At 63.3% G+C, this 53068-nt stretch carries 48 protein-coding genes and 1 pseudogene; 25 read left to right on the top strand and 24 right to left on the bottom strand.

Annotated elements, in window-relative coordinates:
• Positions 1-420: 420 nt before the first annotated feature.
• The 4 genes from ACVOLV_RS10490 to ACVOLV_RS10475 all read right to left on the bottom strand — a co-directional run bounded on the left by ACVOLV_RS10490 (position 421) and on the right by ACVOLV_RS10475 (position 2810).
• Complete coding sequence (locus ACVOLV_RS10490; RefSeq protein ID WP_303748316.1) at positions 421-687, bottom strand: hypothetical protein; 267 nt, start codon at positions 685-687, stop codon at positions 421-423.
• 63 nt (positions 688-750) lie between these two features.
• The gene (locus ACVOLV_RS10485; RefSeq protein ID WP_481554341.1) at positions 751-1014 is read right to left on the bottom strand and encodes a YdeI/OmpD-associated family protein; all 264 of its coding nucleotides are present in this window, start codon (positions 1012-1014) and stop codon (positions 751-753) included.
• Entirely contained in the window at positions 990-1334 is a 345-nt protein-coding gene (locus tag ACVOLV_RS10480; protein WP_481554340.1) for an iron chaperone, read from the bottom strand. Before ACVOLV_RS10480 ends, ACVOLV_RS10485 begins: the two co-directional genes overlap by 25 nt.
• A 93-nt stretch (positions 1335-1427) precedes the next feature.
• Complete coding sequence (locus ACVOLV_RS10475; RefSeq protein WP_481554342.1) at positions 1428-2810, bottom strand: amino acid permease; 1383 nt, start codon at positions 2808-2810, stop codon at positions 1428-1430.
• A gap of 135 nt (positions 2811-2945) precedes the next feature.
• On the opposite strand from ACVOLV_RS10475, the gene ACVOLV_RS10470 reads away from it, so the two are divergent.
• Complete coding sequence (locus tag ACVOLV_RS10470) at positions 2946-3674, top strand: hypothetical protein (protein ID WP_481554339.1); 729 nt, start codon at positions 2946-2948, stop codon at positions 3672-3674.
• Positions 3675-3734: 60 nt separating this feature from the next.
• Here ACVOLV_RS10470 and ACVOLV_RS10465 read toward each other — a convergent pair whose 3' ends face one another.
• Together ACVOLV_RS10465 and ACVOLV_RS10460 are read right to left on the bottom strand one after the other, a co-directional pair.
• The gene (locus ACVOLV_RS10465; protein WP_481554338.1) at positions 3735-4304 is read right to left on the bottom strand and encodes a hypothetical protein; all 570 of its coding nucleotides are present in this window, start codon (positions 4302-4304) and stop codon (positions 3735-3737) included.
• A 252-nt stretch (positions 4305-4556) separates the two neighbouring features.
• On the bottom strand, positions 4557-5699 hold the full coding sequence (locus ACVOLV_RS10460; protein WP_481554337.1) for a nitrilase-related carbon-nitrogen hydrolase: 1143 nt from the start codon (positions 5697-5699) through the stop codon (positions 4557-4559).
• Positions 5700-5737: 38 nt separating this feature from the next.
• Here ACVOLV_RS10460 and ACVOLV_RS10455 point away from each other — a divergent pair, with 38 nt between their 5' ends.
• The gene (locus tag ACVOLV_RS10455; protein WP_481554336.1) at positions 5738-6070 is read left to right on the top strand and encodes a hypothetical protein; all 333 of its coding nucleotides are present in this window, start codon (positions 5738-5740) and stop codon (positions 6068-6070) included.
• Here the strand turns inward: ACVOLV_RS10455 and ACVOLV_RS10450 are convergent.
• Genes ACVOLV_RS10450 through ACVOLV_RS10440 form a run of 3 tightly spaced genes read right to left on the bottom strand, consistent with a single transcriptional unit; the run spans position 6051 to position 8147 of the window.
• Positions 6051-6557 carry a hypothetical protein gene (locus ACVOLV_RS10450; RefSeq protein ID WP_481554335.1) on the bottom strand — a complete coding sequence of 169 codons (507 nt, stop codon included), beginning with the start codon at positions 6555-6557 and terminating at the stop codon, positions 6051-6053. The two genes, ACVOLV_RS10455 and ACVOLV_RS10450, sit on opposite strands and share 20 nt — an antisense overlap.
• 46 nt (positions 6558-6603) lie before the next feature.
• Complete coding sequence (locus ACVOLV_RS10445; RefSeq protein ID WP_296247458.1) at positions 6604-6963, bottom strand: hypothetical protein; 360 nt, start codon at positions 6961-6963, stop codon at positions 6604-6606.
• Positions 6960-8147: a class I SAM-dependent methyltransferase gene (locus ACVOLV_RS10440; RefSeq protein ID WP_481554334.1), complete on the bottom strand. Its 1188-nt coding sequence runs from the start codon at positions 8145-8147 to the stop codon at positions 6960-6962. The genes ACVOLV_RS10445 and ACVOLV_RS10440 overlap by 4 nt, the downstream gene beginning before the upstream one ends.
• Positions 8148-8592: 445 nt before the next feature.
• Here ACVOLV_RS10440 and ACVOLV_RS10435 point away from each other — a divergent pair, with 445 nt between their 5' ends.
• From ACVOLV_RS10435 to ACVOLV_RS10400, 8 genes and pseudogenes are all read left to right on the top strand, one after another.
• Positions 8593-9444, top strand: coding sequence for a DUF1838 family protein (locus tag ACVOLV_RS10435; protein ID WP_481554333.1), 852 nt, complete (start codon positions 8593-8595; stop codon positions 9442-9444).
• Positions 9445-9532: 88 nt separating this feature from the next.
• Positions 9533-11968 carry a TonB-dependent receptor gene (locus tag ACVOLV_RS10430; protein ID WP_481554332.1) on the top strand — a complete coding sequence of 812 codons (2436 nt, stop codon included), beginning with the start codon at positions 9533-9535 and terminating at the stop codon, positions 11966-11968.
• A gap of 143 nt (positions 11969-12111) precedes the next feature.
• Complete coding sequence (locus ACVOLV_RS10425; RefSeq protein WP_481554331.1) at positions 12112-13512, top strand: flavin monoamine oxidase family protein; 1401 nt, start codon at positions 12112-12114, stop codon at positions 13510-13512.
• Positions 13513-13567: 55 nt separating this feature from the next.
• Positions 13568-14740 carry an acyl-CoA dehydrogenase family protein gene (locus ACVOLV_RS10420; RefSeq protein ID WP_481554330.1) on the top strand — a complete coding sequence of 391 codons (1173 nt, stop codon included), beginning with the start codon at positions 13568-13570 and terminating at the stop codon, positions 14738-14740.
• Complete coding sequence (locus tag ACVOLV_RS10415) at positions 14740-15747, top strand: NADP-dependent oxidoreductase (protein ID WP_481554329.1); 1008 nt, start codon at positions 14740-14742, stop codon at positions 15745-15747. The genes ACVOLV_RS10420 and ACVOLV_RS10415 overlap by 1 nt, the downstream gene beginning before the upstream one ends.
• A 9-nt stretch (positions 15748-15756) precedes the next feature.
• Complete coding sequence (locus ACVOLV_RS10410; protein WP_481554328.1) at positions 15757-17337, top strand: alpha/beta hydrolase; 1581 nt, start codon at positions 15757-15759, stop codon at positions 17335-17337.
• A 14-nt stretch (positions 17338-17351) separates the two neighbouring features.
• Positions 17352-18908, top strand: a complete 1557-nt coding sequence (locus tag ACVOLV_RS10405) for an FAD-binding oxidoreductase (RefSeq protein ID WP_481554327.1) — start codon at positions 17352-17354, stop codon at positions 18906-18908.
• Between the two features lie 281 nt (positions 18909-19189).
• Positions 19190-20041, top strand: a pseudogene (locus tag ACVOLV_RS10400) (PA4780 family RIO1-like protein kinase); the annotation flags it as partial.
• A 94-nt stretch (positions 20042-20135) separates the two neighbouring features.
• On the opposite strand, the gene ACVOLV_RS10395 reads toward ACVOLV_RS10400, so the two are convergent.
• From ACVOLV_RS10395 to ACVOLV_RS10370, 6 genes are all read right to left on the bottom strand, one after another.
• Positions 20136-20573 carry a hypothetical protein gene (locus ACVOLV_RS10395; protein WP_481554326.1) on the bottom strand — a complete coding sequence of 146 codons (438 nt, stop codon included), beginning with the start codon at positions 20571-20573 and terminating at the stop codon, positions 20136-20138.
• The gene (locus tag ACVOLV_RS10390; protein ID WP_481554325.1) at positions 20570-21001 is read right to left on the bottom strand and encodes a hypothetical protein; all 432 of its coding nucleotides are present in this window, start codon (positions 20999-21001) and stop codon (positions 20570-20572) included. Before ACVOLV_RS10390 ends, ACVOLV_RS10395 begins: the two co-directional genes overlap by 4 nt.
• A 75-nt stretch (positions 21002-21076) precedes the next feature.
• A complete protein-coding gene (locus tag ACVOLV_RS10385) occupies positions 21077-21421 on the bottom strand; it encodes a hypothetical protein (RefSeq protein ID WP_481554324.1) in 345 nt (114 codons plus the stop codon).
• A gap of 167 nt (positions 21422-21588) precedes the next feature.
• Positions 21589-21795: a hypothetical protein gene (locus ACVOLV_RS10380; protein ID WP_481554323.1), complete on the bottom strand. Its 207-nt coding sequence runs from the start codon at positions 21793-21795 to the stop codon at positions 21589-21591.
• A gap of 1 nt (position 21796) precedes the next feature.
• A complete protein-coding gene (locus tag ACVOLV_RS10375; protein WP_481554322.1) occupies positions 21797-22246 on the bottom strand; it encodes a 3-dehydroquinate dehydratase in 450 nt (149 codons plus the stop codon).
• Positions 22247-22249: 3 nt separating this feature from the next.
• On the bottom strand, positions 22250-22663 hold the full coding sequence (locus ACVOLV_RS10370; protein WP_481554321.1) for a hypothetical protein: 414 nt from the start codon (positions 22661-22663) through the stop codon (positions 22250-22252).
• 194 nt (positions 22664-22857) lie between these two features.
• Between ACVOLV_RS10370 and lepB the strand changes: the two genes are divergently transcribed.
• The 6 genes from lepB to ACVOLV_RS10340 all read left to right on the top strand — a co-directional run bounded on the left by lepB (position 22858) and on the right by ACVOLV_RS10340 (position 30872).
• A complete protein-coding gene (gene lepB, locus ACVOLV_RS10365) occupies positions 22858-23478 on the top strand; it encodes a signal peptidase I (protein WP_481554320.1) in 621 nt (206 codons plus the stop codon).
• Between the two features lie 369 nt (positions 23479-23847).
• On the top strand, positions 23848-25506 hold the full coding sequence (gene lldP / locus ACVOLV_RS10360) for an L-lactate permease (protein ID WP_481554319.1): 1659 nt from the start codon (positions 23848-23850) through the stop codon (positions 25504-25506).
• 54 nt (positions 25507-25560) lie between these two features.
• Complete coding sequence (lldR, locus tag ACVOLV_RS10355; protein WP_481554318.1) at positions 25561-26325, top strand: transcriptional regulator LldR; 765 nt, start codon at positions 25561-25563, stop codon at positions 26323-26325.
• Positions 26326-26328: 3 nt separating this feature from the next.
• Positions 26329-27468, top strand: coding sequence for an FMN-dependent L-lactate dehydrogenase LldD (gene lldD / locus ACVOLV_RS10350; protein ID WP_282268288.1), 1140 nt, complete (start codon positions 26329-26331; stop codon positions 27466-27468).
• Positions 27465-29162, top strand: coding sequence for a D-lactate dehydrogenase (dld, locus tag ACVOLV_RS10345; protein ID WP_481554317.1), 1698 nt, complete (start codon positions 27465-27467; stop codon positions 29160-29162). The genes lldD and dld overlap by 4 nt, the downstream gene beginning before the upstream one ends.
• 414 nt (positions 29163-29576) lie before the next feature.
• Positions 29577-30872, top strand: a complete 1296-nt coding sequence (locus ACVOLV_RS10340; protein ID WP_481554316.1) for an MFS transporter — start codon at positions 29577-29579, stop codon at positions 30870-30872.
• 205 nt (positions 30873-31077) lie between these two features.
• Here the strand turns inward: ACVOLV_RS10340 and ACVOLV_RS10335 are convergent, their stop codons facing one another.
• Complete coding sequence (locus tag ACVOLV_RS10335) at positions 31078-31986, bottom strand: LysR family transcriptional regulator (RefSeq protein WP_481554315.1); 909 nt, start codon at positions 31984-31986, stop codon at positions 31078-31080.
• Positions 31987-32092: 106 nt separating this feature from the next.
• Complete coding sequence (locus tag ACVOLV_RS10330) at positions 32093-33061, bottom strand: LysR family transcriptional regulator (RefSeq protein WP_481554314.1); 969 nt, start codon at positions 33059-33061, stop codon at positions 32093-32095.
• Positions 33062-33169: 108 nt separating this feature from the next.
• Between ACVOLV_RS10330 and aceB the strand changes: the two genes are divergently transcribed.
• The 4 genes from aceB to ACVOLV_RS10310 all read left to right on the top strand — a co-directional run bounded on the left by aceB (position 33170) and on the right by ACVOLV_RS10310 (position 39933).
• Entirely contained in the window at positions 33170-34813 is a 1644-nt protein-coding gene (gene aceB / locus ACVOLV_RS10325; protein ID WP_481554313.1) for a malate synthase A, read from the top strand.
• A gap of 42 nt (positions 34814-34855) precedes the next feature.
• Positions 34856-36187, top strand: a complete 1332-nt coding sequence (gene aceA, locus ACVOLV_RS10320; protein WP_481554312.1) for an isocitrate lyase — start codon at positions 34856-34858, stop codon at positions 36185-36187.
• Positions 36188-36359: 172 nt separating this feature from the next.
• Entirely contained in the window at positions 36360-37397 is a 1038-nt protein-coding gene (locus ACVOLV_RS10315; RefSeq protein WP_481554311.1) for a GGDEF domain-containing protein, read from the top strand.
• Positions 37398-37410: 13 nt separating this feature from the next.
• Positions 37411-39933, top strand: coding sequence for a putative peptide modification system cyclase (locus ACVOLV_RS10310; protein ID WP_481554310.1), 2523 nt, complete (start codon positions 37411-37413; stop codon positions 39931-39933).
• Here ACVOLV_RS10310 and ACVOLV_RS10305 read toward each other — a convergent pair whose 3' ends face one another.
• Positions 39934-40218 carry an NHLP-related RiPP peptide gene (locus ACVOLV_RS10305; RefSeq protein ID WP_481554309.1) on the bottom strand — a complete coding sequence of 95 codons (285 nt, stop codon included), beginning with the start codon at positions 40216-40218 and terminating at the stop codon, positions 39934-39936.
• A gap of 182 nt (positions 40219-40400) precedes the next feature.
• Here ACVOLV_RS10305 and ACVOLV_RS10300 point away from each other — a divergent pair, with 182 nt between their 5' ends.
• Positions 40401-41582: a putative peptide maturation dehydrogenase gene (locus ACVOLV_RS10300; protein WP_481554308.1), complete on the top strand. Its 1182-nt coding sequence runs from the start codon at positions 40401-40403 to the stop codon at positions 41580-41582.
• Positions 41583-41756: 174 nt separating this feature from the next.
• Here ACVOLV_RS10300 and ACVOLV_RS10295 read toward each other — a convergent pair whose 3' ends face one another.
• Both ACVOLV_RS10295 and ACVOLV_RS10290 read right to left on the bottom strand, forming a co-directional pair.
• Positions 41757-42107, bottom strand: coding sequence for an NHLP-related RiPP peptide (locus ACVOLV_RS10295; protein ID WP_481554307.1), 351 nt, complete (start codon positions 42105-42107; stop codon positions 41757-41759).
• Between the two features lie 271 nt (positions 42108-42378).
• Positions 42379-42723 carry an NHLP-related RiPP peptide gene (locus tag ACVOLV_RS10290; RefSeq protein ID WP_481554306.1) on the bottom strand — a complete coding sequence of 115 codons (345 nt, stop codon included), beginning with the start codon at positions 42721-42723 and terminating at the stop codon, positions 42379-42381.
• 347 nt (positions 42724-43070) lie between these two features.
• On the opposite strand from ACVOLV_RS10290, the gene ACVOLV_RS10285 reads away from it, so the two are divergent.
• The gene (locus ACVOLV_RS10285) at positions 43071-44240 is read left to right on the top strand and encodes a putative peptide maturation dehydrogenase (RefSeq protein WP_481554305.1); all 1170 of its coding nucleotides are present in this window, start codon (positions 43071-43073) and stop codon (positions 44238-44240) included.
• 33 nt (positions 44241-44273) lie between these two features.
• On the opposite strand, the gene ACVOLV_RS10280 is transcribed toward ACVOLV_RS10285, so the two are convergent.
• From ACVOLV_RS10280 to ACVOLV_RS10265, 4 genes are all read right to left on the bottom strand, one after another.
• Positions 44274-46244 (bottom strand): acetyl/propionyl/methylcrotonyl-CoA carboxylase subunit alpha, encoded by a 1971-nt coding sequence (locus tag ACVOLV_RS10280; RefSeq protein ID WP_481554304.1) that lies wholly within the window; start codon positions 46242-46244, stop codon positions 44274-44276.
• A 318-nt stretch (positions 46245-46562) separates the two neighbouring features.
• Entirely contained in the window at positions 46563-48173 is a 1611-nt protein-coding gene (locus ACVOLV_RS10275) for a carboxyl transferase domain-containing protein (protein ID WP_481554303.1), read from the bottom strand.
• Positions 48170-48358, bottom strand: a complete 189-nt coding sequence (locus tag ACVOLV_RS10270) for a hypothetical protein (RefSeq protein ID WP_481554302.1) — start codon at positions 48356-48358, stop codon at positions 48170-48172. Before ACVOLV_RS10270 ends, ACVOLV_RS10275 begins: the two co-directional genes overlap by 4 nt.
• Before the next feature lie 159 nt (positions 48359-48517).
• On the bottom strand, positions 48518-49681 hold the full coding sequence (locus ACVOLV_RS10265; RefSeq protein ID WP_481554301.1) for an isovaleryl-CoA dehydrogenase: 1164 nt from the start codon (positions 49679-49681) through the stop codon (positions 48518-48520).
• Between the two features lie 144 nt (positions 49682-49825).
• Here ACVOLV_RS10265 and ACVOLV_RS10260 point away from each other — a divergent pair, with 144 nt between their 5' ends.
• The 3 genes from ACVOLV_RS10260 to ACVOLV_RS10250 all read left to right on the top strand — a co-directional run bounded on the left by ACVOLV_RS10260 (position 49826) and on the right by ACVOLV_RS10250 (position 52939).
• Positions 49826-50443 (top strand): TetR/AcrR family transcriptional regulator, encoded by a 618-nt coding sequence (locus ACVOLV_RS10260; RefSeq protein WP_481554300.1) that lies wholly within the window; start codon positions 49826-49828, stop codon positions 50441-50443.
• A gap of 135 nt (positions 50444-50578) precedes the next feature.
• Positions 50579-51097, top strand: a complete 519-nt coding sequence (locus tag ACVOLV_RS10255; protein WP_481554299.1) for a c-type cytochrome — start codon at positions 50579-50581, stop codon at positions 51095-51097.
• A 108-nt stretch (positions 51098-51205) separates the two neighbouring features.
• Positions 51206-52939: an ExeM/NucH family extracellular endonuclease gene (locus tag ACVOLV_RS10250; protein WP_481554298.1), complete on the top strand. Its 1734-nt coding sequence runs from the start codon at positions 51206-51208 to the stop codon at positions 52937-52939.
• Positions 52940-53068 lie beyond the last annotated feature (129 nt).

Genomic DNA, 53068 nt, shown 5'->3' with positions numbered 1-53068 from the left:
AGCATGGCTCGGCACTACAGTTGAGGCGGTATCGGGAATGCCCCAGCCGAGCATGGCTCGGCACTACAGTTGAGGCGGTATCGGGAATGCCCCAGCCGAGCATGGCTCGGCACTACAGTTGAGGCGGTATCGGGAATGCCCCAGCCGAGCATGGCTCGGCACTACAGTTGAGGCGGTATCGGGAATGCCCCAGCCGAGCATGGCTCGGCACTACAGTTGAGGCGGTATCGGGAATGCCCCAGCCGAGCATGGCTCGGCACTACAGTTGAGGCGGTATCGGGAATGCCCCAGCCGAGCATGGCTCGGCACTACAGTTGAGGCGGTATCGGGAATGCCCCAGCCGAGCATGGCTCGGCACTACAGTTGAGGCGGTATCGGGAATGCCCCAGCCGAGCATGGCTCGGCTCTACCTCGGTTTGCTTAGTCCGACTCGGGGCGGTTCAGGGCCGAGGTCAGGGCTGCGGCGTCTTCGCGGCTCAGGAACAGGTATTCCAGCTCGGCGCTGCCGAACTTGTCTTCCAGCTCCTGCTTGCGCACCGGATGGTTGCCGAAGCGGTAATGGGTGCTGCCGTCATCGATGTTCTCGATGGCATACACGCCGAAGGACGGCGGATTTGTCAGGGTGCCTTCCAGCTTCACGGATGCCGGGTCGATGGCGCGCTGGATGAGGTCTTCTAGGTCGATCATGGCGTAGCAACAGGACTGATGGGGGGATGTCTTGGGGAAGTGGAATCGCTGGGGCGTTCCACGTCAATGCGTCTCATGTTTCCAGTGGCGTCGCTTGCCATCAGACAACCACTCGATGGCCTGGGCGATACGCTGCTGGCGGGTGCTCTCACGTTTGGCTTCTCCTATCCATTCCAGATAGTCGCGCTGATAGCCCGGGGCAAACCCGTCGAAGTGTGCCTTGGCTGTCGCGGCACCGGCCAAGGCCTCGGCAAACGCCGGCGGCATCGGCAGGGACGCCCGCGGTGCAGCTTTGGGCCGGGTTACGCCTGTGTCGATACGTTGCATGGAGGCGCGTAGCTGGCTGGTGAATTCGCGCTTGCCAGGCAGGTCAGCAAGCGACTGCAGGCGGCCGTACTGGCCCATGCCGTATCGTCACCGCCAGTCGCGTCGCGCTGCCAGAAGCCCAGCGTGGCGTGTGCCTTGAACGCGGCCATGCCACACAGCAGCTTGCCCTTGTACAGGAACGCTGGCATGCCCCACTTGATGGCTTCCTCCGCCACCTCGCAACCGCCGTGCACGCGCTGCCGGATCTCGCGCAGGATTGGCTGCGCGAAAGGAGCGGCATTGGCGATGTAGGCGTCTACGCGGGGGTCTGGGGTTGGCATGGCTGGGCTCGGATGGGCGCAGCCTGCCGTTAGTTTCGCGTTAAAACAAGCCCGCCATGGTCGTAGTCGGGCGAACAGCCTGTTCCGGCATGGTCAGGCGCGGCGTGCGCGCCTTGCCAAACCGCTGAACAGCGCGATGAAAGCGGTGAAGGCAGCCATCGACAGGAACTGCAGGCGGGTTTCCGGGGTGGTCAGCAGCAGGGCGAAGATCAGCGCCAGGATCGCCAGCGCCAGCACCGTCAGATACGGGAAGCCGGCCATGCGAAATGGCAGCGGCGTGCCCAGGCGGTCGGCGCGGCGGCGCAGGATCAGCTGTGACACCAGGGTAATGGTCCACACCAGCAGGCAGGTGGAGCCGACCACGTTGAGCAGCACCGGCAGCACCTTGTCCGGGTAGATCAGCTCCAGCACGGTGGCGGCGAAGCCGAACAGCACGCTGGCCAGCACCGCGATCACCGGGACCTGGCGGGTATTGGTCAGGCCCAACCAGCGCGGGGCTTCGCCACGCTCGGCCAGCGAATAGATCATCCGCGAGGCGCCGTAGAGGTTGGCGTTCAGCGCCGACAGCAGGGCGATGACTGCGATCAGGGTGATGGCGGTGGCAGCCCCGGGGATGTTGGCCACCTGCAGCACCGCGGCAAACGGCGACTTGAGGGTGGGGCTGTTCCACGGCACCACCGCGATGATCACGCCGATCGAGCCGATGTAGAACACCAGGATGCGCCAGGCCACGGTACGGATGGCGCGGGCCAGGCTGCGTTCGGGATCCTGGGTTTCGGCGGCGGCCACGGCCACGATCTCGGTGCCGCCGAAGGCGAAGATCACCACCAGCAGCGCCGCGCCGATACCGGTCAGGCCCTTGGGCATGAAGCCGTCATGGCCGGTGATGTTGGCCAGGCCGGGCGAGGGCACATTCGGCAGCAGGCCCAGCAGCAGGGCGATGCCGATCAGGATGAAGGCGATGATGGCGCCGACCTTGAGGATGGCGAACCAGAACTCGAATTCGCCGTAGTTGCGCACCCCCATCATGTTGATCACGGTGAACACCACCATGAACGCCAGTGAGGTCAGCGGTACCGACAATTGTGGCCATACCGTACTGAGCAGGCCGGCCGCACCCACCGACTCGGCGGCGATCACCACCACCAGCTGCGCCCACCACAGCCAGCCCACGGTAGCGCCGGCGGTGGCGCCGAGGGCGTCCGCCGCGTACACCGAGAACGCGCCACTGGCAGGCCGCGCGGCGGCCATCTCACCCATGGCGTGCATCATGATGATGACCAGGGTACCGGCCACCAGGTAGGAGATCAGCACGGCAGGGCCGGCAGCCTGGATGCCGACGCCGGAGCCCAGGAACAGGCCGGCGCCGATGGCACTGCCCAGCCCCATCATGATCAGCTGGCGCGGCTTGAGCGCGCGTTCCAGTTTCTGTGAGGGGGCGCTGGCCGGGGCGGAAGAAGTGCTGGGCATCGGCAGGTTCATGGTCAAGAAGAGGGCGACACGATACCGCGTCCGCCCGCCGCAGTGGCTGTGCCGTTGGTGGGGATTGGCATGCTGCCGGTACGATGAAGGCCCCGGCGCTTATGTGCGCCTGCAGCAACAGGTGCGCGGATGCGTGGCCTGGATTTCAGTTCCTGGCAGGGTCTGCTGTCGACGTTGTTCGGCCTGGCGATCATCACCCTGATCGGCGTCGGTATCCGCCTGCTGGTGATGCAGGTGGTGCAGCAGAAGCGCGAAGCAGCCAATCGTCAGATCAATGAGCGGCTCAAGACCCTGATCGCCGCCTACAAGACACTAGGCGGTTCCTTTAAGGGTGACCTAACGGTTGATCCCAGCCATCTGCGCGACTTGCGCCGACGCGCCGCCGAGCTGGCGCAGGGCGAGGCCGTCACCACCGCCGGGGGCGCACTGCTGTTGCCAACGCCGGATCCGGGCGAGGCAGGTGAGCGTGCGCGGCGCATCCGTGATGCGGTGGAAGCGGCGCTGTCGGACGTGATCCTGCTCGGCACCGAGGAGCAGGTGCGGCTGGCTGCGCGCGCTGCCACCGACATGGTCGACGGTCGCCCCATCCACACCGCCGAGCTGGTGGTGTCGCTGCGTGACTTCATCCGCAGCGTGCTGGATCTGGAGGTGATTCCGGCGGCGCTTGTGATACCCAGGCAAGGGCCGTCGCGCCCGGCCAGCAGCGGTGGCAACAAGGGCGGTGGCAAGGCTGCAGACAAGGATGGTGGCGGCACTGGCAAGGGCGGTGCCGGCGGTGGCATGGGCGCCGGTATGGGCATGGGTGCGGGCCTGGGCTATGGCGCAGGACGCAGCGGTGAGGATGATTCCGCGCGTTAGCGGTGGGCGCCATGGCAGGCAGGGGATCGGCAGCCCGGCTGGATCTGCCTGCGCAGCAACTCAGGCGATGCGTTCGACCCGGCACTGCCTGCAGAGCGGATAGTTCTCCAGTAACGGCAGGATCGCCGCGTGCATGCGCTCGAAGCTGTCGCCATACATGTACAGCGCGGTTTCGGTGGGGCCTTGCCAGTGGCTGTTGACCATGCCGATACCTTGCAGGCGGCGCTCGCACTCGTCATGCACATGGTTTGAATCGCATACCTCGTAGACCTCCGCCGGCAGCGCGGTGCCATTGAGGTAAAGGGCGAGGCCTTCGTGCTGGCCCAAGCCGATGCGCTTGCTGTCGGCGCCGGCAACCATGAATGAACCCTTCGGGGCCAGCATCGCCTCGAACAGCCGGCCGACCATGGCGATCCTCTCGGCGCTGAGATCATCCACGCGCACTTCGATGTCACAGGCGGCGACCTCGCCATTGTCGGCAAGCAAGGTGCCGCCACCCATGACTTCTGCGCCAAGATCATGCGCATTGCAGGCGTCACTGAATGCGTCTTCCAGATCGGCGCGGTGCATCGGCTGCAGGCGCGCATTGAGCGTCACGATGATGACGCCCGCAGTTTTTTTCTTGAACATTCCCAACATCGCAAACTCCGGCGCACAAGGAACGGGCGTTCCCAGCTGCGGCCGGTCAACATCCCCCTGCACGCAGTATGGGCTGGGGAATGTGCAGGCAAGGTGCAGGATTTGCGGACTGGTTCACAGTGCCTTGGCTGTTCAGTATCGCCAGCCAGGCGCTGCACCTGCCGCAGCCGATGCTGCGGCAGGTGCCTTTCCCTCTGCGCCAAGGGCGGATTTTCCAGCCGCTAGCAGTGCCGGTGGCGCTGCTTACTTCCAGCGTGATTTGCCGCGGATGTAGCGTGCGGCATCTTCCAGTGAAGTGGGCAGGTATTCCGACCACAGGTTCGGCGGATAGGCATTCTGGTAGGTGTCGTAGACGTCGCGGAAAAGATCCATGTGCACGACAGGCTGGCGTTTGCGCGCACGCAGCTCGGCAATCGGCACGCGGCCCAGCACCAGTGTCTCTTCCTTGCTCTGCGCCTCGGCGACGATCTTGCCGCTGGGATCGTACAGCGCGGTGCCGCCTGAACCCGGATCATCGAAGTAGGGGCCATTGTCCGGCGAGATCGAGTTGTTGACGATGGACGAGTAGACGCCGTTGTACATCGCGCAGGCGGCAACATCCATGTCCGAGAATCCACCGGAGGCGGTGCGCAGGAAGACCTCGGCACCCTTGAACGCCATCGCCCGGAACAGCTCCGGCTCACGTTGCGTCGAGCTGGTGCAGATATTGCCAAGCGGCGTGCGCGTCACCGGCACCACTGCATCGCGGCCATACATTTCCACGTAGCGCTCGAGCACGTCGTAGGTGGTCGTGGTGAACAGCTCGAAGTCCGGGAACGCACCCTTGAGATTGCGCGCCTTCCAGTGCTTGTCCACGATCTCGCCCTTGTCGTTCATGATCGTGGTGATCGACAGCACGTGGCCCGGCCAATCCGGATCGGTGGCATAGGCACCGAACACGATCCAGGTGCCGTACTGGCGTGCCTTGGCGGCGATGGCTTCGGTTTCCGCCCCGGGAATGGTGATGGCGAACTTGAGGATTTCATCGCGGGTCCACTTGCGCCAGCCGCTGAGTGGGAACTCGTGGAACTGCAGCAGGTCGGGTTTGGCGTGATAGTGCGCCTTGTCGATGAGTTCAAGCATGTGTTCGAGGTTGCGCTTGCTGCCGGCCTTCCAATCCCTGGCATCGAAGCTGTGCACGCGCGACTGCACCAGGCCCAGGGTCCATGCCGGCTTGGCCAGTTCAACCGTGGCGTAGGTGCCGTCGGTGTGCTCATTGAGCACGTCCTGGCCCTTGCCCATTGCTGCCTGTGCGGGTGCCGAGCTGCCAAGCAGGGCGGGGCCGACGGCACCGAGTGCGGCCAGGCCGGCGGCGCTGCCGAGGAAATGTCTGCGGGTGTTGCTCATTGCTTGCCTCGATGGATGGGCGGCGTGGATCATCTTGGTTGCAGTTGCAGTTGCAGTTGCAGTTGCAGTTGCAGTTGCAGTTGCAGTTGCAGTTGCAGTTGCAGTTGCAGTTGCAGTTGCAGTTGCAGTTGCAGTTGCAGTTGCTTGTGCTGTTGCAGTTGCTTGTGCTGTTGCTTGTGCTGTTGCTGTTGCTTCTCCCGCTTGCGGGAGAAGGTGCCCCGAAGGGGCGGATGAGGGGAGCTTCTAAAGCTTCAAGAGCTGTCAAAGCGTTTGGCTCGCTTGCTAGGAGCTTCCCCTCACCCCAACCCCTCTCCCGCGCGCGGGAGAGGGGCTCAAGCAACAGCAGAAGAGTCAGATCGGGTCGCCGTTGAAGCTCTCGCCCTTGATCTTCTGCCAGTCGCGGCTGACGAACTTCTCGTCGATCAAGGTGCGCTGCACCAGCACACCATTCTTGTACCAATGCCAGATGCGGTTGCGCAGCTGGCCGCAGTCGGAAAGCTGGATCATCTCGTACAGCTCCAGGCCTTCCTCACCTTTGCGTTTCCAATACAGCATTACCGTGCGGTGGTAATCGTCCAGCGGTACTTCGGCTGCCCAGCCATAGATCAGCTCGTTGTCGAAGATGACGCGGCCGAACTCATAGCGGGTCGGGAAGTCACGCACTTCCACCTTGCCATCGGCCCAGCTGTAGTGGTTGGTCTGGTGGTAGGGCACGTTCTCGTCGCTGGGAAAACGGCAGATCAGGCGCGACTTGTGCTCGTCGATCTTGTCGCCGTTGGCATCGTAGTAACGGTAGACACCGTCCCAGACGCCTTCGTGACGGGCCAGCAGCGGTAGGTGCAGTTGCATGTTCGGCATTGCGGTTTCCTGTGGTCGTGTTGATGTCATCAGTTGAGGCTTGGCCTCATTCGTTGCGAAGTGCATCCATCACTTCTTCCATCGGCACGTCCATAGCACCGCCTTCCACCGCCTCGGTTTCCTGCTGCACGATGCGCAGCACCCGGGCGATGTATTCCTTCATCCACAGCGTGCGCTGTGCTTCGGCCTCACGGTCCGGGCGGAACTGGTCCAGCTCCTCGCGGCTGAGCAGGCCCTTGTGTTCGATCAGGCGTTCCAGCGCGTCCAGGCGCTGGTGGGTCACTGCGTTCTCCATGGCAATGGCCATGGCGATGGACAGCACGCGCTCCACGTCCGGGTCCTTGAAGAAGTACGGACGCTTGCCGCGGGCGCGGCTGCCGGCCAGGGCGATCGGATCGATGCTCATGCTTTCCACGCTCCAAACATGGTCCACAGCGCAGCACGGCCGTGGTCTTCGCCGCTCTCGTTGGCGACCGGGAAGATGTCCCGATCAACCACACCGCGGACCTTGGTTTCGAAATAGCGCTCGGCATCGAAGCCGGCCGCGGCCATCATCTGGCGCAGGTCGTACTCGTGCATCACGCTCCAGAACGGCTCGTTGTTGTTGTACGCATCCCAGTCGCGGATGAACTGCTCGTAGGGGTCCATGCCGTGGTACTGCGGCTGCTCCAGGTGCGCGGTCAGGCCGCCGCTGGCCAGCAGGCGCTGGATCTCGCGCAGCTTGCGCGGCATCGCCGTGGAAGAGCTCTCATGCCAGAACATGGCGGTGGTGATCAGGTCGAACGAACCATCCGCATAGTCCAGCGCTTCGCCATTGGCTTGGCGGAACGTGATGTTGTTGACGCCAAGCGCACGGGCGCGGGCATGCGCATAGCGCAGCATCGGCGCGGCCACGTCGATCGCGATCACTTCGGCATCGGGAAAGGCCTGCGCCAGCGGCACGATGTTGTGGCCGACTGTGCAGCCTATATCGAGGATGCGGCGTGGTTTGAACCCGGGATGCTGTTCCTGCAGCCACTGCGCCAGCGCCTGGCCGCCGCCGTCGTTGTAGCGGCCAAGCATGCCGCCGGTGGTGGCAAAGATGCCGCAGTCGTAGTTGGCGGCGGCAGATACGTCATCGGCCAGCAGCTCGGTGTGGTAGCCGCCGGGCATGCAGTGGATGTCGACCGCGCTGGAGTAGCGCGGCACCTGCACCGAGGCATCGAGCTGCAGGCCGTCGTCGCTGGCGTTGAGCGCGCGGGTCTTCTCGATCAACGCATCCACCTGTTTGAGCACCAGGCCGCGACCGGCCTGCTGGCGCATTTCCATGCTGCTGCGGCGCAGGGCGCTCCAGGTCTGGTAGATCGCATCGCCAGCCATCGCCTTGCGGACTTCATGGCGGGTCTGCGGCGCACGGCCCTTCTCCTTCTCGAAGGCGGGTTTTACCCGGCCTTCGTAGGCGACTTTGACCTTGGGGCTGAGCTGGGTGGCCAGGTAGCCGTTGAGGTTGGCGAGGAAGTCGAAGCGGGCGGTGTCATCCAGCGCGCTGTCAGGGAACACCGCGTGGCGGCCCACGTGCTGCCAACTGGGGGGCAGGGCTTGCTGGCTCATGGCGATTCCTCGGAAGGCTTCAAGTTCTAAAGTTATATCTATATGTCATGTTGCTCTGGTCGGGGTCAAGCGGCGGTTTGATACCTGCGCCACGGTCCCTGCGGTGGTGGCTGCAGCGTCCTGCTGGCGTACCCCGATTCCCGAATTTCTCAAATGTCCGGACAAAAAGCCAGTGCCGGTTTTCATGGTGCTGGCAGAGGCTTTTTTGTTGCGAAGCAACATCCTGCGCGGTCTCGCCATTGGCCCGCGCGGCAAGGTTTTCATGCCGCCCAGCGCTGCCGCGGGATCGCCGACATAGGTTCTACAAATGATTGGACAATCATGTACTAATGATATAGCTATATGTCATCTTCGATGGGTCAACAGGCCTGTCTTCCGTGGTCCGGAGCAGGCCAAGGCACTGGCTTCATCGCTCCATTTCAATCGGGGGTTGGACGTGATTCGAATGTCATCGGTTTTGCTGGCTGCCGCAATCGCACTTTCGCCACAGGCAAAAGCGCTGGATCTGCAGTCCGAACAGGGCAGCGTCGAGGCAATGGTCAAGCTGCGTTGCTCGTTGGACCCCAAGCAGGAAGAGATCCTGTGGTGGGCCGGCACCTTGTTCGCGCAGGAGCCGGGCAAGAAGGCCGCACCGCTGATGGGCTTCGAGGGCTACAACATCTGCCGTGCCGAGAAGCAGGCCGATGGCGTGTGGCGTTTGTACACGCGTGAGCTCACGTTCTATCGCGACTTGAAGACCGGCAAGATCATCGACAGCTGGGACAACCCGCTGTCTGGTGAGCGCAACGAGGTCGTGCAGGTCGCCAACGATCCGGTCAACACCGTGCTCAACGCACCGGGCCGCCCGCTGCAGCTGCCATGGGTGGAAGCCGGCGAGCAGGTGATGCTGACCCTCAACATTCCGCTGGCCTACCCCAACCCGCTGCAGCCGGCCGAGTTCCCCGCCGAATCCAGTGGCCCGACCTATATGGGCTCGGAGCACTTCATGTTCTTCGCGCCACGCGCGGATCTGGAAAACCCGGCGCTGAAGAGCGTGCCGGTCACCTACGGCTGGACCCGCATCGGGCCGTGGCTGCCATGGATGAAGCTGGGCATGCGCCCGGGCAGCCTGTTGTACATCGCGCAGGGCAACAAGCGCGCATCGGTCAGTGAACTGCCGGCCGATATCCAGGAACTCGTGCGTACCCGCTACCCGGAATACGCACGCGCACCCGCAACCTGGGTGCAGCCCAACGTCACCAGCTGGAGCGCCTACAAGCAGCTCAAGCAGGGCGCGGCGGCGAAACAGCAGGACTGAAGTACGGAAACACCGGACGGAACCCTCCCCCAAGACGGCGCATCCATCCTCCCAATCCATTCCGATCAAACTTTCCAGTCGGTAGACCATGAAAACCATCAAGCCAGACCTGCTGTGCTCCTCGATCGCCTTGGCACTCATGCTGTGTGCCGGCAACGCCACCGCCGCGGCTGCCGACGAATCGACGCCGCCGCCGGCAGCCAACAGCGAGGCCGTGCAGAGCCTCGACCAGATCACCGTGACCGCGCGCGGTGTATCCGAACCACTGCAGCAGATGCCATTGCCGATCACCGCCATGTCGGCGCAGACCATTGAAAAGAAGGGTCTTGTGGATGTGCGCGACATCGCCAACCTGTCGCCGAGCTTCTCGTTCAAGTCCGGCTATGGTCGCGGCTTCGACCGCCCGGTGATTCGTGGCATGTCCAACATCCAGGGTGAGGCCAATGCCTCGTTCTTCATCGACGGCATCTTCGTCGAGGGTGACATTTCCAGTTATGGGCTGGAGAACATCCAGCGCGTGGAGGTGATCCGAGGGCCGCAGTCGGCTGCATTCGGTCGCCGCACATTCTCTGGTGCGGTGAACTTCATCACCAAGCGCCCTGGCAGCGAACCCGGTGGCAAGCTCACCTTGGGCGCAGGCAACTACGGCCAGGAGAAAATGAGCCTGTTCTACTCGGGCGGCACCGAGGATGGCGCGTTCGGCTACGATCTGAGCCTCAACAAGCGCGGCAATGATGGCGTGTTCTACAACAACGCATCGGGCCGCAAAGACCTCAATGGCATCGAGACCGTCAGTGGCATGGCGGCGATTGCCTGGTCACCTACCGACGCGCTGGACATCACCGCAAGGGTGATGAAGCAGAAGAGCCGCGACCAGCATTTCGCCGTCGCGCGCCTCGGCAGCGAAAACCTGAATTGCTACTTGCCGGAATACACCGGCGGGCTGTACTTCGGCCTGTATCCGATCCTGGAGTCGCGTCGCCGCGGCTACTACTGTGGCGAGTTGAAGGCGCCGTCGGACTACGCGCTCAATACCAGGGAATTCGAGAGCGCCGGTTACTTCGCCGGGCGCAAGAGCGATCTGCTGCGCACCAGTGTGGTGGTGGACTATCTGTTCGCCAACGGCTGGAACCTGACCTCGACATCGGCCTACAACAAGAGTGAAACCTACGCCGCCAGCGATCAGGATTACAGCACCATCCGCGGCTACGGCGGTGCGTTCGAGAGCTTCGCCAACAGCGGCGTCAAGAACTGGTCGCAGGACATCCGCCTGACCAGCGACCAGAGCCTTGCCGTGTCGGGCATGCTAGGCGCGTACTACTACGAGCAGAACGCGCAGCCGGGCTGGGGCGGCGACCTGACCGGCTACACCATCGGCGGCAGCAAGGTGGTCACCCCCATCCCGACCAATCCCGATGACCAGACCGTCAACAAGGCGCTTTACGGTTTGATCAACTGGCACATCAACGACCAGTGGACCACCTCGCTGGAAGGCCGTTACGCGCGCGATGAGATCAGCAAGGGCGGTACCGACGTGCGTGTTCTCGGTGCCACTACCTATCGGCAGACGTATGCGCTGGACAAGACCTTCAGCAGCTTCACCCCGCGCTGGACGCTGAGCTATCAGGCGCGTGAGAACGTCAATCTGTATGGCTTGGTGTCCAAGGGCAACAAGCCAGGTGGCTTCAACACCGACGTCTACCGCGCCGACTTCCTCGAGTCCGAGCGCGATGCGCTGATCGCCCGCGGCCTGAATACCTTCAAGGAAGAAGAGGCCTGGAACTACGAACTGGGCATGAAGAGCGACTGGTTGGACGGCACCCTGCGCGTCAATGCCAACATCTACCAGATCGACTGGACCAACCAGCAGCTGACCGAAACCGGCCCGGTGATCCGCAAGAACGGCTCGCTGTTCTCCACCAGCTACACCACCAACGTCGGTGAATCGCGCATCCGCGGATTCGAGCTGGAAAGCCAGTGGGCGTTCGCGCAGGGTTGGCTGGCCAGCCTGGCGTACTCGTTCACCGATGCCGAGATCCTGAAGTTCATCAGCCAGGACCAGGCGGATCTGTTCTCCAGCAGCAACGCACCGACGTTGGCGGACCCGGCTGCCGACGCCGCTGGCGCTACCCTGCCGCGCGTGCCCAAGCACAAGGCCACGCTGGGCTTGATGTATGACGGAGCACTGTCCAATGGCTGGGAATACACCGCCAACATGGACGTCAACTACGAAGGCAAGCGCTACATCCAGGTCGACAACCTGGCGTACATCGGTGCCTCCACCCGTACCAACTTCCGCTTCAGCATCCGCCCGACCGAGCAGCTGCAGGTGTCGGCCTACATCAACAACGCGTTCAACGACCGCACCCTGGAAGACGCGCAGCGCACCATCAATCCGGATGCATACGTCGCCGTGCCTGCAGTGCCGCCGTTGACCGGGCTGGCGGTGACCAACCTGCGTGATTTCGGTTTGACGCCTTCGCTGCCGCGCATGTACGGCATTGAGGTCAGTTACAAGTTCTAAGCAGCGAGGCGGGCTGGGAGGGTCGTTGCACCGTCCCAGCCGCGCTTGATTGGCGTTACCGACCCCCAACAGATCGTCGTTCCCGCCTGCGCGGGAATGACGGCCCTTGAAGCAACAATCCCGCACCTTTGCAGGCAGAACCAATGCAACGACGCGATTTCATCAACGGAGTTTCCGCCATGGCTGCACTGTCGCTGCTGCCGGGCATGCTGCACGCCAAGGTGCCTACCAGCGATGTCATCGTGGTCGGTGCTGGCCTGGCTGGTCTGTCTGCCGCCCATGCCCTGGAAGCAGGCGGCGCGCGGGTCACCGTGCTGGAAGCCAATCCGCGCGTCGGTGGCCGCCTGCAGACGGTGGTGCGCAACGGCATCCGCTTTGAAATCGGTGGGGTTGAAGTCGGCACTGCCTACGAACGCGTACACGCCCACGCCAAGCGCGTTGGTGTCGGCATCGTGCCACCGTCGGCGTCGTTGCCGACGGCAGCCGGTCTTGGCCTGGCCATCGGCGATACGCTGGTGCCAGCAAAATCCTGGGGTGAAAGCCCGCTCAATACCTTGCAGGGCCGCGAGCATGGCCTGTTGCCGCCGCTGCTGCTGGCCACCGCGATTGCCGAGCTTGGCCTGCCTGCCGTCGACAGCTGGCGCGATCCGGCCAATCTCTCGCTGGATATCCCACTGTCACAGCTGATCGCCAGCAAGGGCTGGTCGCCGCAGGCGTTGCAGTGGATGGATATCGGCAACAGCTTTTCTTCGCTGCACTCGATCAGTGCGCTCGATGCACTGCGCCGCGATGCGCTGCGTCGGTTCGGCTCCAGGGGCACTGGTTGGGTGCAGGGCGGTAGCCAGGCACTGCCGGAGGCGATGGCGGCGTCACTCGCGCAGCCGCCGCTACTCGATGCCCAGGTCACCCGGGTCGAATCCGTGCGCGGCAAGCTGGAAGTCCGTTGCGCCGATGGTCGCCGCTTCCGCGCCGCGCATCTGGTGCTGGCCCTGCCCAGTGGCCCGCTCCGCCGCATCGCGATGGATCCGGCGCCGCCGGTCGCGCAGCAGGAGGTCTGGTCGGCACGCCGCTGCAACGCCGTCACCACCATCCACCTGCAGCCCACCCGCAAATTCTGGGAAGACGATGGCCTGCCGCTGTCGTTGTGGGGCGATGGCCCGCTGCAGCGCGTGTTTGCCGTGCCCGGTGCCGATGGCCAGATCAACCGCCTGATCGTCTGGCTCAACGGCGCCATGGCCCTGCAGGCCGATCAGCTCGACCGTGCGGCCCGCTTCGCCTGGGCCATCAACGCCATGCAACGGCTGCGGCCGGCGTCCAAGGGCGCGCTGCTACCGTTGGAGACCCGCAGCTGGGGCAATGATCCGCTGGCCGACGGCGCGTTCTCGGAGATTGCGCCGGGCCATTTTGCGCAGACCCTGCGCTGGGCCAACACCCCGTTCGGGCGCATCCACTTCGCCGGTGAGCAGACCGAACTGCAGGTTCCGGGCATGGAAGCGGCCGTAACCTCGGGCGAGCGTGCAGCTGCAGCAATTCTTTCGGCCTGATTGAACTACCTTATCCCCTACCTTCCGGGCGCGGATGCGCCTTCCAGAGACAGTAATGAGCCTGAAGACACTGAACCCCTACGATTTGTTCGACGTGCGTTCGCTGCTGAGCGAGGAAGAACGCGCTGTACAGGATTCCGTTGCCCGTTTTACCGATGAGCGCGTGTTGCCGATCATTGGTGACTGCTTCGACCAGGGCCGCTTCCCGACCGAGCTGATCGGCGAGATCGCCGACATGGGCCTGCTTGGCAGCTCGCTGCCGGAACAGTACGGCGGCGCCGGCTTGAACAGCGTCAGCTACGGCCTGATCTGCCAGGAACTGGAGCGCGGTGATTCCGGCATCCGCAGCTTCGTCTCGGTGCAGAGCTCGCTGTGCATGTACCCCATCTACGCCTACGGTTCGGAAGAGCAGCGCCTGCGCTGGCTGCCGGACATGTCACGCGGCAAGGTGATCGGTTGCTTCGGCCTTACCGAAGCCCATGGCGGCTCCGACCCGGCCAGCATGAAGACCCGCGCCGTCAAAGATGGCGGCGACTGGGTGATCAACGGTTCCAAGATGTGGATCACCAATGGTTCGGTGGCCGACATCGCCATCGTCTGGGCCAATACCGACGACGGCGTGCAGGGCTTCGTCATCGAGAAAGGCACGCCGGGTTTCACCGCCCAGGAAATCAAGCACAAGATGAGCCTGCGCGCCTCGGTGACCGGCGCGCTGTTCTTCGACAACGTGCGCGTGCCCGACGCCAACCGCCTGCCCAACGTGAAGGGTTTGAAGGGTCCGCTGGGCTGCCTCACCCAGGCCCGCTACGGCATCACCTGGGGCCCGCTGGGCGCGGCGATTGCCTGCCTGGACGAAGCGCTGGCCTATACCAAGGAACGCATCCTGTTCGGCCGCCCGGTGGCCGCCACCCAGAGCGCGCAGATCAAGATGGCCGACATGGCCCGCCGTATCACTGCCGGCCAATTGCTGGTGCTGCAGCTCGGTCGTTTGAAGGACGCCGGGCAGATGCAGCCGCAGCAGGTCTCGCTGGCCAAGTGGAACAACTGCCGGCTGGCCATCGACATCGCCCGTGAGTGCCGTGACCTGCTCGGCGGCGCCGGCATCACCACCGAGCACGGTGCGATCCGCCATGCACTGAACCTGGAATCGGTGATCACGTACGAAGGCACCGAGACCGTGCACCAGCTGGTGATCGGCCGCGAGCTGACCGGCATCAACGCGTTCTGATGATGGACGGCCTGCACAGCACAATGCAGGCCGTCTGCCTGCGGCAGCTTCCGCAAGGCCTGCCGCAGCTGCAGGATTTTGAAACGCAGCAGCTGCCGTTGCCGGTTGTCGGCGATGGCCAGCTGTTGGTGCAGGTGCAATGGCTGTCGTTGGACCCGTTCCTGCGTGCGCAGCTCGGTGGTCGCTACGCGTCGCCGTGCCCGCCGCTGGGCAGCATCGTGCCGGGCTATGGCATCGGTACGGTAATCGAAGATCGCAGTGGTCGTTTCGCGCCCGGCAATGTCGTGACCGGCATGACCGGCTGGGCCGAGCAGACCGTGCTGGATGCAGGCACCACTTCGCTGATCGATGCAACGCTGGCACCGGTCAGTACCGCCGTTGGCGTGCTGGGCATTCCCGGGCTCACCGCGTGGGCCGGTGTGCGCAGGATTCTGCAACCCACGCCCGGACAAACCATTCTGGTTTCCACCGCCGCTGGCGCGGTTGGCAGCGTCGTTGGCCAGCTGTGCAAGGCGGCAGGTTGCCGCGTGGTCGGTATTGCCGGCAGCGCGCAGAAGTGCGCCATCGTCACCGACGATTTCGGCTTCGACGCCTGTGTCAGTTATCGCGATCCGGATTTCGTTACCGCCCTGCGCGCGGCCTGCCCGGGTGGCATCGACGGCTACTTCGACAATGTTGGCGGCGCCGTGCTGGAAGCGGCGCTGTCGCTGCTGCGCCTGCATGCACGCGTGGTGCTGTGTGGGCTCAGCGATCAGTACAACCGCGCCGAGCGCCCGGCTGGCCCCAATCTCGGGCCGGTGATCGGTGCGCGCGCACGCCTTGAAGGCCTGGTGGTCCATGACCATCTGGGCGACTTCGCGCAATGCCGCAGTGAGCTGGCGCAGATGATCGCCGCCGGCACGCTGCGTTACCGCGAACATATCCACCACGGGCTGGCCACTGCGCCGGCTGGTTTCATCGGCCTGCTCAATGGCGACAACCTGGGCAAGGCGCTGGTACGGCTCTAAGGAACAGGCATGACCCAGATCCAACGGCGCTTCGCTTCCGTCAACGGACGGCAGGTGCACTACCGTATTGCCGGCAGCGGCCCGGCGTTGCTGTTGATCCATCAATCGCCGCAGAACTCGCGGATGTGGGCAGCGATGCAGCAGCGCTACGCCGACCGCTATACGGTGATTGCGCCGGATACGCCCGGCTTCGGCTACTCCGATGCCTTGTCCGGCAATCCAATGACGATTGCCGAGTTCGGCGCGGCCACCCTGGCGTTCGTCGACGCTATCGGCCTGCAGCGTTTCGCGGTGTTCGGCATGCATACCGGTGGACTGATCGCGACCTGGCTGGCCTGGGCCAATCCCGAGCGCGTGGCAGCGCTGGTGGTCGATGGCTACGCGGCTTTCACCGCGCAGGAAAGCGCCCTGTATGGCGACGCCTACCTGCCACCGTTCGTGCCGCAGTGGGACGGCTCGCACCTGCGTTGGCTGTGGTCGCGCATGCGCGAGCAGAAGTATTACTTCCCGTGGTACGACGGCCGCGCCGAAGCGGCGATGGCGATTCCACCGCAGACCATGGAAAGCACCCGCGAAACGGTGATGGATGTGCTGGATGTCGGCGACACCTATCGCGCCGGTTATGCGGCGGCGTTCCGCCACAACGATCACTTCTGGCTGCAGCAGCTGCAGATGCCGTCGTGGCTGGTTTACCGCCACGGCGATCCGCTGCTGGCGCACATGCCGCGCCTGCACGATGTGCCGGCCAATGTGGCGGTAGTTGAAGAGCCTGCAGGCATTCCGGCCATGCTCGATAGCATGGATGGCTGGTTGGCGCAGACCTTGGCTGCGGAGCCGGCCTTCGTTGCTGGCAACGCGGGTGCCGCGACGAACAATAGTTGGCAGCGCCGCATCATCGCCACCGCCAGCGGTGACATGGCGGTCTGGGAGCGGGCAGGGCAGGGGACGCTGCGCCTATGCCTGCATGCGCCCGGCAGCCGGCCGCTGGTGCCGCAACAGCTTGATGACGATGACAGCGCGTGCCTGCTGCCGGATCTTCCCGGCCATGGTGCCTCCTGCGAAAGCGATGCTGGCCTGGACGCCGCCAGCGTGGTCGCCGCCTTGTTGGATGCAGTGCGCGACAGCGCCGAGCTGCCGTTGCTGATCGAAGCGCATGGCGCTGCTGCCGGCTACGTTCCTGGGCTGGTGGATGCGCTGGGTGCGCGTGTCAGCGAAGTCGTGCTGCACTCGCCATGGTTGCTCAATGCCGAGGAGCAGGCGCTGCTGTTGCAGAACCTGCCAAGCACGGTCATCGACCGCGCGGGCGGCTATCTCTGCGACGCCTGGCAATGGGAGCGCGAGCGCCACCTGCTATGGCCATGGCTGCCGCCCAGCGCTGCTGCGCGCCGCCGCGTGGATGCGCCTGCGCCTGCGCTGGTGCATGCCAACGTTGTCGAACTGCTACGCCTCGGCAGCCGCCTGCACGGCCTGCTGCGTGATGTCACCGCGCCGGACCTGGCAGCGCATCTGCGTGCCTTGCCGGTACCGCTGCGTGTCATCACCGATGCCGAATCCGATTACCAGGGGCGCGCCGCCGCCCTGTCCGCCTGAACCGAAGGACCCCCATGAGCAACGACACCGCCACCGCCGTCATCGCCACGCTGCAGTCCAGCTGGGGCGACAACATCGTCACCGATGCCAGCGAGCTTGAGTACTACGCCACCGATGTTTACTCGCAGGGCCAGCCGTTGCTGGCGGTGCTGCGTCCGAACGATGCACAACAGCTCGCCACTGCGGTCAAACAGCTCACCGATGCCGGTGTCGCGGTGATCGCGCGCGGTGGTGGCATGAGCTATACCAGCGGCTACACCGCTGCACAGAGCCCAAGCGTGCTGGTGGATACCAGTTCGCTGGACAGGATCGTCGAGATCAATCTGGAAGACGCCTACGTGGTGGTCGAAGCCGGTGTCACCTGGCGCGCCCTGAAGGACGCGTTGGACGCCAAGGGCGTGCGCACGCCGTACTTCGGACCGATGTCCGGTTCACACGCCACGGTCGGCGGCGGCATGTCGCAGGGCGCGGTCTTCCACGGCAGCGCACGCTATGGCTGTTCGGCCGATGTGGTGCTGGGCCTGCAGGTGGTCACCGCCAATGGCGACATCCTCACCACCGGCTCGGCGGCCGCCGCCAATACCGCGCCATTCTTCCGCTGGTACGGCCCGGACCTGACCGGGCTGTTCCTCGGCGATTGCGGTCTGCTCGGCATCAAGACCCGTATCGTGCTCAAGCTCATCCCCAGGCACACGCATATCGACTATCTGTCCTGGCAGTTTGCGACCGCCGAGGGCCTGTTTGCCGCGCTTGGCGTGCTTGCGCGACACGGCCTTGCCAGCGAAACAGCGGCCTTCGATCCGGCGCTTACCCGCGTGCGCATGCGTCGCGCTGGCCTGTCCAGCGACGTCAAGGCGCTGGGCAACGTGATCAGGAAGGGCGGCCTGATCTCCGGCCTGAAGCTGGCGGTGAAGGGTCGCGACATCGTCGACCAGGAGCAGTTCTCGCTGCACATCACTCTGGAAGGCGACAGCGCGGCAGAAGTCGCCGACCGGGTCGCGCGTGCGCGCAAGCTGGTCGCTGAGTTCGGCGAAAGTATTGAACCGTCCATCCCCAAGATGATGGCCGCCAATCCCTTTGCCGCCTGGAACTCCATGCTCGGCCCGCAGGGCGAGCGTTGGGCGCCGGTGCATGCACTGGTACCGCATTCCAGGGCCAGCAGCATGTTCCACGCGTTGCAGGCGCTGTTCGCGCGTGAGCAGGCAACCATGGACAAACACGGCATCTTCATCGGCACCCTGCTGTCCAGCGTGGGTGCGCAAGTTGCGTTGATCGAACCCTGCATCTACTGGCCGGACAGCCACAATGCCTTCCACGTTCGCACCGTCGATGCCGATCACCGCGAACGCATCGGTTGCCCGGGCGAGCACCTGCAGGCCCGCGCCGCTGCCGATACGCTCAAGCGGCAGATCGCCGACACCATGCGTGCGCATGGCGCAGCCAACCTGCAGCTGGGCAAGTTCTACGACTACCGGGCCGGCCGCGACCCGGCCGCGCTGGCGGTGCTGGACGCGGTCAAGACCCAGCTCGACCCCAAGGGCCTGATGAACCCGGGCGTGCTGAGCCGCTAAGGTGAGGCGTTAGCCCCTCTCCCCGCGGGAGAGGGGCTGGGGATAGGGTTGGCGCAGCCGGCTCGGCACACCGCCTTCATCCCAAATTACTCCAAGCCAACGGTCAGGCGCGACGCCTGGCCGTTCGCGTTCGTGCCATCAGAACGCCCCACTCTGAACCCCGCGTTGCTGCCATGGCTGGCCGGTTTCCGTACCATCGGCAACAATATGCCGGCCTGATCCCACCCGGACGGCCCACGTTCGATGCAGATCGAGCCGCCACCCGCAGCCACCGAGACACTGTGAAAACACCCCAACAATTGCAGGTACTGATAGACGACGGCGTCATCGACGAGGTCCTGCGCCCGCTCAAGAGCGGCAAGGAAGCGGCGGTTTACGTCGTCCGCAGCGGCGATGAAGTGCGCTGTGCCAAGGTCTACAAGGACATGGCGCAGCGCAGCTTCCAGCAGCGCGTGCAGTACCAGGAAGGTCGCAAGGTGCGTGGCAGCCGCGAGGCCCGCGCCATCGGCAAGGCCAGCAATTACGGCCGCAAGCAGGCCGAAGCGGCATGGAAGAACACCGAGGTGGACGCGCTGTACCAGCTGCGCGACGCCGGCGTGCGGGTGCCTGAGCCGTTCGGTTATTTCCAGGGTGTGTTGGTGATGGAGCTGGTGACCGACGCCGAGGGCTACAGCGCCGCGCGCCTGGGCGAGGTGGAGTTGAGTGCCGAGCAGGCCGCCGAGTTCCACGCTGTGCTGGTCCAGCAGGTCAAGCTGATGCTGTGCTGCGGGCTGATCCACGGCGATCTGTCGCCGTACAACGTGCTGGTCGGGCCGGATGGTCCGGTGGTGATCGATTTCCCACAGGTGGTGAGTGCTGGCGGCAACAACGCCGCACGCACCATGCTGCTGCGCGACGTCAACAACCTCACCGCCTATCTCGGCCGTAGCGCACCGGCGCTGCTGGACACCTGGTACGGCGAGGAAATGTGGGAGTTGTTCCAGGCCGGCGACTTGTTGGCGGACACTGTGTTGACCGGCGAATTCACCCCGGACGAACACGCTGTGGATCTGGACAGCGTGCGCCACGCAATCAATGACGCCCGCGAAGAAGCGCTGATCCGCCAGCAAGGCCGCGAAGCCGCCGCCGAAGAATACTACTGCGGGTTGTGCCGCGCCCTGCTCGGCAGAGGCTTTCCCGGCAACGCCCGGGCCGAGCTTGGCTCGGCACTACGGAACGGTGCTGGCCTCACTCATCGCCAAGCGATGATTCCTCGCGCGGATCGGCCAGCAGGAATGAATCATCACCTGCAGCCGAGGTAACCCGCGCAGTGCCGCCATTGCGCAGCTCCCAATGCCAGCGCTCATAGCGGGTGGTGAGCGTGCCGCGCACATAACAAGGGCCGTGCAGGAAGAAATCATGTTCCTGGCGGGGGGTGATCAGCACGGCATTGCGGAAGAGCGCACGCAGCTGCCGTGGATCAGGTTTGAATCCATCACACAGAAGCGCATCGCGCTCGTTGTCGACGCCACTGCCGGTAACCACGATGTTGGACAATGCGCCCAGCGGACCGGGGCGGGTTGCGCATGCGCCCAGTAGCAGCACGCCGAGCAACAACAGGCTGCGGCCGATGACGCGCGAAGTGCTCGCCGTCAGGGTGAAAGCGCGGGAGATTCCATTCGTCACGGTGATGTATTCCCTTCGGTCTGCAACTGGTACTGCCCCGGCGCACCCAGCGCCACATTGAACACACGCGGCTCCAGCGAATAGGCATGGACCAGATTGAGCTGCAACGCTGCGTCGCTCAGCACGACCGTACCGCTTCGGTTGGGACATGACCAGAAGCTGTCCGATGCCTCGGCCAATGACAGCCTTGCAACGGTCGCAAAGGGCTTTCCGAGGGCCGGTGCGCTCAACCATTCAATCCAGACGCGGCAGGAGACGTGCTCGAAGCCAACATTCTCCAGGCGCACCCGATAAACCCCTTGCTGTTGACCTGACTGCCAATGACCGGCAGTGACGATGGCCAAAGTGGCAGCCTCGTCCGGGCTATCGGCCGCAACAGCCGGTGTAGCGGCAAGCAGCAAGTACAGCAGTATGGAATGACTATTCATGTCGAAGATCGTCCTTGGGAATCGAGTGCGTGCGGCACGCAGGCGTGTACCCGCCCGTTTGCCGATGATAGCGAATCACGAACTCGAATCCGGCTGCCAGCGAGTGGTGGCATGGATGAAGCCATGGCAGCGGTAATCTGGCCCTTCGCAGGAAATCTGGGCGGTAACCCGTGTTGCGTCCTTTGCGAAGCTGTAGCAGGCCACGGAGACCTCTCCGCACACGCTCAAGGCTGGCGCTGCAGATGGTCCGTAACGACGCGAGAGCGTGCTCTCGAGCAGCTCACGGCAGGGTTCGAAGTCCAGTTCCGAGCTGAAAATCAACTGTTCCAGGATATGGTTGGGCTGTTCCGTACATGCCTGCACCAGATCCGTTTCGATATCGAATTCCTGGCCCAGCGAGAAACCGTTGAGTAAAGGCATGTGAACCTGACGACCTGCAGTTCAAAGATGGCAGGCCGAGTGTATTTGGCCAAGCCTGGCTGTGAAAGCGGGCCAGACGACCACATGTAGTGCCGAGCCATGCTCGGCAAGGGGCTTTCCCCGCGATCCACCAGCCTTGCAGGAGTGGCGTAGGGAAGCGCCGCTCGCTACAGCCGACTGATCATCTTCAACCGCACCTGCGCCGCCGCCACATCATGTCGCTTTGCCGCCATCACGCATAGATGATCCAGCAATGCCTGCGGCTGCAGCAGCAATGGATCGCCTTGATCCAGACGCAGTGCCAGATGCCCCCACCAGAACGGGTGGCCATCCAGATAGATCTCATATCCGATGATGTAGCGATGCGCGTCCATCTCAGGTGCCTACATGCACGCGATCACCGACATCGCTGCAACACAGGTGCTCCAGCGCCAGTTCCATGGCCAGCACGTAGCTTTGCGCACAGTAGCCCTGGGCGATGCCAAGACGATGGCCAAGATGCTCCGGCAGGCAGGACTGCGGCGCATCGCTGGCGTCCTCGTGAACTTCCACGTAGGCATTGCGCAGGCGCGGCAGCAGGCGCTGCAGGCGCAGGCTGTACACGCAGGCGGCCGGTGCCAGCAGGATCACGTCGTCCGGGTTGTGGTCGGCCGCGCACAGTGAGTCCAGCAACTCCTGTTCAGAGCGGCAGTTGCGCTGTGCCACGCTGATGCCGACATCGAGTGCGCGATGCACCAATGCATTCATGACCGGGCTTGGCAGTGGCACAGCAGCCTGCAGTAGTGCATCACAGGCATCGGGCCCGCGTACGATGAAGATCGCCATGGCTCAGGCACCTTGTCCATTGCTGATCAGACGGGTTGTGATCGCCAGCGACAGGCTTCGCGCCGCGTCGGTACCGGTGCTGCAGACCACCACCGCGGTTGCGGCGTGGTGGGGATGTAGATGGGTTTCCAGCGTATCGGCATCGTTGTTGGCGATTTCGATATACGGCGCCGGCAAGGCGTCCAGGGCGTTGCATACAGCGTGGCCGTGCAGTGCCCACTGTGCATCGTCGGTGGCGCTGTTCTCAATCAGCACCCAGTCCGGCGCTTGCTGACGCGCGTTGTGCAGGCATTGGGCCAGCGCCGGCAGTGAGCCGCAGTGCAGGCAATGCAGTGGCTGTCCGGCGAGTTGTGCAGGCAGCAGGGACGCATCCGGCACTGCTGGGTTGCGGGTATGCCGGATCAGTAAAACGCTCATGTAGCACCACGTTCAAGCGCCGTGCGGCGCGGTGATGCCACGATGCGCCGCAGCCGCATCAAATCGCCATGGCGGCTGGGCGGGACGGCGTAAAGTCTGTGTAGCAAAGTGCGCGGACAGCGCTCCGTGGCCATGGGGAACTTCGACCAGCCTCGGCGGTCCATTCGGCTAGACCCCGGAGTTGGTGATCAGCCATGAATGAGACTGCGTCCCCTGCATCGCCCCATCCAGTGCTGGCCTGGCTGCGACGCGAAGCCTTCCCTTTGGCGGTGATGTTGCTGCTGCTGTTTGCCGCCCGCGACAGCCTGGCCAATCACTACCAGGTGCCCAGCGGTTCGATGCAGCCCACCCTGCAACCCGGTGACCGGGTGGTGGTGGATATGCGTGCTTACGGCCTGCGCGTTCCTTTCACTGATGTGCAGCTGTTGGCGGGGCAGGCACCGCAGCGCGGTGACGTGGCGGTGTTTGATTCGCCGGCCGACGGCACGCGCTTGATCAAGCGCGTGGTTGCCGTGGCTGGAGACCGTGTGCAGCTGCACGACGGCTACCTGTCCATCAACGAGCAACCGCTGCGTCAGGACGTGGCGCGGGAGTTGTTCGGCAACAAGCAGGTGCAGCTGGATCTGCGTGATGGCGGTGGTCCGGATATCAATGGCATCACCATTCCGGCTGGCAAGTTGCTTGTCGTGGGCGATCATCGCGGCAACAGCTTCGACGGCCGCTTCTTTGGTTTGGTGGATGCCGATACGGTTTATGGCAAGGCGGTGGCCGTGTACTGGCGGCGCGGTGATGGGCCGGAGTGGCGGCGGTTGTAGCTGGCGACAGCGAAGAAGAAACCGGCACGGTGACGTGCCGTTTTTTTTTGCCTTCGTTTTTGTCTTTTCTTGTAGGAGCGGCGTCAGCCGCGAAGCTGATGGCGCCGGCAATCTGCATGCATGCAATGGCAATCAGAAAGGGGGCTGTATTGGTGTTGGCTTCGCGGCTTACGCCGCTCCTACAAAATTTGCTAACTGGTAATACCAATAACCTTCACTAACCCTATGGTCTAATAGGATCTTCGCGGGAACGGCGATTCAATCGCGTCTCGTTGGTCGGCTTGCTTGATTATTGGTAATACCAATAATCGCGACCACGGCAACCTCCACCTGCGGGTGGGCCGCCTTTCGCCTTTGACGAGAACCTGCATGCAGCCCTGGGAACAACTGTACGACCCCGCTGGCAACCTCTGGCTGTCCAGCCTGATCGCGCTGTTGCCGATCGCCTTCTTCTTCGTCGCCCTGGCCGTGCTGCGCATGAAGGGCTGGCTGGCCGGCACCATCACCGTCGCCATCGCGCTGGCGGTGGCGCTGCTGTTCTATCGCATGCCGCTGTCGCAGGCCCTGGGTGCAGCCGGTTTCGGCTTCCTGTACGGGCTGTGGCCGATTGCCTGGATCATCATCGGCGCGGTGTTCCTGTACAAGGTTTCGGTCAAGACCGGCCAGTTCGCCATCATCCGCGCCTCGATCCTGTCGGTGACCGAAGACCAGCGCCTGCAGATGTTGATGGTGGGTTTTGCTTTCGGCGCGTTCCTTGAAGGTGCGGCCGGCTTTGGTGCACCGGTGGCGATCACTGCCGCGTTGCTGGTCGGGCTCGGCTTCAAGCCGCTGTATGCCGCCGGCCTGTGCCTGATCGTCAACACCGCGCCGGTGGCCTTCGGTGCGATGGGCATTCCGATCATCGTCGCCGGCCAGGTCACCGGGCTGGATGCATTCGAGATCGGGCAGATGGCCGGCCGCCAGCTGCCGTTCCTGACCATCATCGTGCTGTTCTGGATCATGGCCATCATGGATGGCTGGCGCGGTATCAAGGAAACCTGGCCGGCGGTGCTGGTTGCCGGCGGCTCCTTCGCCATCGCGCAGTACCTGACCTCCAACTTCATCGGCCCGGAGCTGCCGGACATCACTGCCTCGCTGGCCTCGCTGGTATGCCTGACGCTGTTCCTGCGCCGTTGGCAGCCCAAGCGCATCTTCCGCTTCGAAACCGAGGCCAGTGCCGACGCTGCCGCGCAGGCATCGGCCGCACCGCGCTACAGCGCCGGCCAGATCACCAAGGCGTGGTCGCCGTTCCTGATCCTCACCGCGATGGTCACGCTGTGGAGCATCAAGCCGTTCAAGGCCTTGTTCGCTGCCGGTGGGCCGCTGGAGAACTGGGTGCTGAAGCTGCCGGTGCCGGGCCTGGACCAGCTGGTGCAGAAGATGCCGCCTATCGTCAACGCGCCCACCGCCTACGAGGCCGTGTACAAGTTTGATGCCATCTCGGCTACCGGCACCGCGATCATGTTGGCGGCGGTGATCACCATCGTCTACCCGCGCATGCCGGTACGTGCTGCGGTACGTACGTTTGCTGAGACCGTCAATGAACTGAAGATGCCGATCTATTCGATCGGCATGGTGCTGGCCTTCGCCTTCATCGCCAATTACTCCGGCTTGTCGGCGACATTGGCGCTTGCGCTTGCGCATACCGGCAAGGCATTTACGTTCTTCTCGCCTTTCCTGGGCTGGCTGGGTGTATTCCTGACCGGTTCGGACACCTCGTCCAATGCCTTGTTCTCGGCCTTGCAGGCGACCACCGCGCAGCAGATCGGTGTGTCCGAGGTGCTGCTGGTCGCTGCCAATACCACCGGCGGCGTCACCGGCAAGATGATCTCGCCGCAGTCCATCGCCATTGCCTGTGCGGCGGTGGGTCTGGCCGGCAAGGAATCGGACCTGTTCCGTTTCACCGTCAAGCACAGCCTGATCTTCACCGTGATGGTCGGCCTGATCACCACCGCGCAGGCCTATTGGCTGACCTGGATGATTCCCTGAGCCATGGCCACGCGCATCCGCCAACGCCGGGCAGCTTCGGGCCACAATGTCGGCATGAGTACGCAACGTATTTCCGACAAGGTGGCCGCGCAGCTGCGCGTGCTGGTGGACGAACAACAACTGCAGCCGGGTGACCGGCTGCCTTCCGAGCGCGCACTGGCGGTGCAGCTTGGGGTATCGCGCACGGCGCTGCGCGAGGCGATTGCCCAGCTTGGCAGCCAGGGTTTGCTGGTGGCGCGGGTTGGCGGTGGCACCTATGTCGCCGAGCCGGCAGCACGTGCGCGGCAGGCATTGGATGAACCGCTGGTGCCGTATCTGCCGCTGTTCCAGGGCGATCCCGAATACCGTTTCGACGTGCTGGAGATCCGCCACGCGCTGGAAGGTGCAACCGCCTGGCATGCGGCATTGCGGGCTACCGACGAGGACCGCACGCGCATCGCGCACGCCTTCCAGACCATGATGGACGCGCACGGCAAGGACGACCCGGCTGGCGAGGCGCGCGCCGATGCGGCCTTCCATCTGTCCATCGCCGAGGCCTCGCACAACCTGGTGCTGCTGCAGGTGATGCGCGGCCTGTTCGAGCTGCTGCAGACCAATATCTCGCAGAGCCGCGAGAAGCTTTACACCGCATCGACGACTTTCTCACCTCTGTCCGACCAGCACCGCGAAATGATGGATGCGGTACTGGCTGGCGACCCCGAGCGTGCGCGTGCCGCAGCGCATACCCATCTCGAGTTCGTGCACACCACGCTGCGCACGCTCGATGAAGACGAGGCACGGCGCGCCCGGGCCTCGCGGCTTCCTTCCCCCCACGGTTGACCCATGATCATCTCCGCCTCCACCGATTACCGTGCGGCCGCGCAGCGTCGTCTGCCGCCGTTCCTGTTCCACTACATCGATGGCGGCGCGTATGCCGAGCACACGCTCAAACGCAATGTTTCCGACCTGTCCGACATCGCGCTGCGCCAGCGCATCCTGCGCGACATGTCCGAGCTCAGCCTGGAAACCGAGTTGTTCGGCGAAAAACTGGCAATGCCGGTTGCGCTGGCACCGGTCGGCCTGACCGGCATGTATGCGCGCCGCGGCGAAGTGCAGGCGGCGCGCGCGGCGGACAGCCGCGGCATTCCGTTCACGCTGTCGACGGTGTCGGTATGCCCAATCGAAGAGGTGGCGCCGGCGATCAAGCGGCCGATGTGGTTCCAGCTGTATGTGCTGCGCGACCGCGGCTTCATGCGCAATGCGCTGGAGCGTGCGCAGGCTGCCGGTGTCACCACGCTGGTGTTCACCGTCGACATGCCGGTGCCGGGCGCGCGCTACCGCGATGCGCATTCGGGCATGAGTGGCCCGAATGCCGGCATGCGCCGCATCGGCCAGGCGATGACTCATCCACGCTGGGCCTGGGACGTTGGCCTGTTCGGTCGCCCGCATGATCTGGGCAACATCTCCGCCTATCGCGGCAGCCCGACCGGGCTGGAGGACTACATCGGTTGGCTGGGCAACAACTTCGATCCGTCGATCTCGTGGAAAGACCTGGAATGGATCCGCGAGTTCTGGAAGGGACCGATGGTGATCAAGGGCATTCTCGATCCGGACGATGCCCGCGATGCGGTGCGCTTTGGTGCCGACGGCATCGTGGTTTCCAATCATGGTGGTCGCCAGCTTGATGGCGTGCTGTCCACCGCACGCGCCTTGCCGGCGATTGCAGACGCGGTGCAGGGCGATCTGAAAATCCTCGCCGACTCCGGCATCCGCACCGGCCTGGACGTGGTGCGCATGCTCGCGCTCGGTGCAGACAGTGTGCTGCTCGGCCGTGCCTTCGTCTACGCGCTTGCGGCACAGGGCGAGGCTGGTGTCGCCAATCTGCTGGACCTGATCGCCAAGGAAATGCGCGTGGCGATGACACTGACCGGCGCGCGCCGTATTGCCGATATCAGCCGCGACTCGCTGGTCAACCTGGCATGAGTGCGAACGAGACACTGCTGGCGCAGTTGCGCACAGCCGTTGGTGATGCCCATGTACTGACTGGTGACAAGGCGACGCGGCGCTTCCGCAAGGGTTACCGCTTTGGCGATGGCGCCGTGCTGGCAGTGGTGCGGCCGGGAAGCTTGCTGGAAATGTGGCGCGCCTTGCAGGCGGCAGTGCAGGGCGGGGCGGCGATCATTCTGCAGGCGGCCAATACCGGCCTGACCGGCGGCTCGACGCCGGATGGCAATGACTACGGGCGGCCAATCGTGCTGATCAGCACGCTGCGGCTCACCGGTGTGCAGCTGCTCGACGAAGGGCGGCAGGTGCTGTGCTTGCCCGGCGCGACCTTGGACCGACTCGAACAGACCTTGGCACCGCTTGGGCGCGAGCCGCATTCGGTGATCGGTTCCTCGTGCATCGGTGCCTCGGTACTGGGCGGTGTCTGCAACAACTCCGGTGGTTCGCTGGTGCGGCGTGGTCCGGCCTATACCGAGATGGCGCTGTATGCGCAGGTTGATGGCGAAGGGCGCCTGCAACTGGTCAACCATCTTGGGATTGCCCTCGGCGACACGCCGGAAGAGATCCTGCAGCGCCTGCAGGCCGGCGATTACCAGCCTGCCGATGTGCGTGTTGATGGCGATCGTGCCGGCTCCGATCCGCGCTACGCCGAGCAGGTAAGGCAGGTGGACGCGGCAACCCCGGCGCGTTTCAACGCCGACCCCAGCCGTCACTACGAAGCCGCAGGGTCGGCCGGCAAGCTGGCCGTGTTCGCGGTGCGCCTGGATACCTTCGCCAAGGAAGCGGCCGAGGTGTTCTACATCGGCAGCAACAGCACCGGCAGCCTCACTGCGATCCGCCGCCAGCTACTGACCGGCTTCGAGCGTCTGCCGATCTCTGGTGAGTACATCCACCGCGTCGCCTATGACATCGGTGAGCGCTACGGCAAGGACACCTTCCTGCTGATCGACAAGCTCGGCACCGCACGGGTGCCGGCTGCCTTCGCACTGAAGAGTCGGGTTGATGGCTGGTTCGAGCGATTGGGACTGCGCGGCGTTACCGATCATGCAATGCAGCTGCTGACCGGGCTGTTGCCCTCGCATCTGCCCAAGCGCATGGGCGAGTTCCGGCAGCGTTATGAGCACCACTTGCTGGTCAAGGTTTCCGCACAGGATGCGACGGCGACCGAGCAGTGGTTGCGCGGTTTCTTCGCCGGGCATGAAGGCGCTTACTTCCACTGCACGCCGGACGAGGGCCGCAAAGCTTTCCTGCACCGGTTTGCAGTGGCCGGCGCGGCGGTGCGTTACCGCGAAGTGCATCGTGCGCAGGTACAGGACATCGTCGCCCTGGATATCGCCCTGCGCCGCGATGACCGCGACTGGTTCGAGCAGCTGCCGGCCGAACTGGACGCGCGGCTGCTGCACAAACTCTATTACGGCCACTTCCTGTGCCATGTCTTCCACCAGGACTACATCGCGCGCAAGGGTGAAGACCCGATGGCGATCGAACACGCCATGTGGAAGCTGCTGGATGAACGCGGTGCCGAATACCCGGCCGAACACAACGTCGGCCATCTGTATCCGGCCAAGCCGGCGCTGGCGCAGTTCTACCAGCAGCTGGACCCGAGCAATACCTTCAATCCGGGCATCGGCCAGACCAGCAAGCAGCCGGGTTGGAAGGGCTGTGATTGCTGAGGCGCGAAGCGCCTGCCATTGCTTTTGCTAAAGCCCCTCTCCCGCTTGCGGGAGAGGGGTTGGGGTGAGGGGAAGCTTCTAGCTTGAAAGCCATGATCAACAGCTAGAGCCCAAAGCCCAAAGCTTCCCTCATCCGCCCCTGCGGGGCACCTCGCTCCGCGCCCCAGCCCCGCGTAGCACGCGGGGCGTACGAACAGTCACGAGCCTTTGGCTCGTAACCGCCTGTTCTTAACCCCGCAGGCGGGAGAAGGGACGTGCTTCGATGCTTGTTCCAAGTACTGCGGCGCTGCAGACGCTGAATCAATACGCTTTAGATATCAATCCGTACACAGTAGGTTATGGATCGACTCGATCCGCAGGTTCAAGCTTCCCGCATCTTCGATAAACCGGCCTGCCGCTACAGGCCAAGAAGCAATGCAACCCGAAACCAGCAAGACGACAAGCTGCAGCGAATCACTGGCACCAATCACCCCGCCGAACACGGCTGCCGAACTCCCCCACATCCGCCAGGGCACGCCCGAGTTCCGGCGCGCGGTGCTGGCCTTGTTCATGGCCGGCTTCGCAACCTTCGGCGTGCTGTATTGCGTGCAGCCACTGCTGCCGGGCTTCAGCAGCCACTTCGGCATCAGCGCCGGCAACAGTGCGCTGGCCTTGTCGGTAAGCACCGGCGTGTTGGCGATAGCGATGCTGGTCGCGGGCATCGTCTCCGACCGCATTGGCAGGCGCCCGGTGATGGTGGCTTCGCTGCTCACTTCTGCCTTGCTCACGCTCGCCACCGCACTGACCGATGACTGGAACACCATACTGCTGCTACGCACCCTGCTTGGCCTGAGCCTGAGCGGTGTGCCGGCGGTGGCGATGACCTGGCTGGTCGAGGAAATGGACAGCCGCTCGCTGGGTCTGGCGATGGGCCTGTATATCGGCGGCAACGCGGTCGGCGGGATGAGCGGGCGCTTGATTGCTGGCGTGGTGGCCGACCATTGGGGTTGGCGCGCGGGTATCGCCGCGGTCGGTGTGATTGCGTTGTTGGCGAGCGTGGCACTGTGGACACAGCTGCCGGCTTCGCGTCATTTCCGTGCGAAGCGTGCCGAGCCAATGCAGCTGCCGGCACGCTTTGCCGGCCTGTTTCGTGATGCGGCGCTGCCGTGGCTGTTTGCCTGCGGCTTCCTGCTGCTGGGCGTGTTCGTGACCTTGTACAACTTCCTTGGCTACCACCTGCTGGCGCCGCCGTACGGTTTGAGCCAGACCGTGGTCGGGCTGATCTTCACCGTGTATCTGGTGGGCAGCGTCAGTTCCGCATGGATGGGGCAGCTGGCCAACCGGCTTGGGCGTGGGCCGGTGTTGGCCATGTCATTCGGCGTGGTGCTGGCTGGCATCGTGTTGCTGGCGATACCGTGGTTGCCGACGATGGCCGTGGGTATCGCGCTGGCGACGTTTGGCTTCTTTGGCGGCCATTCGGTGGCCAGCAGCTGGGTGGGCGTGCGCGCCGGTGGACTGCGTGCGGAAGCATCGGCCTTGTATCTGTTCTCGTACTACCTGGGCTCAAGCGTATTGGGTGCCTTGGGCGGTGTGTTCTATACGCACTGGGGCTGGGCGGGTGTCTGTGGTTTCTGTCTGCTGTTGACGCTGGCGGGTGTGGGGGCGGCTTGGCGGTTGTGGCGTCGGCTGGAGCAGGGGGCGGGCCTGGTATTGGTTGAGGCGAAGGGCTGAGAGTTAGCAGCTAAAAGCTAAAAGCTAAAAGCTAAAAGCTAAAAGCTAAAAGCTAAAAGCTAAAAGCTAAAAGCACCCCTCCCCAACCCTCCCCTGCGCTACGCGCAAGGGAGGGGGCAAAGCCCAGCTCCCTCCCTTTGCCGCAGGCAAGGGGAGGGTTTGGGAGGGGTGCTTTTGTTGTTGCTATTGCTCTTCGCTCTGGCCTTCAACCCGCAACTTCCCGCTTCAACAAGGCAATGAACTGCCGCAGCAGCGGCGTCACCGCTTCACGCCGCCACGCCAGCTGGATCTCCGACGCTGCACCACGATCGGCCAACTCCACAAAGCACGCGCCCTCCACCTGGATATGGCTGCACGAGGAAGGCAGTACGCATACGCCAAGCCCGGCAGCAACCAGGCTGATCAAGGTGGATGACTCGCCCGCTTCCTGCACGATGCGTGGGCTGAAACCGGCATTGCGGCATAGCGTGATCACGTGGTCGTGGATGCCTGCACCCGAGTCGCGTGAGAAGCCTACAAACGGGTCGAGTGCGAATTGCTTCAACGACAGCCGCGCGGTTGCCGGGTCCTTGCCGCGCAGTACCGGGTGGCTTGCATGGACGACCAGCGCCAACGGATCATCGAACAGATGCTTGGCAATCAGTTCGTCCGGCAGCACCTGTTTGCGGATGATGCCGACGTCCAGTTCGTCGGCGAGCAGGGCATCGATCTGGCGCAGGCTGTTCATTTCGCGCAGCTGCATCTGCACCTGCGGGTGCTGCTGGCGATAAGCGAATATCGCACGCGGAATCTGCGGTGACAGCGGCGTTGCACGGGTCAGCCCGATGCGCAGTTCGCCGCTTTCACCGCGCTGTGCGCGCTGTACCGTGTCGACCGCCTTGTCCACGCGCTGCAGGATCTCGCGGGCTTGTTCCAGCAGCACTTCACCCGCGGGGGTGAGTTGCACGCGGCGATGACTGCGTACGAACAGCTGTGCATCAAGCAGGGTTTCCAGTTGCCGGATCTGTTGGCTGAGTGGCGGTTGCGACATGCCAAGTCGTTCCGCAGCGCGGCCGAAGTGCAGGGTGTCGGCGACAGCCAGGAAGTAGCGCAGGTGGCGGAGTTCCAGGGACATTGGCGCAGTCTAGGCTGCGAAGGCCTTGGCGACCAATCATCAGTTCGCCATTCCCACGCGCGCGGGAATGGCGGCATCAAAGCCGAAAGTAACAAAGCAAAAAAAACTACCGCTCCGAATGCCCGGTATCGTCGTACTGCCGCGGCGCGAACAGATCCGGTTGGATCAGCTCCACGAACGCCCTGGCCTGCGGCGACAAGACCTTGCCTCGCCGCACCACCACGCCATAGCTGCGCGACGGGAAGTACTCGCTCATCGCCCGCGTCGCCAGCTTGTCGCGGTCGCTGTCGTTCAAACATAAGGCGGTGACGATGCTGATGCCCATGCCCATCGCCACGTATTGCTTGATCACCTCCCAGCCGCCGACCTCCAGCGCCACCGTGTAGGGCACGCGGTGCTGCTGGAACACCAGGTCGACCAGTCGCCAGGTGATCTGCCGGCGTGGTGGCAGGATCAGCGGCCACGGCGACAGGTCTTCCAGCGTCAGGTTTTTCTTCTTCGCCAGCGGGTGGTCGGGTGGGGTGATCAATACCTGGTCGAAGCGGTAGACCGGCGCGTAGCTGAGGTCGGCGGGTACATCCATCATCGAGCCGATGGCCAGGTCGGCGGCGTCGCTGCGCAGCAGGTCGGTGCCGTCGGCGCTGATTGCGTTGTGCAGGGTGAGGCGTACATCCGGGTGCTGCTTGCGGAAGTTTTCGACGATCTTGGGCAGGAGATACAGGATGGTCGACGAATTTGCGGCGATATTGAGCTCGCCGGCGTCCAGTCCGCTGACCTTCTCGCGGAACCGCGGCAGCAGTCCGTCCAGGCTCTCAACCAGTGGCTGCGCCATGTCGTACAGCAGCTGGCCCTCACGGGTGGGCACCAGACGGCGTCCGCTGCGCTCGAACAGCACCACCCCCAGCTCCCGTTCCAGCGCCTGCAGCTGCAGGCTCACCGCCGGCTGGCTGACAAAAAGCGCTTCCGAGGCACGCGAAACCGAGCCCAGGCGCACCGTCTGCAGGAACGCCCGCAGCGGCTTGAGCCGATCAGACTTGTAGGAAAAACGCGGGGTTACGGGCGGTTTGGTTGGCATCTTGAAGCCAGTATTAGCACAACTTATAGATAACATTGCAAAAACTGTTTTGTTAAATACCTACCTGCGGCCGCACGTTGGAGTCCCCGACATACGCAGGTACCTCCGATGTCCGCCGTCGCCCACGCAGTCGCTACCCCGCAGTCCGCCCCCCGCCCGACCCCGGGCATCACCCTGACCACCCAGTTGGCCGGCCAGTCCGCGCTGCTGCCGGCCGGCGTGCTGGGCCTGCTCGTATCGCTGCACCGTGCGGTCGAGCCGGGCCGGCAGGCGCGGCTGGCCGCCCGCCGCGAGCGCCAGGCCTTCTTCGACCAGGGCGGGCTGCCGGACTTCCGTGCCGACACCCGTGTCATCCGTGAGGAAGACTGGAGCGTGGCGCCGATCCCGGCCGCGTTGCAGGACCGCCGTGTCGAGATCACCGGCCCGACCGACCCGAAGATGGTCATCAACGCGCTGAACTCCGGCGCCAAGGTGTTCATGGCCGACTTCGAGGACTCGACCTCGCCGACCTGGCGCAACGTGCTGGCCGGCCAGCAGACGATGAAGGCGGCGGTGCGCGGTGATCTGGACTTCACCGCGCCGGCTACCGCCAAGGGCCCGGGCAAGCACTACACGCTGCGTCCGTTCGACGAGCAGGCGGTGCTGATCGTGCGGCCGCGCGGCTGGCACCTGGACGAGAAGCACGTACTGGTCGATGGCCAGCCGATTGCCGGCGGCCTGTTCGATGCGGCGCTGTTTGCCTTCCACAACGCGCAGACCCTGATGGACAAGGATCGCGGCCCGTACTTCTACCTGCCCAAGCTGCAGTCGATGGAAGAGGCGGCGTTGTGGGAGACCGCGCTGTCGCACATCGAAGGCATGCTCGGCCTGCCGCATGGGCAGATCAAGGTCACTGTGCTGATCGAAACACTGCCGGCGGTGTTCGAGATGGACGAGATCCTGTACGTGCTGCGCGATCGCATCGTCGGCCTGAACTGCGGCCGCTGGGACTACATCTTTTCCTATCTGAAGACCTTCCGCCGCCATGCCGACAAGGTGCTGCCCGAGCGCGGCCAGGTGACGATGACCCAGCCGTTCCTGAAGGCGTACTCGGAACTGCTGATCAAGACCTGCCACCGCCGTGGTGCGCATGCGATGGGCGGCATGGCTGCGCAGATCCCGATCAACAACGATGCCGCCGCCAACGAACAGGCGATGGCACGGGTACGCGCCGACAAGCTGCGCGAAGTCACTGCCGGCCACGACGGCACCTGGGTGGCGCACCCGGCACTGATTCCGGTGGCGCGCGCCATCTTCGACGAGCACATGTCCGGTCCCAACCAGCATCAGGTGCTGCGCCGTGACGTGCAGGCCAGCCGCGATGAACTGATTGCGCCGTGCAGCGGTACCGTTACCCGCGCCGGCTTCGAGAACAACGTCGAAGTCTGCGTGCGTTACCTGGCCGCCTGGCTGGATGGCAATGGCTGCGTGCCCATCCACAACCTGATGGAAGACGCCGCCACCGCCGAGATCAGCCGCAGCCAGATCTGGCAGTGGCTGCATGCCGGCAACCAGCATCTGGACGACGGCACCGCGATTGATTTCGCGTTGCTGGCCAGCACCCTGCGCGCCTTGCCGGCGCGCCTGGGCGACACCTCCGCACTGCCCGGTGGCAGCCGCATCACCCAGGCCATCGGCCTGCTCGACCAGCTCAGCCGCGCCGACGAGCTGACCGACTTTCTGACCTTGCCGGCCTACCGGCAGATCGATTGACCCTTCCCCTTACGTAAGCACCATCTTTTTAAGGACGACACGATGAGCACCTATCAGCAACAGATCGACGCCCTGCAGCAGGACTGGGACACCAACCCGCGTTGGAAGGGTTTGAAGCGCACCTACAGTGCCGCCGACGTGGTGCGCCTGCGCGGCAGCGTGCAGCCGGAACATACCTTGGCCAAGCGCGGCGCCGAGCGCCTGTGGAAACTGGTCAATGGCGCTTCGAAGAAGGGCTACGTCAACGCCTTCGGTGCGATCAGCGCCGGCCAGGCGATGCAGCAGGCCAAGGCTGGCTTGGAAGCGGTGTACCTGTCCGGCTGGCAGGTGGCCGCCGACGGCAATACCTCCGAAACCATGTACCCGGACCAGTCGCTGTACGCCTACGACTCGGTGCCGACCATGGTTCGCCGCATCAACAATACCTTCCAGCGCGCCGACGAGATCCAGTGGAAGAACATCATCGACGGCAAGCTCAAGGCCGAGGATGCGATCGACTTCTTCCTGCCCATCGTCGCCGATGGCGAGGCCGGCTTCGGTGGCGTGTTGAACGCCTATGAGCTGATGAAGAACATGATCGTCGCTGGTGCCGCCGCGGTGCATTTCGAGGACCAGTTGGCGGCGGTGAAGAAGTGCGGCCACATGGGCGGCAAGGTGCTGGTGCCGACCCAGGAGGCGATCCAGAAGCTGTCTGCCGCGCGTCTGGCTGCCGACGTGCTGGGTGTGCCGACCATCGTGCTGGCGCGTACCGATGCCGAAGCCGCCAACCTGCTGACCAGCGACTTCGACCCCAACGACACCCCGTTCATCACCGGCCAGCGCACCAGCGAGGGCTTCTACAAGGTCAAGAACGGCCTGGAGCAGGCGATCAGCCGCGGTGTCGCCTACGCCCCGCATGCCGACCTGGTGTGGTGCGAGACCGGTACCCCGGACCTGGGCTTCGCCCGCGAGTTCGCCCAGGCCGTGCATGCCGCCAGCCCCGGCAAGCTGCTGTCCTACAACTGCTCGCCCTCGTTCAACTGGAAGAAGAACCTGGACGACAAGACCATCGCCAAGTTCCAGGACGAGCTGGCCGCGCTGGGTTACAAGTACCAGTTCATTACCCTGGCCGGCATCCACATCAACTGGTTCAACACCTTCAAATTCGCCCACGACTACGCCCGTGGCGAAGGCATGCGCCACTACGTGGAGCAGGTGCAGGAGCCGGAATTCGCCGCCCGCGACAAGGGCTACACCTTCGTCTCGCACCAGCAGGAAGTGGGTGCAGGCTACTTCGACGATGTGACCACGGTGATCCAGGGCGGCGCCTCCAGCGTGACCGCACTGACCGGGTCCACCGAGGAGGAGCAGTTTCAGACTGAAGTAGCTGCCTGAGGGCGCTGGCGAGGTCGTTTTGGAGGGGCTCTTACGAGCCCCTTCTTTTTTTGCGCCCGACCCCGGCGGAAATTGGCCGTGGGAGCGCACAAAACCGCTTGTTTTGATGATAGGCTCGCGAGATTACTCGTCTGGCATGGACGGGCAGTCCATGGGGCAGGGAATGAGCGGCATGGGAACAGGGGGTCTGGCACTGGAGTCTGAACTTTCCGTCGCTGCGTCGACGGGAGGCACGGTGCTGCGCGCGCAGTTGTCGCCGGTGGAGTTTGCGCTGTTTGCCGAGTACGGCGTGCGCCGCACGCTGCAGGCCGAGCAGGTGCTGTTCCGCCGTGGTGACCTGGGCAGCTCGATGTTCATCATCGTCAGCGGTGCGGTCAGCCTGGACTTCGGCGCCGGCCTGGCCCCCAAGCCGATGGGCTGCAACGACTTCTTTGGCGAACTCGGCTTGTTGATCGAGCGCCACCCGCGTTCCTGTGATGCCCGCGCCAACTGCGACAGCGTGCTGCTGGAAATCACCCATGTCAATTTCCATCGCCTGATTGATCAGGACCCGGCGATGGTGGTGTTCTTCCTGCGCCGTACCCTGTCACGCGTGGTGTCCAGCGAGCAGCGCCTGATTGCCCAGCTCAGCCGTCGCAACCACGAGCTGGAGACCGCGCTGGGCAACCTGTACAGCGCCAACCACGAACTGCACCACACCCGCGAGCTGGTCTATAGCGATGACCTGACCGGGCTCAGCAACCGCCGTGCGCTCACCGCCTACCTGCAGAAGTCACATCGTTCCGGTCATCGCCCGCAAGGGCTGTTGTTGCTGGACTGCGACGACTTCAAGGGCCTGAACGACTCTTACGGTCACCTTGCCGGCGACCACGCGCTGCAATGCTTCGGCCGCATTCTTGCTTCGGTGACCGGCAAGGATGACATCGCCTGTCGTCTTGGCGGCGACGAGTTCTGCGTGTTGCTGATGAAGGCCGACGCGCAGAGCCTGCCGCGTACCGCTGAGTTCGTGCTGGAGGCGATGCGCCATCTGATCGCCTATCCCGGCGCAACGGTCGGTGCCTGCTCGCTGAGTGTCGGCATGGTGCTGATCGATGAGGACCATCATTGGAACGATGCCTATTCGCGCGCCGATCAAGCGCTGTATCTGGCAAAGCGCGAAGGCGGCAATCGCGCGCAGTGGTTCCTGGAGCAGTCCGGTGACCACGGCTAGCCCGGCATAGCGCATGAGCAGCGAGACCCACGCGCTCTCACCCGAACGCCAGCTCAAGACGCTGGTGCTGACCGATCTTTGTGACTCGGTGGCACTGACGGCGCGGATTGGCGACGCGGCAGCTGCTGAATTGTTCCGCACGCTGGATGTGCGTGCGCTGCAGCTGCTGCAGCGCTGGAAAGGTCGGCTCATCGACCGTTCCGATGGCATGTTTCTGCTGTTCGATGTGCCTGCCCAAGGCCTGGGTTTTGCCTTGGACTACCTGGATGCGCTGGGCGAGATAGGCAGTGAGCGCAAGCTGCCGCTGCAGGCACGGATCGGCATCCATGTCGGCGACGTGCTGTTCTGGCGCAACGATGAGGATGCGGTTGCTGCCGGCGCCAAGCCAGTGGATGTTGAAGGCGTGGCCAAGCCCACAGCGGCCCGCTTGATGGCGTTGGCGCGACCGAATCAGATTCTGCTTTCGTCAGTGGCCGAAGCACTGTTGCGTCCAAGCCAGCGTGAGCTCGGCGAGCGCGGTGCGAACCTGCAATGGAAATCGCACGGTCGCTGGTACTTCAAGGGCCTGCCGACGCCACAGGAAGTGTTTGAAGTGGGCACAACGGGTAGCGCTCCACTGCGCATGCCGGCCCGTTCCAGCAAGGCGTGGCGGCGTCTACCGCTATGGCGGCGGCCAGCGGCGCTGGTCGCCGAGTTGATGTTGGTAGTGGCAATCGGCGCCGTGGCATGGGCGTTGGTTCGGCCGGAGCCAGCGATAGCTTTCGCCGAGCGGGATTGGGTGGTGGTGGGGGACTTCACCAACCAGACCGGCAACCTGGTGCTGGACGACGCCTTGCAACAGGCGCTGCGCATCAGTCTTGAGCAGTCCCGACATGTGAACGTTGTTAGTGACTTGAAAGTTCGTGAAACCCTGCGGCAGATGCGCAAGGATCCAGCACAGCCACTGGATCGCGCTACCGCCAAAGAAGTTGCCATCCGAGATGGCGCGCGGGCCGTGGTCATGCCAAGTGTGCAGGAGGTTCATGGAAAGCTGCGCGTCAGCATGGATGTTGTCGACCCCGGAACTGGCAGGGTTGTGTATTCCGAGTATGCAGATGGCAGCGGGCTCGATTCGGCGCTGAATTCCTTGGATAAAGTTGCCGCCGCTATTCGCTTGAGGCTTGGCGAGGGGTCCGATGCGTTGAGCCAGGCGTCTCTACCTTTGCCGCGGGTAGCAACCAGCAATTTGGACGCCTTGCACGTATATGCAGCGGCGCAGCTGGCCTATGGGCAGGCGGACGCGCAGAAGTCCCTTGACTACTACGAAGTCGCAACGCGGCTGGATCCGAAATTCGCGATGGCATACCTAGGCCAGATGCGCTCTTTGGTCAGTCTCGCGCGGTTGGACGAGGCGCGAAGCAGGTTTTCGCTCGCCGAGGGATTGCGTGATCGCTTGAGCACTCGACAAGCCCTCTACATGGATGCCTGGAAGAGCGAGTTGTACGGCGGAAACGAGGTGACCACGTTCCGTGCGTGGAAGATGCTGGCAGATCTGTATCCGGATCACCATGCGGCAAGTGCGAATCTTGCGCTCGCGGCGCTTTCGTTGGGTCGCTATTCGGAAGCCGAGCGCGCGATGGAGCGCGTCAATGTTCCCCAGGTTGAATTTCCCAGTGCTGCATTGCTGCTGCATGGCCGGGTGCAACTGGTGCAGGGTAAACAAGAGGAGGCTGTGGTGTCTCTGCGCGAGGCCATGGTACTGGCAGAAGGGCGCGGAAATCGTTATCTGGTCGGCGCGCTGGCCGCGGGCGGTCAATTCGAACAAGCCAGGGATGTTCTGCTCAAGCTGCCACAGGGAAATCCGGGAGGCTGGTTGGAGGGGACTTCTCTCGCCCTCGACGAGACGCACTCTTCCAAGGCGCTGGCAGGTGTGGATGCAGCAGCAATGCAATGCGGTGATGACACTGCCGAGTGTGATGTTCTGGCCGTGGTGCGAATCGCCAGTCACGCTGCAGCAGGAAGTTGCGTTTCCGCAGCCCAGATAAGGACGGTGCTGAAGCCATTGCTCGACAAGGCAGCAATGCCGCAACAGCTCGATCGTGGGCCGCGCCTGTACTACGCTGCGGCCTTGATCTACTCGGCGCAGCGTATGGGCCTTGCCGATACTTTTGAGGTGGAGCGCGGAGCTCTGGAGAGAGTTGCCTTGGATATTCGCGATCCGCGTGCGACGGAATTAATAGCCTTGGTTGAAGCGAACGCGGTGCGCTTGTCAGGTGGAGCAAGGGATGCGTTGCCAAAGATTCTCGCGATGGTCAATGGTGGCGAACTTTTCCAGGTGCACAGTGCGCTGGCAGCGGCATATCGGGACGTCGGAGACGAAGCCGGTTTTGCCAGAGAATCAATTTGGCTGAAAACGCACCGTGGGCGCGCGTATGCCGAGTATGCAGGTAGCTCCACACTGCAGACCTTGAACGTTGTTGACAGCAAAGGAACTCCCGCGCCCAATGCTTGCAAGGCGTTGGCGCGGATAGCTCCCGACGTCTCAGTCCAACGCTGATCAGTTGCTGGTCCGTCCATCGACAAAACAGAACGGGACAGAAAACACCGCTGTTGTAGTCAAGTGCTCAATCAGCCGGTCCCTTGCGGAGGCGAGATCTTCGATTGCGGCGAGCTCGCCAGGAACAGCACATTCAGAGGCCGAAGCGGCTGCCTTTTCGCTGATTTTTGCAAGTGCGTCCGCTGGTCTGGACTGGAACTCCTGGCGAAATGCGGAGTCTTCGATCAGGAGGTCAAGAAGGGCGATGGCTTGTGCCTTTGTGAGCGGTGATTTCTCGGTCGACATATCTTTTTTTCTTATTGGGTGGGTCCGGAACTATAGCGGCGTATCAGCTTTGCACTTTAGGAAATTGTTGTTACGAAAGGGGGATGCCATCAGGTGGCTATCGGTCGGCCATTGCTGGCAAGATCCATGATCAGTCCGGCGCTAGTCTTGCTGGGCGAGTTCGCTAAATTGAAGGTTTTCATATGAAAGAAACAAAGTTCCGCCGCTGTCATGCCATGGCGGTCTTCCCGGAAGAAGATGTATCTTTCTCTTTTGAAAGCTTGCTTGCTGGCGGCACTGGAATTCGTGTTGAGAACAGCCTGGTTGTCCGGGCGGCGCACTTGGATGAGGCCTGTACTATCGAAAGTGCCGCCTGCACTTTTCTGATTGCATGCAGTGCCGAACAATGGAAGCCCATGCCCGATGACGAAGCATCGATGGCGCTGGTAATGGAGCTGGTGCAGAAGGGTTTGTTGCTGGTCGACAACGGTGAGCCATCCTTGCCGCGAGACGCTGACCAGCGGCTCAGGGAGGGACATTGGTGGCCACTTTCCGCCATCCACTACCGGCATTCACGTTGGAGCGGTGTGGATAGCGTTTCGGATATGGAGAGCAAGCAGATGCTAACGGCTGCTGATCTGGTGAGGAAGCTCGGGGGGCCACCGGAAGAAGCACCGGCTAGGCAAGCTGGGGCGACGCCACTGCCAGAAGTCGAAAGCGGTCCCATGGAAGAGCTGTTGGCGCGCAGAGCAACGTGCCGAAATTTCGATCAAAGCAAATCGTTGTCTTTGGAGCTGCTGGCACAGATGTTCCAGCACGTGCTGAAGGCCCAGGCATGTGTTGAGACCGAGCCGGGTGTCAGGTTCTTGAAGAAGAATGTTCCCTCGGCGGGTGGCCTGCATCCGCTGGAAGCTTACGTCGTCGCCCGAAACGTCGACGGTCTACCACGGGGGCTCTATCACTACCATTCTGTCGCCCATGAGATGGCGCCTGTGTCCAAGCAACCAAGGGACCTGGATGCGTTCTGCGAGCGATTGTTGGCAGGGCAGTCCTGGTTTGCATCCGCGCATGTGGTGATAGTGCTTGCATGCCGTTTTGGTCGCAGTTTCTGGAAGTACAGGAATCACGCCAAAGCTTATCGGGCAGTAACGCTGGATGCCGGGCATGTTTCGCAGGCGTTCTACACGATGGCAACCTTCAATGGTCTCGGTGCTTTCGTAACTTCCGCTATCAACGAAGTTGAGGTCGATGGACTGTTGGGCCTGGATCCGATGGTTGAAGGGGCGTTGGCGGTCTGTGGTTTTGGCTGGCGTTCAACTGAGATGAGTGTTGCGGAGTTGGATCCAGCTGGATGGGTGTGGAAGGGAGTGGTTCCATCGGTTTAGCTGTTCGCTCTATACAGCCAATATGCTCCGCCGAACTGGAAATAAAAACATGCTGCTCATGGATACTTGCGCTTCAAGTGAAAGGTAGTTGTACTGCCTCACATGGAAGCAGGGGGGAAGCTCTACGCCCCCTGCTTCCGAGGTCAAAAAACCGCTGGTGCGAAACAATCGTGCCTAAGCAGGTGTGCACCAACCTTGGCTCAATCCATCCGGCGAGCTCTGGGTAGCGTGGAGACGCAGCGCAGGGGTGATTTCATTGGCGACAAAGCAATGAGGGATGTAGAAAGCTGCATGTTCTTGCAGATGAGAAAGTAACGCCTGTGACGATTTTTGAAACTCCCGTTTGCTGGCCAATGGCAATAGAAGCGCACAAGTACTGCACGATTCTGCAGCCTCAGCGCTGATTGTCTGCATCGCTACGGCTGGGGATGCAGTGAACGCGGTGCGGAAATCATCGTCATTGCAAAGTAGGTCCAATAGCTTCAGCGAGTCTTTGGTTGACAGGGGCTTCTTGATGTTCAGCATCTGAGCGGTTCCTCGAGTAGTGGCCGGTTGCTGGGTGTGATCGATTCGCGGGATGTCGTGCTTGTAGCGACGCGGTTGATGTCAAGGCAGCCGGTGCCTTGTTCTCCCAGGCATTGTTTCCCTGCAAACAAATTGGCTCTCAGGTGGAGTGGACGATGGTTTCACTAGTCCTTCAAAAGAGTCACTTCCGCAATGCTATCTGAGAAAATCCATCGCTGAAGCTGTACCGTCACGCGGCTTGGCGCCAAATGGCGTACTGCGTAGGCGGATATCAGAGGGAGTTATTCGCGCTTCGAGTAGTTCTGAGCGCTGGGCTGCTTCTGAGTAGCATCAGTTCTTCGCCTGTTCCCAGGGCGAAGGAATGCGGATTGCGAAAAGCTGGTGCGGTCTCGAGCTGATCCAGAAGCGAGTTCCGTAGGCGTTCAAAATCACTCTTGCTGGCCAAAATGCCAATGAATGCGCAAGCTCTGCACGAGTAGGCCGCCTCCGGGCTGATCCGTTGCATGGCCGTTGCAGGGTTGGAAGAAAACTCTTGGCGAAAGACATCATCGGTGCAAAGTAAATCCAATAGCTTTACCGCGTCGTCGGTGGAGAGAGGGCTCTTCTCAGTGCTCATCGATCATTCCTTGAATGGAAGTAGTGGTACTCATGAAGGCGCTGTGGCGATTTGCTTGTCTCTGCTACAGCTAGCGTTGCCTTTCGGGCACTGCAGACTCAAGATCGTGTCAGCCTGAGGCATGTGTCCTTTATATACGATTATTTCAATTGGCTATAGATCCGGGGCGTTGATAGCGTAGCGTGCCTCGTGAAGGACTCAGTTGAGCGTCTCTTACGAGCATGAAAAGGTGTCTTTTTGGCCGAAGTGCCGGAGTCCATACGTTTGCGGATGCATGGTGCCGGACAGGATCAATTCTTGTTGGTGTCTGGTAGGTTGTGAGCAGTTAAAAATAGGTGCGGAACCAGATGAGGTATCGGCGATGCCACGCAGTATTTGTCTCTCCAGAGGATCAATCGGTGGTGTCCTTGCAGGCGTTGCTCTCTGGGGAGCTCGGACTGCAGAACGTGCAGCGAATTCGAGTTTATTCGGCGCACAATGACGCCGTTTGCACCTTGGATATCGATACCTGCGTGCTGCTGCTTAGCAGCAGCGCGGAGCAATGGCAGCCCATGCCCATAGAAAGTGAGATGCGTGCTCGCGCGATGGTCTTGGTGAATCATGGTCTGCTATTGCTGGAGGGCGACGTAGCCTCATCGCAAGCGCAAGCTGATCAACAGGTTAGATCTGGAAACTGGTGGCCGCTTTCTGCGATCTACCACCGGCACTCGCGCTGGGATTCAGTCGACAGTGTTGGCGAAATGGAGCAGAGAGGAATGACGACCACACAAGCGCTGGTTTCCCGTTTTGGTCGCCCTCCGCCCGAGGCTCCTCCACGTCATGCCGATTCCATTGCGTTGCCGCGTTCAAGCGAGGGTGCGGATGATGATTCTCTCGCCCGTCGCGTGACATGCAGAAATTATGATCCGAGGAAGTCGGTTTCTTTTTATGACATGGCGGTAATACTGCAGGACGTCTTGATGGCGCAAGCAACGGTCGAGAGTGAGCCTGGTGTCAGATTCCTCAAGAAAAATGTACCTTCAGGTGGTGGCTTGCACCCGCTGGAGGCTTACATCGTTGCTCAGAACGTAGAAGGTCTGCCGCCGGGCGTGTATCACTATCATTCTGTCGCGCATGAGCTGGCTCGGATTACCGATCAACCCCGCAGCCTTGATGAGTTCTCGCTCCAGCTGTTGGCTGGCCAGCAATGGTTCGCAGGTGCCCAGGTGATCATTGCCCTCGTCTGTCGATTCCAGCGCAGCTTCTGGAAGTACAGGCGTCACACCAAGGCATACCGAGCCGTGACCCTCGACGCTGGTCACGTGTCTCAGGCTCTGTATGTTGCCGCCACGAAACGGGGTCTAGGAGCATTCGTTACTGCCGCCATCAATGAGAAGGAGTTGGAGCGATTGTTGCTCTTGGATCCAATGGTTGATGGAGCGATAGCCGTTTGTGGGTTCGGCTGGCGTTCCGAGGTCATGCGCGAGGAAGAGTTGGACCCTGCAGGCCGGATCTGGCAGCGGGTGTCTACTGGTTGATCGCCAGTACCTTTGCGCGACGGTGGCGGGCAATCAGCCCGCTTCGAAATCCACCAACACCGCGCCGTCGGCTACTTGATCCCCGGCCTTGGCGCGGAAGCCATGCACGGTGCCGTCGGCAGGTGCCTGCAGGGTGTGCTCCATTTTCATTGCCTCCATCACCAGCAGCGGCGTGCCGCGGCTGACCGTGCTGCCAGGCTGCACAAGCAGGGTGACGACGCGGCCGGGCATCGGCGCCAGCAGGCTGCCGCCGTGGTCGTTGCTGTTGTCGGCGTCGGCGACCGGGTCGTGGATGTTGAAGCGCTGCTGCTGTTCGTTTCCGAACACGTAGAGGATATTGCCTTCGCGGATCGCGTGGCCGCGCTGCAGGCGTTCGCCCAGCTGCAGGGCGTAACCAGCGCTGCCGGCTTTCCCGGTCACGCTGATCGATGCATCGCCGACCTGCACCCGCCAGCCGTTGGCGCTGTCGCGCACCTGCAGCTGCTTGCGTTGCTCCAGATGTTCCAGCGTCACCGAACGTGCCGCAGGGCCGGTGAGGCGCCAGCTGTCGGCGATTGCCCAAGGGGATGCGTCGTTGTCGTGCAGCCTATCGTTGGCTACAGCGAGCACAGCCGCCAGCGCCCAATCATTGTCACTGGCAGCAACGTGGTGGATATCCAGCGCCTCACGCTCACGTTCGATCAGCGCGGTATCGAGATTGGCGGTGCGGAAGGAGTCGGTCAGCACCAGCCGGCGCAGGAAGGCGGCATTGGTGGTCACGCCGACGACCTGACACTGCGTCAAGGCCTGCTGCATGCGCTGCAAGGCGCTGGCACGGTCCACGTCCCAGACGATCAGCTTGGCGATCATCGGATCGTAGTAGGGGGTGATGGCATCGCCTTGCTCAACACCCGCATCCACGCGCACATGGGCGTTGGCCTGCGGTAGGCGCAGATGGCGCAGCGTGCCGGTGGAGGGCAGGAAGCCACGGTCGGCGTCTTCGGCGTATAGCCGAGCCTCGATCGCGTGACCATGGATCTGCAGCTGTTCCTGCGTCTTCGGTAGCGGCTGGCCAGCGGCCACGCGCAGCTGCCACTCGACCAGATCGGTGCCGGTGATCAGCTCGGTGACCGGGTGCTCGACCTGCAGACGGGTGTTCATTTCCATGAAATAGAAATCGCCATCCGGCCCGGCGATGAACTCCACCGTGCCTGCGCCGACGTAGCCAACGGCGTGTGCTGCATCTGTAGCCGCCTTGCCCATCGCAGCGCGACGTTCGGCGGTCATGCCGGGCGCGGGTGCTTCTTCCAGTACCTTCTGGTGGCGCCGCTGCACCGAGCAGTCGCGCTCGAACAGGTAGACCACGTTGCCGTGACTGTCGCCGAACACCTGGATCTCGATATGGCGCGGGCGCTCGACGTACTTCTCCACCAGAACATGGGCATTGCCGAACGAGGCCTGCGCCTCGCGTTGGCAGCTGGCCAGTGCAGCCTCGAAGTCGGCGCTGGCCTCGACCTTGCGCATGCCCTTGCCACCACCACCAGCGCTGGCCTTGATCAGTACCGGATAACCAATCGCATCGGCCTGCGCGCGCAGGAACTCCGGCTCCTGCCGCTCACCGTGATAGCCCGGCGTCAGCGGCACGTTGGCGGTCTGCATCAGCGCCTTGGCCGAGCTCTTGTCGCCCATCGCATCGATGGCGCTGGCCGGCGGTCCAATGAACACGATGCCAGCAGCATCACAGGCCCGTGCGAAGCCAGCATTCTCGGACAGGAATCCATAACCAGGATGGATAGCCTGCGCACCGCTACGACGCGCGGCTTCGAGAATGACCTCGGCGCGCAGATAGCTCTCGGCAGCCGGCGCGGCACCGATATGGATGGCCTCGTCAGCCAGACGCACATGCCGCGCATTGCGATCGGCATCGGAATACACCGCAACGGTAGCAATGCCAAGACGACGGCAGGTAGCAATAACGCGGCAGGCGATTTCACCGCGATTGGCGATCAGGATTTTGTTGAACATGGTGTTCCCCGCAGCATGCAGAACGTGACGGTTTTGCTGTTGATTTGGATTTTCAGGGCCCCGTAGAGCACGGCAGGCTGGATGGACGAATACCCGAAGGGCGACGCGCAGGACGCGCGTCGTTTTTCGACGGTACATGGATGTGCCGTCGAAAAATGTCCAGCCAGACTGCGGACCCGAGCCGCGTAGCGGGTCGGGCGTGCGTCCGGGTGTGCTTTCTTTTGGTTACTTGTTCTTTGCACAAGCAAAGAAAAGTGACTCGCTCCCCGCAGGGGAGTGAAAGCCTTTGCTGTTGCTGTCAGAGCGATGTTCACGCCATCACATCCGGAACACACCAAACCGCGTGTCCTGCACAGGCGCATTGAGACTGGCAGCCAAGGCCAGACCAAGCACCCGCCGCGTATCCGCCGGATCGATCACCCCGTCATCCCACAAACGCGCACTCGCGTAATACGGATGACCCTGCGACTCGAACTGATCACGGATCGGCTGCTTGAAGCTGTCTTCTTCCTCTGCAGACCACGCCCCACCCTTGGCCTCGATACCATCACGCTTGACCGTGGCCAGCACACTGGCTGCCTGCTCACCACCCATCACCCCGATGCGCGCATTCGGCCACATCCACAGGAAGTGCGGCGAATACGCCCGACCGCACATGCCGTAATTGCCGGCGCCGAACGAACCGCCGATCACCACCGTGTACTTCGGCACGCGTGCATTGGCCACCGCCATGACGAGCTTGGCACCGTCCTTGGCAATACCGCCGTGCTCGTACTTGCGGCCGACCATGAAGCCGGTGATGTTCTGCAGGAACAGCAGCGGGATATTGCGTTGGCAGCACAGTTCAATGAAGTGCGCGCCTTTCAAAGCGGACTCCGAGAACAGGATGCCGTTGTTGGCGATGATGCCGACCGGGTGGCCATGCACATGCGCGAAGCCGGTCACCAGCGTGTTGCCGTAGCGCGGCTTGAACTCATCGAAACGCGAACCATCGACGATGCGCGCGATCACCTCGCGCACGTCGTAGGGCTTGCGCGTATCGGCGGGAATCACCCCGTAGAGCTCATGCGCATCCAGCAGCGGCGCCTCGCTGGCCTGCAGCGCAACGCCTGCATCGGGCTTGCGCCAGTTCAAGTTGGCGATGATGGAACGCACACGGGCCAGCGCCTGCAGGTCATTGTCGGCCATATGGTCGGCAACACCGGAGATGCGCGTATGCACGTCGGCACCGCCGAGTTCTTCGGCGCTGACCACTTCACCGGTTGCCGCCTTCACCAGCGGCGGGCCGCCAAGGAAGATGGTGCCCTGTTCCTTGACGATGACGGTCTCATCGCTCATTGCCGGCACATAGGCGCCGCCCGCCGTGCAGCTGCCCATGACGCAGGCAATCTGCGGTATGCCCTGCGCTGACAGGTTGGCCTGGTTGTAGAAAATGCGGCCGAAATGGTCGCGGTCCGGGAAGACCTCGTCCTGCAAGGGCAGGAAGGCACCACCGGAGTCGACCAGATAGATGCAGGGCAGGCGGTTCTGCTGGGCGATTTCCTGCGCGCGCAGATGCTTCTTCACCGTCACCGGGTAATAGGTGCCGCCCTTGACCGTGGCATCGTTGGCGACGATCAGGCATTCCACGCCGGAGACGCGGCCGATGCCGGCGACCATGCCGGCGCCGGGCACGGGATCGGCATACATGCCGTGCGCGGCCAGCGGCGCGACCTCAAGGAAGGGGCTGCCGGGATCGAGCAGGGCATCGATGCGTTCACGCACCAGCAGCTTGCCGCGCGCACTGTGCTTGGCCCGGGCTGCATCGCTGCCGCCACGCGCGGTGGCTTCAAGTGTGGCGCGCAGATCATCGACCTGGGCCTGCATCGCGGCGCGGTTGGCTTCGAAGCTGTCACTGCCGGGTTGCAGTTGGGAGGTGAGTACGGTCATGGCCGAGGTCCTGGATTCTGGAGCTGGTCTGCGCGCGGAAACATGGCGGCAGGGTTGATGCTTTTGCTGTGGCTTTTGCTGTTGCTTTTGCTGTGGCTTTTGCTGTGGCTTTTGCTGTTGCTGTTGCTGTTGCTCTTGCTTGGCTTTTGCTTGGCTTTTGCTTTTGCTTTGCCCTGCTGTTGCATTCCTTCTCCCGCCTGCGGGAGAAGGTGCCCCGCAGGGGCGGATGAGGGGAGCTTCTAAAAGCATCGGGTCTGCTTGCTAGAAGCTTCCCCTCACCCCAACCCCTCTCCCGTAAACGGGAGAGGGGCTCTGATTTCGCTTTAGCTTCTGCTTCGCGTCACTTACATCGTGCGTTGAAACAACTCCCGCCCAATCAACATGCGGCGGATCTCGGAAGTACCCGCACCAATCTCGTACAACTTGGCATCACGCCACAAGCGCCCAGCCGGATACTCGTTGATATAGCCATTGCCGCCGAGGATCTGGATCGCTTCACCCGCCGCCCAGGTCGCCTTCTCGGCCGAGTACAGAATCGCGCCGGCCGCGTCCTGGCGGGTGGTGCGGCCCTGGTCGCAGGCCTTGGCCACCGCATACACATAGGCGCGGCAGGCATTGAGGCCGACATACATGTCGGCCAGCTTGGCCTGGATCAGCTGGAAGGTGCCGATCGCTTCGCCGAACTGTTTGCGCTCATGCACGTACGGCAGCACCACATCCAGCGCCGCCGACATCAGACCCAGCGGGCCGCCCGACAACACCACGCGCTCGTAGTCCAGGCCGGACATCAGCACTTTGACGCCGCCACCGACTGCACCCAGCACGTTCTCGACCGGCACTTCGCAGTCCTGGAACACCAGCTCGCAGGTGTTGGACGAACGCATGCCGAGCTTGTCCAGCTTCTGCGCGGTGGAGAAGCCCTTCATTCCCTTTTCGATGATGAAGGCGGTGATGCCGCGCGAGCCTGCGTCCGGGTCGGTCTTGGCGTAGACGATCAGCACGTCGGCATCGGGACCATTGGTGATCCACATCTTGTTGCCGTTGAGCACGTAGTGGTCACCGCGCAGATCGGCGCGCAGCTTCATCGATACCACGTCAGAACCCGCACCCGGCTCGCTCATCGCCAGTGCGCCGACGTGTTCGCCGCTGCACAGCTTGGGCAGGTATTTGTGCTTCTGCGCTTCGCTGGCGTTCTTGCGCAGCTGGTTGAGGCACAGGTTGGAGTGCGCGCCATAGGACAGGCCGATGCCGCCGGAAGCGCGCGAGATTTCCTCCATCGCCACCACGTGCGCCAGGTAACCCATGCCGCTGCCGCCGTATTCTTCTTCCACCGTCATACCCAGCAGGCCCTGTTCGCCAAGCAGACGCCAGAGCTGGTTGGGGAAGTGGTTGCTGGCGTCGGCCTCGGCGGCCAGCGGTGCGATGTGGGCGGCGGCAAACTGCGCCACGCTTTCGCGCAGCATGTCGATTTCTTCGCCCAGATCAAAATTCAGGGTGGGGACGTGCATGGCTGGCTCCGGTACTGCTTGGCGATAAGGGGCGCACCGGGTTGGGAGGACGGGCAGGCCGTCGGCACGGGCGTTTGCGCGCAGCCTAGCGGCTCCCGGGTAAAAAGTGAATACAAATTCAAAAATTGAACATAGAATCAACAAATGGCTTACAAGCGCTCGGAATTGATGGAAAAACGGCTGGCGGGCAACCGCGAGCGGATCCTGGTCGCGGCCCGGCGGCTGGTCGCCGCAGGCGGCTACCGCAATGCGCCGATCACCGCGGTGGCGGCCGAGGCGGGGGTGTCGACCGGGCTGATCTACCGGCATTTCCCGTCCAAGGCCGAGCTGTTCGTCGAGGTGCTGACCTTCGCCGTGGAGCACGAGCTGCAGATCCTGGCCGCCATTGCCGATGAGCCCTTGCCGGCGCCGCAGCGCCTGCAGCGGGCAGTGGCCTCGTTCGTGCGCCGCGCGATGGCCGGGCCTGGCCTGGCCTATGCCTTCATCGCCGAGCCGGTGGACCCGGAAGTGGAAGCCGAGCGCATCCGCTGCCGGCGTCTGTTCGGTGATGTGTTCAAGCGCATCCTCGAAGACGGCGTGCGTGCCGGTGAACTGCCCGCGCAGGATCTGGATATCAGCGCGGCCTGCATCGTCGGTGCCTTCACCGAAGCGCTGGTTGGGCCGACTGCGCCCAGCCGCGATGGCCTGCGCGATGGCGAACATCTGGTCACGGCGATCGGCGCGCTGTGCCTGCGCGCTGCCGGTGCAGCCTTGCCACAGTAAGCGCTGCAACTGCCGCTGGATGCTGCAATGCCGCACATCTGCGCGTGTTCATGGCATTGCGGGAGCGGGCGGACGCTGGTCTATACTCGCCCAGCAGCTGCTGGTCCACCGACAACTCGCCCGGGGTGATGAGACGTGCGGAATTACGACCTTGAGTTCCTGAAACGCTTTTCCATCGTGATCGCCATCCTGGCCGTCATCACGATTGGCTTGATCATCTTCGCGTCCTACCTGCAGCACGTCATTCCCAAGGAAGTCTCACCGACCGCGGCCAAGCGCATCGAGGATCGCATCGCGCCGATCGGTGCGGTGTATGCCGGTGCCACCGGTGCGTCCGCGCAGGCTGCCGCCTCCGCTGCGGCCGCCGCAGCTGCAGCCGCCAGCGGTGCCTATGGCGGCACCCTGGACGGCAAGACCATCTTCGACAACCTGTGCACCGCCTGCCACACCAATGGCGTCGGCAATGCGCCGACCTTGGATCACAGCCACTGGGACAAGCGCCTGGCACAGGGCAAGGACACCCTCTACAAGCACGCCATCGAGGGCTATACCGGCCCGGACGGCGGCATCATGCCGCCCAAGGGTGGCAACGCCGGGCTCAGCGAGGAGCAGATCCACGCCGCCGTGGACTGGATGCTGTCCAATCTGAAATAGAAAGCCGCCAGACTCACGCAGCTGGCAACAGACCTGATTGCTGCAGAATAGCCGGCGCCGCCCCAGCAGGGCGGCGCTTTGTGTTTCCGTCTTCCCCGGAGTGCGTTCATGCGTTGTACCCCTACTTTGCTTGCCCTGGCCTTGGCTGCCGCCTGTTCCGGCGCGGCGCTGGCCGCCCCCGCCAAGACCGCGGTGCTGCCGATTGGCAGCGTGCAGGGCGCGTCTGATCACAGCCCGTACGCGGGCAAGACCGTCACCATCGAGGGCGCGGTGACCGCCGACATGCGAGATGGCATCGGCGGCATCTTCGTGCAGGACGCTGGCGACGGCGATGCCAATACGTCAGATGCCTTGTTCGTGGTCCTGCCCAAGGAGCAGGCCGTGCAGGTCGGCCAGTGGCTGCGCATCACCGGCACCGTCGATGAGCAGGCCGCCGGCAAGAGCGGGCAGGGCCTGACCACGCTGCAGGCGCAGACGGTCAGCCCGGCCACCGCGCGACCGCTGCCGGCAGCGCTGGTGTTGACCGATGTGCCGGCCAACTGGGAGACGCTGGAGGGCATGCAGGTAAGCATCCCGGCCGGTTTGACCCTGGCCGGTCAGGACCAGCTGTCGCGCTATGGCGAACTGACCGCTGCCTTCGGCGGCCGCCTGTGGCAGCCCAGCGAAGTGGCCGCCGCCGGCAGCCCGGAACAAGCCGCGGTGATTGCCGACAACAACCGCCGCCGCCTGCGTCTGGACGATGCCAGCGGCAAGCGCGATCCGGGCGCGGTGCCGTATCTGGCGCCGGACCAGCTGCTGCGCAGCGGCGCGCAGCTGCGCGAGGTGCAGGGCATCGTCGACCAGCGCTTTGATGGCGGCTACCGGCTGCAGCTGACCGCCCCGGTCGTGGTGGATGCCGAGCGCCCGCAGCAGGCACCGACGGTGGCCGGCGGCCTGCGCATCGCTGCGTTCAATCTGGAGAATTACTTCAACGGCGACGGCAAGGGCGGTGGCTATCCGACCCTGCGTGGCGCAAAGACCGCCGAGCAGCAGGCGGCGCAGCAGGCCAAGCTGATCACCACCATCGGCAGCCTCAATGCCGACGTTGCCGCGCTGATGGAGCTGGAGAACGATGGCTACGGCCCGGGCTCGGCGATCGATCAGCTGGTGCGTGCGCTCAATGCAGCGCAGGGCAAGGACGGCGACTGGCGCTTTGTCGATGCTGGCAAGGGTCCGGGCGACAATCCGATTCGCGTTGGCATCATCTATCGCGCTTCAAGGGTGAGCCCGGTCGGCAAGCCGGCGGTGCTGGAGCGCGAGCCGTTTGGCGAACGCAGCCGCGTGCCGTTGGCGCAGGCCTTCCGCATGGGCCGCAAGGGCACCCCGTTCGTGGTGGTGGCCAACCACTTCAAGTCCAAGGGTTGCTCGGAAGCGAGCGGCGATGATGCCGATCGCAATGACGGCCAAGGCTGTTGGAACGCGACCCGGGTGGAGTCAGCCAAGCTGCTGCACAGCTGGTTGCAGGGCGATCCCACCGGTAGCGGCAGCCGTGATGCAGTGTTGCTGGGCGACTTCAACGCCTATGCGATGGAAGACCCGATCCGCACCTTGAATGCCGATGGCTGGCAGGACGCGTTCAAGGTGGCCGGCGTGCAGCAGCCTTACAGCTATGTCTACAACGGTTTGACCGGTCGCCTGGATCACGCCTTGCTCAGCCCGGGCATGGTCGCGCGGTTGAAGGGTGCGGCTGAGTGGCATATCAATGCCGATGAGGCGGACGAGGTTGGTTATCAGGGCCGCAATGTGCCGGGGCCGTGGCGCAGCTCGGACCATGATCCGTTGTTGCTGGGGTTTGAGCCTTAAAGTTTTAAAAGCACCCCTCCCCAACCCTCCCCATGCCCCGGCGGGAAAGGGGGGGGGGGGAGTTGAGCCCCCCGTTGGTGCCCCGCAAGGGCGGGGGGGGGGCGGGGGGCGATGGGGTGGGGCCGGGCC

The sequence above is a fragment of the Stenotrophomonas sp. STEN023 genome, from assembly GCF_056760135.1.
The sequence above is the reverse complement of the archived record's forward strand: the minus strand, read 5'-3'. Positions and strand labels throughout refer to the sequence as shown.

Excerpts from the sequence above, each read along its gene's own strand:
- ACVOLV_RS10490 (WP_303748316.1), bottom strand. The coding sequence starts at position 687 with ATGATCGACCTAGAAGACCTCATCCAGCGCGCCATCGACCCGGCATCC.
- ACVOLV_RS10485 (WP_481554341.1), bottom strand. The coding sequence starts at position 1,014 with ATGCAACGTATCGACACAGGCGTAACCCGGCCCAAAGCTGCACCGCGG.
- ACVOLV_RS10480 (WP_481554340.1), bottom strand. The coding sequence starts at position 1,334 with ATGCCAACCCCAGACCCCCGCGTAGACGCCTACATCGCCAATGCCGCT.
- ACVOLV_RS10470 (WP_481554339.1), top strand. The coding sequence starts at position 2,946 with ATGCGTGGCCTGGATTTCAGTTCCTGGCAGGGTCTGCTGTCGACGTTG.
- ACVOLV_RS10465 (WP_481554338.1), bottom strand. The coding sequence starts at position 4,304 with ATGTTCAAGAAAAAAACTGCGGGCGTCATCATCGTGACGCTCAATGCG.
- ACVOLV_RS10460 (WP_481554337.1), bottom strand. The coding sequence starts at position 5,699 with ATGAGCAACACCCGCAGACATTTCCTCGGCAGCGCCGCCGGCCTGGCC.
- ACVOLV_RS10450 (WP_481554335.1), bottom strand. The coding sequence starts at position 6,557 with ATGCCGAACATGCAACTGCACCTACCGCTGCTGGCCCGTCACGAAGGC.
- ACVOLV_RS10445 (WP_296247458.1), bottom strand. The coding sequence starts at position 6,963 with ATGAGCATCGATCCGATCGCCCTGGCCGGCAGCCGCGCCCGCGGCAAG.
- ACVOLV_RS10440 (WP_481554334.1), bottom strand. The coding sequence starts at position 8,147 with ATGAGCCAGCAAGCCCTGCCCCCCAGTTGGCAGCACGTGGGCCGCCAC.
- ACVOLV_RS10435 (WP_481554333.1), top strand. The coding sequence starts at position 8,593 with ATGTCATCGGTTTTGCTGGCTGCCGCAATCGCACTTTCGCCACAGGCA.
- ACVOLV_RS10430 (WP_481554332.1), top strand. The coding sequence starts at position 9,533 with ATGAAAACCATCAAGCCAGACCTGCTGTGCTCCTCGATCGCCTTGGCA.
- ACVOLV_RS10425 (WP_481554331.1), top strand. The coding sequence starts at position 12,112 with ATGCAACGACGCGATTTCATCAACGGAGTTTCCGCCATGGCTGCACTG.
- ACVOLV_RS10420 (WP_481554330.1), top strand. The coding sequence starts at position 13,568 with ATGAGCCTGAAGACACTGAACCCCTACGATTTGTTCGACGTGCGTTCG.
- ACVOLV_RS10415 (WP_481554329.1), top strand. The coding sequence starts at position 14,740 with ATGATGGACGGCCTGCACAGCACAATGCAGGCCGTCTGCCTGCGGCAG.
- ACVOLV_RS10410 (WP_481554328.1), top strand. The coding sequence starts at position 15,757 with ATGACCCAGATCCAACGGCGCTTCGCTTCCGTCAACGGACGGCAGGTG.
- ACVOLV_RS10405 (WP_481554327.1), top strand. The coding sequence starts at position 17,352 with ATGAGCAACGACACCGCCACCGCCGTCATCGCCACGCTGCAGTCCAGC.
- ACVOLV_RS10390 (WP_481554325.1), bottom strand. The coding sequence starts at position 21,001 with ATGAATAGTCATTCCATACTGCTGTACTTGCTGCTTGCCGCTACACCG.
- ACVOLV_RS10385 (WP_481554324.1), bottom strand. The coding sequence starts at position 21,421 with ATGCCTTTACTCAACGGTTTCTCGCTGGGCCAGGAATTCGATATCGAA.
- ACVOLV_RS10380 (WP_481554323.1), bottom strand. The coding sequence starts at position 21,795 with ATGGACGCGCATCGCTACATCATCGGATATGAGATCTATCTGGATGGC.
- ACVOLV_RS10375 (WP_481554322.1), bottom strand. The coding sequence starts at position 22,246 with ATGGCGATCTTCATCGTACGCGGGCCCGATGCCTGTGATGCACTACTG.
- ACVOLV_RS10370 (WP_481554321.1), bottom strand. The coding sequence starts at position 22,663 with ATGAGCGTTTTACTGATCCGGCATACCCGCAACCCAGCAGTGCCGGAT.
- lepB (WP_481554320.1), top strand. The coding sequence starts at position 22,858 with ATGAATGAGACTGCGTCCCCTGCATCGCCCCATCCAGTGCTGGCCTGG.
- lldP (WP_481554319.1), top strand. The coding sequence starts at position 23,848 with ATGCAGCCCTGGGAACAACTGTACGACCCCGCTGGCAACCTCTGGCTG.
- lldR (WP_481554318.1), top strand. The coding sequence starts at position 25,561 with ATGAGTACGCAACGTATTTCCGACAAGGTGGCCGCGCAGCTGCGCGTG.
- lldD (WP_282268288.1), top strand. The coding sequence starts at position 26,329 with ATGATCATCTCCGCCTCCACCGATTACCGTGCGGCCGCGCAGCGTCGT.
- dld (WP_481554317.1), top strand. The coding sequence starts at position 27,465 with ATGAGTGCGAACGAGACACTGCTGGCGCAGTTGCGCACAGCCGTTGGT.
- ACVOLV_RS10340 (WP_481554316.1), top strand. The coding sequence starts at position 29,577 with ATGCAACCCGAAACCAGCAAGACGACAAGCTGCAGCGAATCACTGGCA.
- ACVOLV_RS10335 (WP_481554315.1), bottom strand. The coding sequence starts at position 31,986 with ATGTCCCTGGAACTCCGCCACCTGCGCTACTTCCTGGCTGTCGCCGAC.
- ACVOLV_RS10330 (WP_481554314.1), bottom strand. The coding sequence starts at position 33,061 with ATGCCAACCAAACCGCCCGTAACCCCGCGTTTTTCCTACAAGTCTGAT.
- aceB (WP_481554313.1), top strand. The coding sequence starts at position 33,170 with ATGTCCGCCGTCGCCCACGCAGTCGCTACCCCGCAGTCCGCCCCCCGC.
- aceA (WP_481554312.1), top strand. The coding sequence starts at position 34,856 with ATGAGCACCTATCAGCAACAGATCGACGCCCTGCAGCAGGACTGGGAC.
- ACVOLV_RS10315 (WP_481554311.1), top strand. The coding sequence starts at position 36,360 with ATGGGAACAGGGGGTCTGGCACTGGAGTCTGAACTTTCCGTCGCTGCG.
- ACVOLV_RS10310 (WP_481554310.1), top strand. The coding sequence starts at position 37,411 with ATGAGCAGCGAGACCCACGCGCTCTCACCCGAACGCCAGCTCAAGACG.
- ACVOLV_RS10305 (WP_481554309.1), bottom strand. The coding sequence starts at position 40,218 with ATGTCGACCGAGAAATCACCGCTCACAAAGGCACAAGCCATCGCCCTT.
- ACVOLV_RS10300 (WP_481554308.1), top strand. The coding sequence starts at position 40,401 with ATGAAAGAAACAAAGTTCCGCCGCTGTCATGCCATGGCGGTCTTCCCG.
- ACVOLV_RS10295 (WP_481554307.1), bottom strand. The coding sequence starts at position 42,107 with ATGCTGAACATCAAGAAGCCCCTGTCAACCAAAGACTCGCTGAAGCTA.
- ACVOLV_RS10290 (WP_481554306.1), bottom strand. The coding sequence starts at position 42,723 with ATGAGCACTGAGAAGAGCCCTCTCTCCACCGACGACGCGGTAAAGCTA.
- ACVOLV_RS10285 (WP_481554305.1), top strand. The coding sequence starts at position 43,071 with ATGAGGTATCGGCGATGCCACGCAGTATTTGTCTCTCCAGAGGATCAA.
- ACVOLV_RS10280 (WP_481554304.1), bottom strand. The coding sequence starts at position 46,244 with ATGTTCAACAAAATCCTGATCGCCAATCGCGGTGAAATCGCCTGCCGC.
- ACVOLV_RS10275 (WP_481554303.1), bottom strand. The coding sequence starts at position 48,173 with ATGACCGTACTCACCTCCCAACTGCAACCCGGCAGTGACAGCTTCGAA.
- ACVOLV_RS10270 (WP_481554302.1), bottom strand. The coding sequence starts at position 48,358 with ATGCAACAGCAGGGCAAAGCAAAAGCAAAAGCCAAGCAAAAGCCAAGC.
- ACVOLV_RS10265 (WP_481554301.1), bottom strand. The coding sequence starts at position 49,681 with ATGCACGTCCCCACCCTGAATTTTGATCTGGGCGAAGAAATCGACATG.
- ACVOLV_RS10260 (WP_481554300.1), top strand. The coding sequence starts at position 49,826 with ATGGCTTACAAGCGCTCGGAATTGATGGAAAAACGGCTGGCGGGCAAC.
- ACVOLV_RS10250 (WP_481554298.1), top strand. The coding sequence starts at position 51,206 with ATGCGTTGTACCCCTACTTTGCTTGCCCTGGCCTTGGCTGCCGCCTGT.